At 72.0% G+C, this 57671-nt stretch carries 45 protein-coding genes, 1 tRNA gene and 3 pseudogenes (1 of these 49 only partly in view); 23 read left to right on the top strand and 26 right to left on the bottom strand.

The window, feature by feature from the left end; genetic code table 11:
* The 3 genes and pseudogenes from ABZ354_RS08165 to ABZ354_RS08155 form a co-directional block, all read right to left on the bottom strand.
* Positions 1–69 (bottom strand): annotated as a pseudogene (locus tag ABZ354_RS08165) (DUF6183 family protein); it reaches 340 nt to the left of the window's first position.
* An 86-nt stretch (positions 70–155) separates the two neighbouring features.
* Positions 156–293: pseudogene (locus ABZ354_RS08160) on the bottom strand (DUF6183 family protein); the annotation flags it as partial.
* A 151-nt stretch (positions 294–444) separates the two neighbouring features.
* Positions 445–1263 (bottom strand): HNH endonuclease family protein, encoded by an 819-nt coding sequence (locus ABZ354_RS08155; RefSeq protein ID WP_358654187.1) that lies wholly within the window; start codon positions 1261–1263, stop codon positions 445–447.
* A gap of 180 nt (positions 1264–1443) precedes the next feature.
* Between ABZ354_RS08155 and ABZ354_RS08150 the strand changes: the two genes are divergently transcribed.
* Positions 1444–1632: an antitoxin gene (locus ABZ354_RS08150; RefSeq protein ID WP_358654185.1), complete on the top strand. Its 189-nt coding sequence runs from the start codon at positions 1444–1446 to the stop codon at positions 1630–1632.
* A gap of 165 nt (positions 1633–1797) precedes the next feature.
* Here ABZ354_RS08150 and mfd read toward each other — a convergent pair whose 3' ends face one another.
* The 3 genes from mfd to ABZ354_RS08135 all read right to left on the bottom strand — a co-directional run bounded on the left by mfd (position 1798) and on the right by ABZ354_RS08135 (position 9038).
* On the bottom strand, positions 1798–5334 hold the full coding sequence (gene mfd, locus ABZ354_RS08145) for a transcription-repair coupling factor (RefSeq protein WP_358654183.1): 3537 nt from the start codon (positions 5332–5334) through the stop codon (positions 1798–1800).
* 327 nt (positions 5335–5661) lie between these two features.
* The gene (locus ABZ354_RS08140; RefSeq protein ID WP_358654181.1) at positions 5662–8253 is read right to left on the bottom strand and encodes an FtsX-like permease family protein; all 2592 of its coding nucleotides are present in this window, start codon (positions 8251–8253) and stop codon (positions 5662–5664) included.
* A complete protein-coding gene (locus tag ABZ354_RS08135) occupies positions 8250–9038 on the bottom strand; it encodes an ABC transporter ATP-binding protein (RefSeq protein ID WP_358654179.1) in 789 nt (262 codons plus the stop codon). The genes ABZ354_RS08140 and ABZ354_RS08135 overlap by 4 nt, the downstream gene beginning before the upstream one ends.
* Positions 9039–9573: 535 nt before the next feature.
* Between ABZ354_RS08135 and ABZ354_RS08130 the strand changes: the two genes are divergently transcribed.
* The 4 genes from ABZ354_RS08130 (at position 9574) to ABZ354_RS08115 (ending at position 13900) form a co-directional block, all read left to right on the top strand.
* Entirely contained in the window at positions 9574–11070 is a 1497-nt protein-coding gene (locus ABZ354_RS08130; RefSeq protein ID WP_358654177.1) for an MFS transporter, read from the top strand.
* Positions 11071–11089: 19 nt separating this feature from the next.
* On the top strand, positions 11090–11593 hold the full coding sequence (locus ABZ354_RS08125) for a GNAT family N-acetyltransferase (RefSeq protein WP_358654175.1): 504 nt from the start codon (positions 11090–11092) through the stop codon (positions 11591–11593).
* A gap of 220 nt (positions 11594–11813) precedes the next feature.
* Positions 11814–12290, top strand: coding sequence for a DUF485 domain-containing protein (locus tag ABZ354_RS08120; RefSeq protein ID WP_358654173.1), 477 nt, complete (start codon positions 11814–11816; stop codon positions 12288–12290).
* Positions 12287–13900, top strand: coding sequence for a cation acetate symporter (locus ABZ354_RS08115; protein WP_358654171.1), 1614 nt, complete (start codon positions 12287–12289; stop codon positions 13898–13900). The genes ABZ354_RS08120 and ABZ354_RS08115 overlap by 4 nt, the downstream gene beginning before the upstream one ends.
* 238 nt (positions 13901–14138) lie before the next feature.
* Here the strand turns inward: ABZ354_RS08115 and ABZ354_RS08110 are convergent, their stop codons facing one another.
* Complete coding sequence (locus ABZ354_RS08110) at positions 14139–16739, bottom strand: SUKH-4 family immunity protein (protein WP_358654169.1); 2601 nt, start codon at positions 16737–16739, stop codon at positions 14139–14141.
* A gap of 8 nt (positions 16740–16747) precedes the next feature.
* Positions 16748–17764 carry an SMI1/KNR4 family protein gene (locus tag ABZ354_RS08105; RefSeq protein ID WP_358654351.1) on the bottom strand — a complete coding sequence of 339 codons (1017 nt, stop codon included), beginning with the start codon at positions 17762–17764 and terminating at the stop codon, positions 16748–16750.
* 297 nt (positions 17765–18061) lie between these two features.
* Between ABZ354_RS08105 and ABZ354_RS08100 the strand changes: the two genes are divergently transcribed.
* Both ABZ354_RS08100 and ABZ354_RS08095 read left to right on the top strand, forming a co-directional pair.
* Positions 18062–18583, top strand: coding sequence for a YwqJ-related putative deaminase (locus ABZ354_RS08100; RefSeq protein ID WP_358654167.1), 522 nt, complete (start codon positions 18062–18064; stop codon positions 18581–18583).
* A gap of 47 nt (positions 18584–18630) precedes the next feature.
* Complete coding sequence (locus ABZ354_RS08095) at positions 18631–19125, top strand: SUKH-3 domain-containing protein (RefSeq protein WP_358654165.1); 495 nt, start codon at positions 18631–18633, stop codon at positions 19123–19125.
* Positions 19126–19176: 51 nt separating this feature from the next.
* Here the strand turns inward: ABZ354_RS08095 and ABZ354_RS08090 are convergent, their stop codons facing one another.
* Positions 19177–20493, bottom strand: coding sequence for a histidine kinase (locus tag ABZ354_RS08090; protein WP_358654163.1), 1317 nt, complete (start codon positions 20491–20493; stop codon positions 19177–19179).
* A 168-nt stretch (positions 20494–20661) separates the two neighbouring features.
* On the opposite strand from ABZ354_RS08090, the gene ABZ354_RS08085 reads away from it, so the two are divergent.
* The 8 genes from ABZ354_RS08085 (at position 20662) to ABZ354_RS08050 (ending at position 27050) form a co-directional block, all read left to right on the top strand.
* The gene (locus ABZ354_RS08085; RefSeq protein ID WP_358654161.1) at positions 20662–21366 is read left to right on the top strand and encodes a hypothetical protein; all 705 of its coding nucleotides are present in this window, start codon (positions 20662–20664) and stop codon (positions 21364–21366) included.
* A gap of 11 nt (positions 21367–21377) precedes the next feature.
* Positions 21378–21451, top strand: a tRNA-Gln gene (locus tag ABZ354_RS08080).
* A gap of 127 nt (positions 21452–21578) precedes the next feature.
* Complete coding sequence (gene glmU, locus ABZ354_RS08075) at positions 21579–23024, top strand: bifunctional UDP-N-acetylglucosamine diphosphorylase/glucosamine-1-phosphate N-acetyltransferase GlmU (protein ID WP_358654159.1); 1446 nt, start codon at positions 21579–21581, stop codon at positions 23022–23024.
* A gap of 133 nt (positions 23025–23157) precedes the next feature.
* Positions 23158–24138, top strand: coding sequence for a ribose-phosphate diphosphokinase (locus ABZ354_RS08070; RefSeq protein WP_358654157.1), 981 nt, complete (start codon positions 23158–23160; stop codon positions 24136–24138).
* Between the two features lie 239 nt (positions 24139–24377).
* Positions 24378–24971 (top strand): 50S ribosomal protein L25/general stress protein Ctc, encoded by a 594-nt coding sequence (locus ABZ354_RS08065; protein WP_358654155.1) that lies wholly within the window; start codon positions 24378–24380, stop codon positions 24969–24971.
* A gap of 127 nt (positions 24972–25098) precedes the next feature.
* The gene (gene pth / locus ABZ354_RS08060) at positions 25099–25701 is read left to right on the top strand and encodes an aminoacyl-tRNA hydrolase (protein ID WP_358654153.1); all 603 of its coding nucleotides are present in this window, start codon (positions 25099–25101) and stop codon (positions 25699–25701) included.
* Between the two features lie 54 nt (positions 25702–25755).
* Positions 25756–26244: a hypothetical protein gene (locus ABZ354_RS08055; RefSeq protein ID WP_358654151.1), complete on the top strand. Its 489-nt coding sequence runs from the start codon at positions 25756–25758 to the stop codon at positions 26242–26244.
* A gap of 167 nt (positions 26245–26411) precedes the next feature.
* Positions 26412–27050 (top strand): LPXTG cell wall anchor domain-containing protein, encoded by a 639-nt coding sequence (locus tag ABZ354_RS08050; protein ID WP_358654149.1) that lies wholly within the window; start codon positions 26412–26414, stop codon positions 27048–27050.
* Positions 27051–27124: 74 nt separating this feature from the next.
* On the opposite strand, the gene ppc is transcribed toward ABZ354_RS08050, so the two are convergent.
* Positions 27125–29857 (bottom strand): phosphoenolpyruvate carboxylase, encoded by a 2733-nt coding sequence (gene ppc / locus ABZ354_RS08045; protein WP_358654147.1) that lies wholly within the window; start codon positions 29855–29857, stop codon positions 27125–27127.
* Between the two features lie 294 nt (positions 29858–30151).
* Between ppc and ABZ354_RS08040 the strand changes: the two genes are divergently transcribed.
* Positions 30152–31159, top strand: a complete 1008-nt coding sequence (locus ABZ354_RS08040; RefSeq protein ID WP_358654145.1) for a fatty acid desaturase — start codon at positions 30152–30154, stop codon at positions 31157–31159.
* Positions 31156–31833: a TetR/AcrR family transcriptional regulator gene (locus ABZ354_RS08035; protein WP_358654143.1), complete on the top strand. Its 678-nt coding sequence runs from the start codon at positions 31156–31158 to the stop codon at positions 31831–31833. Before ABZ354_RS08040 ends, ABZ354_RS08035 begins: the two co-directional genes overlap by 4 nt.
* A gap of 182 nt (positions 31834–32015) precedes the next feature.
* On the opposite strand, the gene ABZ354_RS08030 is transcribed toward ABZ354_RS08035, so the two are convergent.
* The gene (locus tag ABZ354_RS08030; protein WP_358654141.1) at positions 32016–32381 is read right to left on the bottom strand and encodes a VOC family protein; all 366 of its coding nucleotides are present in this window, start codon (positions 32379–32381) and stop codon (positions 32016–32018) included.
* Positions 32381–33193 (bottom strand): trans-aconitate 2-methyltransferase, encoded by an 813-nt coding sequence (locus ABZ354_RS08025; RefSeq protein ID WP_358654139.1) that lies wholly within the window; start codon positions 33191–33193, stop codon positions 32381–32383. Before ABZ354_RS08025 ends, ABZ354_RS08030 begins: the two co-directional genes overlap by 1 nt.
* Before the next feature lie 121 nt (positions 33194–33314).
* Here ABZ354_RS08025 and tamR point away from each other — a divergent pair, with 121 nt between their 5' ends.
* A complete protein-coding gene (gene tamR, locus ABZ354_RS08020; RefSeq protein WP_358654137.1) occupies positions 33315–33812 on the top strand; it encodes a MarR family transcriptional regulator TamR in 498 nt (165 codons plus the stop codon).
* Here tamR and ABZ354_RS08015 read toward each other — a convergent pair.
* A complete protein-coding gene (locus ABZ354_RS08015) occupies positions 33771–34538 on the bottom strand; it encodes a response regulator transcription factor (RefSeq protein ID WP_358654135.1) in 768 nt (255 codons plus the stop codon). The genes tamR and ABZ354_RS08015 overlap by 42 nt on opposite strands.
* Before the next feature lie 294 nt (positions 34539–34832).
* On the opposite strand from ABZ354_RS08015, the gene ABZ354_RS08010 reads away from it, so the two are divergent.
* Complete coding sequence (locus ABZ354_RS08010; RefSeq protein WP_358654133.1) at positions 34833–35288, top strand: GNAT family N-acetyltransferase; 456 nt, start codon at positions 34833–34835, stop codon at positions 35286–35288.
* Positions 35289–35310: 22 nt separating this feature from the next.
* Here the strand turns inward: ABZ354_RS08010 and galK are convergent, their stop codons facing one another.
* Genes galK through galT form a run of 3 tightly spaced genes read right to left on the bottom strand, consistent with a single transcriptional unit; the run spans position 35311 to position 38526 of the window.
* Positions 35311–36483, bottom strand: coding sequence for a galactokinase (galK, locus tag ABZ354_RS08005; RefSeq protein ID WP_358654131.1), 1173 nt, complete (start codon positions 36481–36483; stop codon positions 35311–35313).
* Positions 36484–36505: 22 nt separating this feature from the next.
* A complete protein-coding gene (gene galE, locus ABZ354_RS08000; RefSeq protein ID WP_358654129.1) occupies positions 36506–37468 on the bottom strand; it encodes a UDP-glucose 4-epimerase GalE in 963 nt (320 codons plus the stop codon).
* Positions 37465–38526: a galactose-1-phosphate uridylyltransferase gene (gene galT / locus ABZ354_RS07995; protein WP_358654127.1), complete on the bottom strand. Its 1062-nt coding sequence runs from the start codon at positions 38524–38526 to the stop codon at positions 37465–37467. The genes galE and galT overlap by 4 nt, the downstream gene beginning before the upstream one ends.
* Before the next feature lie 235 nt (positions 38527–38761).
* Here galT and ABZ354_RS07990 point away from each other — a divergent pair, with 235 nt between their 5' ends.
* Together ABZ354_RS07990 and ABZ354_RS07985 are read left to right on the top strand one after the other, a co-directional pair.
* Positions 38762–40441 (top strand): sodium:solute symporter family protein, encoded by a 1680-nt coding sequence (locus tag ABZ354_RS07990; RefSeq protein WP_358654125.1) that lies wholly within the window; start codon positions 38762–38764, stop codon positions 40439–40441.
* Between the two features lie 21 nt (positions 40442–40462).
* Complete coding sequence (locus ABZ354_RS07985; protein ID WP_358654123.1) at positions 40463–40846, top strand: hypothetical protein; 384 nt, start codon at positions 40463–40465, stop codon at positions 40844–40846.
* A 210-nt stretch (positions 40847–41056) separates the two neighbouring features.
* On the opposite strand, the gene ABZ354_RS07980 is transcribed toward ABZ354_RS07985, so the two are convergent.
* From ABZ354_RS07980 to rsmI, 10 genes and pseudogenes are all read right to left on the bottom strand, one after another.
* A complete protein-coding gene (locus ABZ354_RS07980; RefSeq protein WP_358654121.1) occupies positions 41057–41740 on the bottom strand; it encodes a response regulator transcription factor in 684 nt (227 codons plus the stop codon).
* A 225-nt stretch (positions 41741–41965) separates the two neighbouring features.
* The gene (locus ABZ354_RS07975) at positions 41966–43849 is read right to left on the bottom strand and encodes a PQQ-binding-like beta-propeller repeat protein (protein WP_358654119.1); all 1884 of its coding nucleotides are present in this window, start codon (positions 43847–43849) and stop codon (positions 41966–41968) included.
* A 58-nt stretch (positions 43850–43907) separates the two neighbouring features.
* Positions 43908–45719: a PQQ-binding-like beta-propeller repeat protein gene (locus tag ABZ354_RS07970; protein WP_358654117.1), complete on the bottom strand. Its 1812-nt coding sequence runs from the start codon at positions 45717–45719 to the stop codon at positions 43908–43910.
* Between the two features lie 240 nt (positions 45720–45959).
* Positions 45960–47780, bottom strand: coding sequence for an ABC-F family ATP-binding cassette domain-containing protein (locus ABZ354_RS07965; protein WP_358654115.1), 1821 nt, complete (start codon positions 47778–47780; stop codon positions 45960–45962).
* 88 nt (positions 47781–47868) lie between these two features.
* Entirely contained in the window at positions 47869–48762 is an 894-nt protein-coding gene (locus tag ABZ354_RS07960) for a 4-(cytidine 5'-diphospho)-2-C-methyl-D-erythritol kinase (RefSeq protein WP_358654113.1), read from the bottom strand.
* Positions 48759–49817 (bottom strand): 16S rRNA (adenine(1518)-N(6)/adenine(1519)-N(6))-dimethyltransferase RsmA, encoded by a 1059-nt coding sequence (gene rsmA / locus ABZ354_RS07955; protein ID WP_358654111.1) that lies wholly within the window; start codon positions 49815–49817, stop codon positions 48759–48761. Before rsmA ends, ABZ354_RS07960 begins: the two co-directional genes overlap by 4 nt.
* A 70-nt stretch (positions 49818–49887) precedes the next feature.
* The gene (locus ABZ354_RS07950; RefSeq protein WP_358654109.1) at positions 49888–50982 is read right to left on the bottom strand and encodes a ubiquitin-like domain-containing protein; all 1095 of its coding nucleotides are present in this window, start codon (positions 50980–50982) and stop codon (positions 49888–49890) included.
* A gap of 334 nt (positions 50983–51316) precedes the next feature.
* On the bottom strand, positions 51317–52204 hold the full coding sequence (locus tag ABZ354_RS07945; RefSeq protein WP_358654107.1) for a TatD family hydrolase: 888 nt from the start codon (positions 52202–52204) through the stop codon (positions 51317–51319).
* Between the two features lie 50 nt (positions 52205–52254).
* Positions 52255–52743, bottom strand: coding sequence for a hypothetical protein (locus tag ABZ354_RS07940; protein WP_358654105.1), 489 nt, complete (start codon positions 52741–52743; stop codon positions 52255–52257).
* A gap of 359 nt (positions 52744–53102) precedes the next feature.
* Positions 53103–53945: pseudogene (gene rsmI / locus ABZ354_RS07935) on the bottom strand (16S rRNA (cytidine(1402)-2'-O)-methyltransferase); the annotation flags it as partial.
* A gap of 97 nt (positions 53946–54042) precedes the next feature.
* On the opposite strand from rsmI, the gene ABZ354_RS07930 reads away from it, so the two are divergent.
* The gene (locus ABZ354_RS07930) at positions 54043–55785 is read left to right on the top strand and encodes a phospholipid carrier-dependent glycosyltransferase (RefSeq protein ID WP_358654103.1); all 1743 of its coding nucleotides are present in this window, start codon (positions 54043–54045) and stop codon (positions 55783–55785) included.
* 190 nt (positions 55786–55975) lie between these two features.
* Entirely contained in the window at positions 55976–57613 is a 1638-nt protein-coding gene (locus ABZ354_RS07925; protein WP_358654101.1) for a penicillin-binding transpeptidase domain-containing protein, read from the top strand.
* Positions 57614–57671: the final 58 nt, after the last annotated feature.

The following is a 57671-nucleotide window of genomic DNA, read 5'->3' as shown; positions in this document are numbered from 1 at the left end:
TGACCAACCGCAGACCTGCTCCGGCTGCTGACCACCACGCCGGGCCCCGGCCCCGTCACGCAGGCGCACGCGACGGCCAGTTCCTCCGCCGGGTGACTGGAGGCCGGCAGGGAGGCCGCGTAGGGGGAGCAGCGGTCCGGCTGATGGCCGAAGACGCTCCGGTACTGCCACATCCGTGCCGCGTCGGAGCCGTACGCCCCGGCGAGCGCGATGCCGAGGTCCGCGACGAAGGCGGCGTCCCCGCGCGCGAGACGCCGGTCGGCCGCCTTCCACACACCGGTGACGCTCTTCATCCCCGGCAGTCCGGTCACGATCTTCCGTATGTCGTGGGCCACGGCAGGAGGGTACGCGTCCACGGTCCGTGGTCCCCCCGCGTTCTCCGCGGTCGCGGCGGCACGGCGTGACGGTGCGGGCGAGGGCCGCCGCGGCCGTGCGGCAGCGCAGTCAGCCGCCGCACTGCCGCAGCATCGTCCGCTTGTCCGGCTCCGTGACGGGCAGCTCGTACTTGACGGCGACCTGGGTGAAGCGGATCGCGTAGGCGCACCTGATCCGTTTGTCGGGCGGCAGCCAGGACGCGGGGCCGGAGTCGCTCTTGGCCGAGTTGGCCCGGCCCTCAACGGGGATCAGGTTCAGCGGGTCGTTGGCGAACTGTTCGCGCCTGTTCTCCGGCCAGCGCGCGGAGCCCAGCTGCCAGCTGTACGACAGCGGCACCACGTGGTCGATCTGCACGTCGGTGGCCTGCTGCTTGCGCCACTCGACGGTCGTGCCGGTGTACGGGTCGTCCAGGGTCATGGCGACGACCACGCAGCGGGATCCGGTGCGGAAGCGGAGGTGCCGGCCGTCGCGGCGCAGGAGGTCGTTGCGGGTGTCGCACCCGTTCCTCGCGAGCGGTACGCCGTCCCCCGTGTCCATCCAGGCGTAGCCGAACTCGTCGCGGTCGTAGCCCGTCTTCGGGCCCCGGCCCTTGGTGCGCAGACCCTCGATCAGCTCGCGGGCCGTCGCCCGGTCCGTGTCCGTCGTCACGGGGGCGAGGCCCGGCTTCGTGCCGTCGGGGTTCTCCAACGGGCCGGCCGTGCGGCCGTCGCCGGGTGCGGCCGGGCCGTGACCGCCCGGAGGGGCATCGCTGCCGTCGAGGCCTTCGCATCCCGACACGAGGAGACCGAGCGCCGTGCTCGCGGCGAGGACCGCCGTCCCGACCCGCAGACGCAGACGCAGACGCAGACAGGGACGCAGACAGGGACGTGGGTGTGTATCCGGGCGCATGCGGTGCGTCCTTTCCCCTCCGTGTGCCGTCCGGAGCCGGTCGCGTACGGACGGTCGTAGGGCCACACCGTAGCGAGCGAGAGGTTCAGACCACCTCCGCGACAAACGGGCATGCGCGATATCCGCGGCGTATCGTCAGAAGAGAGGCACCTTCCGGGGGAGCACTGGGAGGAGTACCGGATGGGTATCTTCGACCGCTTCAAGAATCAGTCGCTGGGCAAGGCCAGGAAGCAGTCCGACGCCGCCGAGCAGAGGATCAACGAAAGGACCGGCGGGAAGTACGAGCAGCAGATCGACGACGTCCAGCAGCGGGCCGAGGGAGCCGGCGGGATGCGCCGCGAACAGCCGCCGAAGGACCAGCGACGATAGGCACGGGGCTCTGCCGCGCCACCGCGCGGCGCAGACAGGCCGTCCGCGGAATCCCACGTCCCGCGGACGGCTTTCGTGTGCGGTGCGTCGCACCAGGGGCCACGAGCTGAGGACCGACGGTCGCGCCAGGGGCTACGAACCCAGGACCGACGGTCGCACCAGGGGCTACGAACCCAGGATCGACGTGAGGAACTCGCCCACCCAGGACAGCAGATCCCGGCCGACCAGCGGCTTGCCGCCGACCTTGGCGGTCTTGGGACGCGGCACCAGGACCTGGCGGGCCGTCGTCTTGATCACCGTGCCCGGGTACAGCCGCTTCAGGCGCAGCTCCTGCGACTCGCGCAACTCCACGGGCGCGAACCGGATGCTGGTGCCCTGCAGAACGACCTCGCCGACGCCGCAGGCACGCGCGAACATGCGCAGGCCGGCCACGAGCAGCAGATTCTCCACCGGTTCCGGCAGCTTGCCGTAGCGGTCGACGAGTTCCTCCCGGACGGCCTTGATGTCCTCCTCCTTGTTGGCGGAGGCGATGGCGCGGTAGGCCTGCAGGCGCAGGCGCTCGCCGGGCGCGTAGTCGTGCGGGACGTGCGCGTCGACCGGCAGCTCGATCTTCACGTCGAGCGGCGGCTCCTCCTCGATCTCGCCGGTCTCCAGCTGGCGCCGGTAGTCGGCGACGGCCTCGCCGACCATGCGCACGTACAGGTCGAAGCCGACGCCGGCGATGTGGCCGGACTGCTCGCCGCCGAGCAGGTTTCCGGCGCCGCGGATCTCCAGGTCCTTCATGGCCACGTACATGCCCGCGCCCATCTCCGTGTGCTGGGCGATGGTCGCGAGGCGCTCGTGGGCCGTCTCCGTCAGGGGCTTCTCCGGCGGGTACAGGAAGTAGGCGTAGCCGCGCTCGCGGCCACGCCCCACCCGGCCGCGCAACTGGTGCAGCTGGGACAGGCCGAAGGTGTCGCCGCGCTCCACGATCAGCGTGTTCGCGTTGGAGATGTCGATGCCCGACTCCACGATCGTGGTCGACACGAGCACGTCGAACTTCTTCTCCCAGAAGTCCACGACGACCTGCTCCAGCGCCTGCTCCGACATCTGGCCGTGGGCCGTCGCGATGCGCGCCTCGGGGACGATCTCGCGCAGCCGGGCCGCCGCGCGGTCGATGGACTCGACGCGGTTGTGGATGTAGAAGACCTGGCCCTCGCGCAGCAACTCGCGGCGCACGGCCGCGCCGATCTGCCTCTCCTCGTACGGACCGACGAAGGTCAGGACCGGGTGGCGCTCCTCCGGCGGAGTGGTGATCGTGGACATCTCGCGGATGCCCGTGACCGCCATCTCCAGGGTGCGCGGGATGGGCGTGGCGGACATGGTCAGGACGTCGACGTTGGCGCGGAGCTTCTTCAGCTGCTCCTTGTGCTCGACGCCGAAACGCTGCTCCTCGTCGACGATGACCAGGCCGAGGTCCTTGAACTTCGTCTCCGAGGAGAACAGGCGGTGGGTGCCGATGACGACGTCCACCGAGCCCTCCCGCAGACCCTCCAGGACCGCTTTGGCCTCCGTGTCGGTCTGGAAGCGCGACAGGGCCTTCACGCTGACGGGGAACTGCGCGTACCGGTCGCCGAACGTGCCGAAGTGCTGCTGCACCAGCAGCGTCGTCGGCACCAGCACCGCCACCTGTTTGCCGTCCTGGACGGCCTTGAAGGCGGCCCGGACCGCGATCTCCGTCTTGCCGTAGCCGACGTCGCCGCAGATCAGGCGGTCCATGGGGACGGACTTCTCCATGTCCTCCTTGACCTCGGCGATCGTGGTCAGCTGGTCGGGCGTCTCCGCGTACGGGAAGGCGTCCTCCAGTTCGCGCTGCCACGGCGTGTCCGGTGCGAAGACGTGGCCGGGGGCGGCCATGCGGGCGCTGTAGAGCCTGATGAGATCGGCGGCGATCTCCTTGACGGCCTTCTTCGCGCGGGCCTTCGTCTTCGTCCAGTCGGCGCCGCCCAGGCGGTGCAGCGTGGGCGCCTCGCCGCCGACGTACTTGGTGATCTGCTCCAGCTGGTCGGTGGGGATGTACAGCCGGTCGCCCGGCTGGCCTCTCTTGGCGGGCGCGTACTCCACGACCAGGTACTCGCGGGTGGCGCCCTGCACGGTGCGCTGCACCATCTCGATGTAGCGGCCCACGCCGTGCTGCTCGTGGACGATGTGGTCGCCGGGCTCCAGGGTGAGCGGGTCGATCGTCTTGCGGCGCCGCGCGGGCATGCGGGTGCCGTCCCGGCCGGCGGCCTTCTGGCCGGACAGGTCGGTCTCGGTGAGGACGGCGAGCTTCAGCGCCGGGGCGACGAAGCCGTAGTCGATCGAGCCGCACGCCACGTGGACGACGGACGGGGTCAGGGTCGTCAGGTCGGCGGCCTGGCGGGCCGCGATGCCCTCGCCGCCGAGCACCTCGACCGTGCGGGCGGCCGGGCCGTGCGCCTCGGTGACGTAGACCACACGCCAGCCGCCGGTGAGCCAGCCCTTGGTGTCGGCGAGGGCCTTCGCCGTGTCACCGCGGTAGGTGTCCGGGGCGCGCATGCCCAGCTTCAGCGTGTCGGCCTCCTCGAGCGCGTCGTCCGCGGCGAACGGCGACACCGACCACCACATCATGTCCAGCTCACGGGCCCGCTCCCGGACGTCCGCCAGCGACCACAGGGAGGCCGCGCCGACGTCGATGGGCGCCTCGCCGCCGCCGGCCGTGGCGGCCCAGGACGCGTGCAGGAACTCCTGCGACGTCGCCACCAGGTCAGAGGCGCGCGTACGCACCCGCTCCGGGTCGCACACGACGGCCATGGCGCCCTTGGGCAGCACGTCGAGCAGCAGCTCCATGTCGTCCACGAGGACCGGCGCGAGAGACTCCATGCCCTCGACGGCGATGCCCTCGGCGATCCTGCCGAGCAGTTCACCCAGCTCCGGGTGGGCCTCGGCGAGGGCACGCGCGCGCTCGCGGACCTCCTCGGTCAGCAGCAGCTCGCGGCACGGGGGCGCCCACAGGCCGTGCTCGGCGACCTCCAGGGAACGCTGGTCGGCGACCTTGAAGTAGCGGATCTCCTCGACGTCGTCGCCCCAGAACTCCACGCGCAGCGGGTGCTCCTCGGTGGGCGGGAACACGTCCAGGATGCCGCCGCGCACGGCGAACTCGCCGCGCTTCTCGACCAGCTCCACGCGCGCGTACGCGGCTGCCGCGAGGGCGTTCACCACCTGGTTCAGATCGGCGGTCTGCCCGTGGCGCAGGGCGACCGGCACGAGGTCGCCGAGGCCCTTGACCTGCGGTTGCAGCACGGAACGCACGGGCGCGACGACGACGGAGACAGGGCCGGTGCCCGGGTCGTCGGGGGTGGGGTGGGCGAGGCGGCGCAGGACGGCGAGGCGGCGGCCCACGGTGTCGCTGCGCGGGCTGAGGCGCTCGTGCGGGAGCGTCTCCCACGAGGGGTACTCGACGACGCCCTCGGGCGGCAGGAGGGAGCGCAGGGCGGCGGCCAGGTCCTCGGCCTCGCGGCCGGTGGCGGTCACGGCGAGCACGGGGCGGCCGGAGTCGCGGGCCAGCGCGGCCACGGCGAAGGGGCGGGCCGCCGGGGGACCGACCAGGTCGACGTGGGTGCGGGTGCCGTCGGAGGCCGCGCCGGTCGCTTCCGCGAGGGCGGGGTCCTTGACGACTGCGTCGAGCAGACCGTGCAGGCTCATGTAAGGGGGCTTTCCGTCCGGGTCGGCAACACGACGAGCCCGACGCGCGCTGCGGGCCGGGGGTGTTCCCAGCGTACGACGGCGGGGGCGCGGGTGTGGGGGGCTGTGGACGGCGGTGCCCGCGGGCGGCGGACCGGGGCGCCGGACGGCGTGATCCACCCCGCGGGTCATGGCGGCGCCGGTGAGCCGTGAACCGGCGTCCGCGCCCCCGCCGCGCGCAGCAGCACGGCGCCGGAAGCCCCCCTCGGGCTTCCGGCACCGCTTCTTCCCGCGTCCCCCGTGTTCGAGGGTCCAGTCCCCCCTTTTCGGACCCTCTCCCCCGCGGAGCTACTCCGTCGCGATCGCGTTCAGGACGTTCATGCGGCCCGCCCTGAACGCCGGGACCAGGGCGGCGAACAGGCCCACGAAGGCCGAGCCCACGAAGACGCCGGTGATCGTCGGCCACGGGATGTCCAGGACCGTCAGGCCCTCCAGGGCGAGCAGTTGCTGGGCCGTGGCGCCCCAGCCGAGGCCGAGGCCCAGGCCGAGCAGCGCGCCGAACAGGGCGATGACCACCGACTCCATGCGGATCATGCGGCGCAGCTGGCGGCGGGAGAGGCCGATCGCCCGCATCAGGCCGATCTCCCGGGTGCGTTCCACCACCGACAGGGCGAGGGTGTTCACGACGCCGAGGATCGCGACGATGATCGCCAGGGCGAGCAGGCCGTAGATCATGTTCAGGAGCTGGCCGATCTGGTCCTTCAGGGCTTCCTTGTAGTCGGTCTGGTCGCGGACCGTGTACTGCGGATAGTCGTGCAGCGCCGACTTCAGGGAGGTGTACGCCGCATCCTCCCGGCCGTCCTCGGCGGAGGCGAACAGCAGCTGGTCGAGCGGCATCCTGGCCGCCGGGACGTACGTCGCCAGCGTGTCGATGGACGTGTACATCGCGCCCGCGTCGATGACGACGTCGCTGCTGGTGATGGCGCGGACCGTGAGCCGGCCGGTGGAGCCGTCCTTGAAGGCGACGTCGACGGTCGAGCCGATCCTGATGCCGTGGTCCTCGGCGAACTTCTCGTGGACGGACATCGAGTCGGGCCGGTAGGCGTCGGTGAGCGTACCGGCGACGGTCTCGGTGCGCAGGTCGGTGGCGTAGGACGGGTCGGCCGCCGTGATCGCCGTGTCCTTGACGGTCTTGCCGTCGGGCGTGGTGAAGTCGGCCTCGGTCCACTTGTACTCGGTGACCGACGCGATGCCGGACGCCGCCTTCGCGGCCCGCACCGCCTCCGGGGTGATCAGCTGCCCCGTGTCGGACTGGACGATGAAGTCCGTGCCGACGGTCTTGTCGAGCTGTTCGGTCGCGGACGCCACCATGGAGGAGCCGACCACGGACAGGCAGGCGACCAGCGCGAGGCCGATCATCAGGGCCGCGCCGGTGGCGCCGGTGCGGCGCGGGTTGCGCAGGGCGTTGCGTTCGGCCATGCGGCCGACGGGTCCGAAGGCGCGCAGCAGGACGGCGCCGAGGACGCGGACGACGCCGCCCGCGAGGAGCGGGCCGATCACGACGAAGCCGATCAGGGTCAGCACGATGCCGAGGCCGAGCCACAGCGAGCCCTCGGAGGCCTTGTCGGCCTGCGCGGTCAGGTACAGCGCGCCGGCGCCGCCCGCGGTGAGGACCGTGCCGATGATGCCGCGCACCAGGCCGGCCCGGGCGTCGGCGGGGGCGCCCGCGTCGCGCAGCGCGGCCATCGGGGAGATGCGTCCGGCGCGGCGGGCGGGCAGGTAGGCGGCGAGGACGGTGACGACGACGCCGAGGACGAGACCGACGACGGGCGTGGTCCAGACGATGGTGAGGTCGTCGGTGGACAGTTCCATGCCCATCCGGCCCATGAGCTTCATCAGGCCGATCGCGAGCCCGACGCCCGCGCCGACGCCGAGCAGGGAGCCGACGAGGCCGAGCAGCAGGGCCTCGGCGAGCACCGACCGGTTGACCTGCCGGCGGCTGGAGCCGATGGCGCGCATCAGGCCGATCTCGCGGGTGCGCTGGGCGACCAGCATGGAGAAGGTGTTGATGATGAGGAAGATGCCGACGAGGAAGGCGATCCCGGCGAAGCCGAGCATCGCGTACTTCATGACGCTCATGAAGCCCTCGACGTCCTTCTGGTTGGCGTCGGCGGTCTCCTTCGCGGTCCGCACCTTGTAGCCGGCGTAGTCGGTGCCGTGGAGCGCGGCCGTCACGTTCTTCTTCAGCTGCGCGTCGCTGACGCCGGCCGCGGCGGTGACGTTGACGTTGGTGTAGACGTCCGGTTCGCCGACGAGGGCCTGCTGGGCGGTCTTCGTGTCGAGGTAGAAGATCGCGGCGCCGGGGTTGGTGACGGTGAAGTCGGCGATGCCGGAGATCTTCGCGGTGTGCGTGCCGACGGCGGTGATCACGCCTATCTCGTCGCCGAGCGTCAGGTCGTGCCGGTCGGCGGTGTCGGCGTCGACCATGATCTGGTCCGCGTTCCTGGGCGCCGCGCCGGACGTGATGTCCATGGTGCGGGCCTCGTTGCTGTTCCAGCCGCCGACGATGGTCGGCGCGCCGCCGGTGGGCGACAGGTTGTCCTTGTCGGCGTCGACCACGGTCACGGAGGTCGAGAAGACGGCTCCCTCGGCGGACTTCACGCCGTCGGCGGCGCGCACCATGTCGAGGACGGCGGCCGGCATGACGGGGGGCCGGCCGGTGTCGGACGTGGTCTCGCCGGTGTCGGAGGCGTTCTCCGTACTGACCGTCACGTCGGAGGAGGTGGCGGCGAACAGCTTGTCGAACGTGGTGGACATCGTGTCCGTGAAGACGAGCGTCCCGCAGACGAAGGCCACCGACAGCAGTACGGCGATCGCCGACAGCGCCATCCGGCCCTTGTGTGCGACGAAGTTGCGCAGGGAGGTCTTGAGCACGGTCATGACGTACGCCCCCGGGCGTCGAAGTCCTTCATGCGGTCCAGGACCTGTTCGGCGGTGGGCCGGTCCATCTCGTCGACGATGCGGCCGTCGGCGAGGTAGAGCACCCGGTCCGCGTACGAGGCGGCCACCGGGTCGTGGGTGACCATGACGATGGTCTGGCCGAGCTCGTCCACGGAGCGGCGCAGGAAGCCGAGGACCTCCGCGCCGGCGCGGGAGTCGAGGTTGCCGGTCGGCTCGTCGCCGAAGATGATCTCCGGCCGGGCGGCCAGGGCCCGTGCGACCGCGACCCGCTGCTGCTGCCCGCCGGACAGCTGCGTCGGCCGGTGCCTGAGCCGGTCGGCGAGTCCGACGGTCGTCACGACCCGCTCCAGCCACTCCTTGTCGGGTTTGCGGCCGGCGATGTCCATGGGCAGCGTGATGTTCTCGAGGGCGTTGAGCGTCGGCAGCAGGTTGAACGCCTGGAAGATGAACCCGACGCGGTCCCGGCGCAGCTTGGTGAGCTTCTTGTCCTTCAGGCCGGTGATCTCGGTCTCGTCCAGGTGGATCTGCCCGGACGTCACGGTGTCGAGCCCGGCGAGGCAGTGCATCAGCGTGGACTTGCCGGAGCCCGAAGGGCCCATGATCGCGGTGAACCGGCCGCGGGCGATGTCCACGTCGACGTGGTCGAGGGCGACGACGCGGGTCTCCCCGGCCCCGTACGCCTTGACGACCTGCCGCGCCCGCGCGGCAACGGCCGTATTCGCTCCAGTGCCCCCGTGCCTGGGAATGGTTACAGCCGATGTCACGGTAATTCTCCTATGTCGGTCACTGCTGGAGTCGCGTGTGTGCCGCGGCGGTCCATGCCGGTGGGTGTGGTGGTGCGGTGCTCGCGCCGGTCGGTGGTGCGTGGTGCCTGCGTCGTCGAGTCTGGCCCGCCGGGCCCCCGTTGCGCGCTGGTGCACGGCCCCGTTCCGTGCGGGGGAAAACCCCACCTCCGCAGGTGCGGTCCGTACGACCGTCCCGCTTCCCGGTGGTGTCCGACCCCGCTTCCCGGCGACGTAAAGCCAGGTTAAGGACGGCAGACGGGCCGTCTCGTCCTCCAGCGGTACGAACCCTCCCCGAGCCGTAGTACGGAACTCCCCCTAGGGGCTGTCCACCCGCAGGTGGACCCGGTCTCGGGGTCGGTCCGCCGTCCGGTGCAGTCACCGTGCACCCTGCCGTCGCGTGAGGATCAAGTGGGAAGCTGTCGCAGAGGCAGATGGATGCAAGGGGCAGGCATACGCCGGAGCCCCCGGACGGGCCGCGCGGGCGGGCCGGCAGAGGGAACGGGGAGGGACTTCGGTGGACAGCACCAGACCGGCGACACGGGACACCGCGCGCGGCACCGGACCGGACAGGCGGGGTGCCGTCGTCGCGGCCCTGATGCTCGCGATGGCGCTGGCGGCGCTCGACTCGACGATCGTGTCCACGGCCGTGCCGCAGATCGTCGGCGACCTCGGCGGCTTCTCCGTGTTCTCGTGGCTGTTCTCCGGCTACCTGCTGGCCGTGACGGTGACGCTGCCGGTGTACGGCAAGCTGTCCGACACCTTCGGCCGCAAGCCGGTGCTGGTGGCGGGCGCGGCCGTGTTCCTGCTGGGGTCGCTGCTGTGCGCGCTCGCCTGGAACATGGCCGCGCTGATCGCGTTCCGCGTCGTCCAGGGCCTGGGCGGCGGCGCGCTCCAGGGCACGGTGCAGACGCTGGCGGCCGACCTGTATCCGCTCGGGGAGCGTCCGAAGATCCAGGCGAAACTGTCCACGGTGTGGGCGGTGTCGGCGGTGGCCGGACCGGGGGTGGGCGGTGTCCTCGCGGCGTACGCGGACTGGCGGTGGATCTTCCTGGTGAACCTGCCGATCGGCGCGGTCGCCCTGTGGCTGGTCGTCCGTCACCTGCACGAACCCGAGCGGGACACGCCCGCCGCCCGCCCCCGCGTCGACTGGGCGGGCGCGCTCGCGGTGTTCGCGTGCGGCGGCGTCCTGCTCACGGCGCTGGTGCAGGGCGGGGTGGCCTGGCCGTGGCTGTCGGCGCCGTCGCTGTCGCTGTTCGGTACGGGACTGGCGCTGCTGGCGGCGGTGGTGCTGATCGAGCGGCGCGCGGCGGAGCCGATCATCCCGGGCTGGGTGTGGCGCCGCCGCACCATCGCCGCCGTCAATCTCGCCCTCGGCGCGCTCGGCCTGCTGATGGTGGCGCCGTCCGTGTTCCTGCCCACGTACGCCCAGTCGGTGCTGGGGCTCGCGCCCGTAACCGCCGGATTCGTGCTGTCCGTCTGGACGTTGAGCTGGCCGGTGTCGGCGGCGCTGAGCCAGCACGTCTACCGCAGGATCGGCTTCCGCAACACGGCGATGCTCGGCATCGGCGCGGCCACCCTGGTCCTGGCCGCGTTCCCGCTGCTGCCCTACCCGGGCCGGGCGTGGCAGCCGACGGTGCTGATGCTGCTGCTGGGCGCGGCGCTCGGCCTGTTCCAGCTCCCGCTGATCGTGGGCGTGCAGTCGACGGTGGGCTGGGCGGAGCGGGGCACGGCGACCGCGTCGGTGCTGTTCTGCCGGCAGACCGGCCAGACGATCGGCGCGGCCCTCTTCGGCGCCGTCGCCAACGGGGTGCTCGCGGCCCGGCTCGGTGGCGCGGGCGACCTCGACTCCGTCACCCGCGCCCTGGACGCGGGCACCGCCCCGGAGTCCACCCGCCGCGCCATCGCCGACGCGGTCCACGCCGTGTACCTGGGAGCGGCGGGCGCGGCGGCCCTGGCCTTCCTCGTCCTCCTGCTGCTGGCACCGCGGAAATTCCCGGTGCTGAGGGACTGAGAGTCCGTACCCTGCCGCCATGGTGACCCCGGTGACCCTGCGGCGGCTGCGCGCGGACCACGCCGACGCCCTGCTGGCCTTCGAGAAGGACAACAGGGCGTATTTCGCGGCCTCGGTGTCCGACCGCGGCGACGCGTACTTCACGGCGGACGGCTTCGCCGCCCGGCACGCGGCGCTGCTCGCCGAACAGGAGGCGGGCGTCTGCCACTTCCACGTCGTCCTGGACGCGGCGGGCGAGCTGATCGGCCGCGTGAACCTGGTCGACGTCGCGGACGGTTCGGCCGAACTCGGCTACCGCGTGGGGCGGCGGGCGGCCGGGCGCGGGGTGGCGACGGCGGCCGTGGCCGGCCTGTGCCGCACGGCGGCGCGGTCGTACGGTCTCGTCGCGCTGACCGCTGTCACCACGCGGGACAACGCGGCGTCCATGACGGTCCTCGCCCGCAACGGCTTCACGGCCACCGGGGACCGCACCGCGGGCGGCCGGCCCGGCATCCACTACCGGCGCCGGCTCCTCGGCCTCTGACGGGTCATCAGAAAAGACCGACCAGTCGGAAAACGTGTCCCAAAAGTCCGGGTAACCAGGGGTAAGGTCACGGCCGAGCCGCGGAAAACGCATACCGACCGCTCAGTTTGACGAAACCGTCGCGCGTTCATGAACTGGCGAGTAACGTGCGGGACCCGCCACCCCCCACCTCCCTTGCGGTCCGCCGCGCCGGGCCCCGAGCCGCGCAAGGAGCCACGGGATGTCTTTCGACCCGTACCCGCGACCACGCCCCGCACCCTCCCCCACACCGCCCCCACCGCCGTACCCGCCGGACCCCTCCCCCCGCCCGGTGCCCGCCCAGGTCACCTACCCGTGGCAGCCCGACCCGCCCGCCGCGCCCGAACGCCCCCGCGGCAGGCGGCACGCCGCACTCGGTCACCACAGCGACCTGCGCGTCCTGCGCAGCGCCTACCGGTGGCAGCGGCGCACCGCCACGCTCGCCGCCCTCGGCTACTTCACCCTGTTCCTGATCCTGTCGGCATACGCGCCGTCCTTCATGTCGCGCACCGTCGTCGACGGCCTGCCCACCGGCGTACTGCTCGCCCTGGCCCAACTGCCCGTCACCTGGCTGGCGATCGCCCTCTACGAGCACACCGCCCGGCGTTACGTCGACCCCCTCGCGGACCGCATCCGCAGGCAGACCGCGCTGGACGCCAAGCGGGAGGAGAACCGGTGATCACCGAATTCAGCGGCAACGCGCAGGCGATGTCCCTGGTCGGCTTCTCCGCCGTCACCGCCATCACGCTGCTGCTGTGCGTGATGACCGGCCCCGACCGCGACGACCTCGACGAGTTCTACACCGGCTACAGCTCGCTGTCGCCGATCCGCAACGGCCTGGCCATCGCCGGTGACTACATCTCCGCCGCGAGCGTCCTCGGCACCTGCGGCGTGATCGCCCTGGCCGGCTACGACGGTGTCGTCCTCGCCCTGAGCACCGCGCTGTCCCTGATGCTGCTGATGTTCCTGCTGGCCGAACCCCTGCGCAACGCGGGCCGGTTCACCATGGGCGACGCGCTGACCCGCCGCACGGCCGGGCGCGGGGTCCGCATGACCGCCTGCGCGGTGACGATCGCCGCGCTGCTGCCGCTGATGCTGGTCCAGCTCGCCGGCACCGGCCAGCTGCTCGCGTTCATCCTCGGGTTCTCCGGCGACACGATGGAGACCGGCTGCATCATCGGCGTCGGCCTGCTGATGATCAGCTACGCGGCGATCGGCGGCATGAAGGGCACCGCCCTCATCCAGATCCTCAAGATCGTGATGCTGCTCGGCTCGGGCGGCGTGATCGCCGTCCTCGTCCTCGACCGGTTCGGCTGGGACCCGGGCGCCCTGTTCACCACCGCGGCCGGCCGGAGCGGCGTCGGACCCGCCTTCCTCCGGTCCGGACTGCAGTTCGCGGGCGGCGCCGATCCCCGCATCGACATGATCTCCGCCGAACTCACCGTCGTCCTCGGCGGCGCCTGCCTGCCGCACATCACCATGCGCATGTACACCGCCTCCAGCGCCCGCCAGGTGCGCCGGTCCATGTCCTGGGCGGTGTCGTGCGTCGCGCTGTTCGTCCTCGTCGTCACCGTCATCGGCTTCGGCGCGACCGCCCTCATCGGGCGGGAGGGCGTCGCCCAGGTCGACCCGCAGGGCAACACCGCGTACCTGCTGGGCTCCCGGGCGGCGCTCGGCACCGACGTGTCCTCGGCGGAGACCTTCCTCTTCACGACGGTCACCACCGCCGTCTTCCTCACCGTGCTCGCCTCCGTCGCCGGCATGATCCTGGCCTGCGCCAACTCCCTCGCCCACGACGTGTTCGCGGCCCGCGCACAGAACATGTCACCGCGCCGTGAGATGGCCTGCGCCCGCGTCTCGGCACTCGTGGTGGGCGTCGTGGCGATCGTGCTGGCGACGATGGTGCAGCACCGCAGCCTCCAGCCGCTGATCACCCTGTCGTTCTGCCTGGGCGCCTCGGCCATCGCGCCCGCGCTGGTCTACAGCCTCTTCTGGCGCCGCTACACGACAACCGGCCTGCTCAGCACGCTCATCGGCGGCACCCTGTCCGTGCTGCTGCTGATGCCGGGCACCAACCTGGTCTCCGGCTCCCCCGCCTCCGCGTTCCCCGACGCCGACTTCAACTGGTTCCCGTTCACCACGACCGGCCTGGTCTCCATCCCGTTCGGCTTCGCCTGCGGCTGGCTCGGCACGGCGCTGTCCGGCCGCGCCCAGACGGAGGAGCAGCGCCGACAGTACGAGGCCGTGGAGGCGCGGATCCTCGCGGGGGCGGTACGGAAGGGGAGTTGAGGAGCGCCGCGCCCTCTGCGACCGGGTCCGTCTCCTGCTGCCGGCAGGAGGAGACGGACCCCGTACGCGCATCCGGCCGACGATCACCACGGCCGGGTCGCGGCAACCGGCCTCCGGGCCACCGGCACTTCGACGGTGGGCGGCGACCGGGCCACCGGTACTTCTACGGCGACCGGCGACCGGGCCACCGGCACTTCGACGGCGACCGGCGACCGGTGACCGGGTCACCGCCGACGGGTCACAGCAGCCCGTCCCACATCTGCTCCAGCAGCACCGACCACCAGCTCTCCGGCGAGCCCAGCGCCGCCGGGTCCAGGGCCGCCAGCTGCGCCTGGAAGTCGACGGTCCAGCGGCCGGCCTGCTCCTGGTTCAGACCGAAGCGCAGCCGCCACATCCGGCCCAGCAGCCCCAGGCACCGCGCCAGCTCCGGCAGACCCGTGTTCACGAACTGCGGCGGCACCGGCGCACCGCCCGGACCGGCCTCCACCGGCACCGCGACGATGTTCGCCGTGCCGTACTGCACACACAGCGCCCTGCCGAAGTCGCTGCCCACCACCAGGTACGAGCCCGCGTCCGGGGCCGGCTGCACACCGCGCTCCGCCGCCAGCTCCGCCAGCGTCGGCACCGGACGCCCCGGCTGGGCCTGCGCCCAGAAGAACGGGCCGAGGTCCATCGGCAGGCCCGCCACCACCAGCGTGTGCGCCACCACCGGCGGCACGCCCTGCCGGGACACCGCGGCCTGCTCGAACCGGAACACGCCCGGCCCGAACGCCGCCGCCAGCTCCTGCGCGATCGCCTCCGGCGGAACCGGCCCCACGGGCTGCACCGGCGGCAGCGGCGCCCGCACCGGCGCCGGGCGCGCCGGCCCGTCCGCGACCTGGTGCAGCTCGCCCTGGTGGGCGAGGAGTTGCCGCATGCCCTGCTGCCGGCTCGCGTGATCCGCGCCGTACGGCGCGATCGACGTGATGCGGGCCTGCGGCCACTGCTCCCGGATCATCCGCGCGCAGTACGCGCCCGGCAGCTCGCAGGACTCCAGCTCCGTGTGCAGCTCCAGCACCTGGTCCGGCGGCACGTTCATGGCACGCAGCTCGTGGAAGATCTGCCACTCCGGGTGCGGCGTGCCCGGCGCGGAACGCCGGATCAGCTGCTGCTCGGAACCGTCCTGCGCCCGGTAGCGCAGCACGGCCTGGTAGCCGGGGCCGACCGTCGGCAGACCCTGCTGCGGGTAGCCGTACCCCGGAGGCTGCCCCGGCACCGGCCCGGCGGGCGGCGGCACCGCCCCGGGCGGCATCGGCTGCGGGGCACCCGGAGGCGCGGGCGGCGGAGGCACCCCGGGGCCCGCCACCGGCGGCCCGGCCAGCATCGTCTCGGCGTGGTGCACGGCGCCCCCCGCACCGCCCGCCGAGCCGTGCGCACCCGGTGCGGACGGCGGAAAAGGCGTGGGGCCCGACGGCGTACCCGGCCCGCCCGGAGCCCCGGGAGCACCCGGCGGGGGAGGCGGCGTGGGACCGCCGCCGCCCATCCGGCCCGGGTCGGCGAGCATCGTCGCGGCGTGGTGCACCCCGCCCGGAGGCGTACCACCGGGCGGGTGGGGCGGCGGCGTGCCCGGAGCACCGGGAGCGCCGGGGGCACCCGGAAGGACCGGCCCGCCGGGGCCGAGCGCCGACACCATCTGCGTCGGCACGTAACCACCCGCCGCACCACCCGCCGTACCGGGCGCGGACGGCGGCGGCGTGCTCCCCGGGCGGGCGCCCGGCGTGCCCGGGGCACCCGGCGGCGGAGGCGGAGTCACGCCGCCCCGCTCACGCCTCGGCGGCGGAGTGGCCTTGCTGGTCGCGGCGTCGGCGATGTCACCGGCGTCCGGCGCGAACGCCTGCGACGACTGCTGCCCCGCCGCCCCCGGCACACCCGCGGGCGGCGTACCGGGCGCGGCCGGCACCTGCCCCTGCGGATATCCGTACGGCTGCCCGGGCGGCGGCGTGCCGCCCTGCGGAACACCGGCAGGCGGGGGCGGCGCGGCCGGAGCACCCGGGAAACCCGGAACCCCCGCACCCTGCGATCCACCCGGCGCACCGGGGCCGCCGGGCGCATTCGGGTCGTCGACCGCCGGGGCCATGGCCGTCCGCGGGAGCCGGCTGCCGCCCTCCATCAACGCCGTCTTGGCCTCCGGCGTCGTCGAGGGCGGCGGAGGACCGCCCGCGAGGTCGCCGATCTGCTGCGCGAACACCGTCTCGGGCAGCGGTACGGAACGGTCGTCCCCCGGGTCCGCGTTGGTGTCCGTCCCGGCCCAGGGCGTCGCTCCGGCCGGCACGGTCGGCCCGGACCCGGCGGCCCCCCCGGGCACCCCGGCCTGCGTCTGAGGCAACTCCCCGCTCCCGGCCGGACCCCCGGAACCCGCACCCGAGGCAGCCACCGGCTCCTCGGACCCGGCACCGCCGCCGGCCGACTCGCCCCGGCGATCCGGAATGCCCAGCTTGTCCGCCGCCTCCTGCAACCACTCCGGCGGACTCAGCAGGAACGACGTCTGATTCAGATCCACCCGCGCCGGCGGCGCCGGCGCCGGATCGCCCGCCGTGCCCTCACGGCCGTACTCCTCCTCGTACCGGCGGACCACCTCGCCCACCGGCAGCGCCGGCCACAGCGTCGCCTCACCACTGTCCCGGGCGATCACCAGCCGCTGCCCGCCACCGTCCGAACGCGGACCGTCTGCACGGTCCTCCGCCCACACCACGAACCCGAGATCGAACTCCCGCACCCGCACCTCACGATGCTGGTACGCCGGCACATCACCGTTGATCCACTCTTCCGCGCGCTCCTGCGCCTGCGCGAACGTCACCATCGGTCAGCTCACTCCCCGGAAGAAACGGCGACGGCACGCGCGAAGCCGCCGTCCACCATCAGGTTCGCCACGGTCTCCAGCTCCGGCGGGGAACCCGCCAGGCGCGCGAGGAACGCGTCGAAGTCCTCACCGCACGGCAGCAACAGCCGCTCCATCCGCTCGGCGGGCGGCCACGACGCATCCACGTCGCGCGCGTCGTCGTACGCGCAGAACCACACCGAACCGACCCGCTCGCCCCGCACCTTCACCGCCAGCAGACCACCCTGCACGAACGCCACACACAGATAGTCCTTGGTCAGGTGATCACGCAGGCACTTGTTGACGTACAGCAGATCATTGACCGCCGCCTCGTCACGCACCGTGAAGAACGGCTGGTCCAGCAGCAGACCCAGCTCCGCGTCCAGCGCCGTACCCACCGGCGCACACCCGCCCGCAGCCTTCAGGAACGACCGGTACGCACCCGGCAGCCGGTACCCGAGATCCTCCTCGACCCCCAGCACCTGCGCCTCCGTCACCGCCACACCCGACTTCGGCAGCCCGAAGTGCGCCGGCCGCGTCTCCTGCAACGGACGCGTACCCCGCTTGTCCTGATCCGCCGACGACGTCGCGATCCCGCCGTGATGCCGCAGCAACGCCTTCACCTCGACCGGCACCAGCTCCAGCCGCCGCGACCCCACCACGTGATGCCACGTCCAGCCGTGCGGCGTCGCCACCGGCGCGACCGTGTCCCACAACTCGTGCCCCGACGCCGACAACGCCGCGTTCGCCGACACGTAGTCCGTCAGCCGCAGCTCATCGACCCCGAAACCCTCCGGCGGCTCCGCGATCTCCACCGCCACCCGCGCATACGGCGAGAAATCGGGGTACCCACGCTCATCCACCCGCACCCCCCTGGGATGACGGGCAGCACGGACCGGATCCGGGAAGTTCACGACCTGCCCGGCATAGGCCGCGTTCGGCGGCGCGGCGTGTCCCCCGGCCTGGCGGCCGTGAGGTGCCCCCAGCCCGAGCCGACCTGTCGTCATGGCGGTTGCCCCCTGCGGCGCACTCTGTACGACCCGCGGCGACCACCCTCGGCAACCACGACCCGTCTCGACTGTCACGTCCAAGATCACCGCGCGGAACGCGGTGCCGACAGCCTATGCCGTACGACGACACCGGTCACCGGTCACCGGTCACCGCCCCCTCCACTTCCGTAACCGGCCGACACCTCAAGGTGACAGCCGACCCCGCTTCTGGCGTGTCGCCCCGCCCCAGCTTCCCCACCAGCCACGCCATTTGGCACCCTGTGACCTCCGGGACACCCGGGGAGGAAGATGATCATGAACGCGACACAGGCAGGGCCGCACCCCGACCGGTCCGGCGACCCCCGCATCGGCTGGAGCACCGCCACCACCGGCCCCCACGACACCCCCCTCCTGCGCCACCGCCGCGACGGCATCCTCCCCACCGTCGCCGCCGCCCTCTCCGTCCGCGGCACCACCCTCACCGGCACCGCCGCCCGCGGCGACACACCCCCCGCCCTGCACCCCCTCGTCCAGGACTTCCTCGACGCCCTCACCAGCGACCAACGCGACCGCTTCACCGGACGCTGCGCCGAAACCATCCTCATCTCCCGGCACCTCACCACCGCCGACGAAGCCCGCAGCAAACGCGCCGCCCGCAAACCCATGACCAACGGCGAAGCCCGCAAAGCCCTCAAAAACGCCAAACTCACCGCCCGCCGCATCCGCGAAGCCGGCGACCCCCTCCACGGCAGCTACGCCACCCCCTGCCGCGCCTGCACCGCCCTCAGCGCCCACTTCGGCGTCCACATCGTCGACCCCACGACGCACCACCGCTGACCCCGGCCACCACCGACGAACGACACGGCGAGACGAACGAAGGGCCGATGCACCCCGACCGCACCCCGACCACCCGCTTCCCCGCACCCGTCGACACCGCCCTGCGCACCGCCGGCTGGCACCCCGGACGCCGGAACATCGAACAGGCCGAGATCTGGGCCGACACCCTCCGCGCCCACACCTCACCCGGCGGCCACCAGCACGACGTCTTCCCCGCCGCCGTCGAAGCCTGGGCAGAATTCGGCACCCTCCACATCACCCCCACCGGCCCCGGCCGCCGCATCGCCCCCGCAACCCTCCACCTCGACCCCCTCCACGGCCTCCACATGGCCCGCACCCTCGGCGACCTCGGCCGCGCCCTCAACACCGAGATCTCCCCCATCGGCGCCGAAACCGACACCCAGGCCCTCCTCGCCATCGACACCCAGGGCCGCGTCTACACCCTCGACCACACCGGCGACTGGTACCTCGGCCCCGACATCGACCACGCCCTCACCGCCCTCGTCACCGGAACAGAACCGGCCCGCCTGACCACCGCCTGAGACACCGCCCCAGACCGGCCAAACGGGCCAGAAACCCCGCAAACACGAGCCCTACACCGCCGGAATCACCGCCGACACCCGGAAACCGCCCCCGTCCGTCGGCCCCGACACGAACACCCCACCCAACGCCGCGACCCGCTCCTTCATCCCCACCAGACCATTCCCACCCGACGGCAACCGCGCCGACGACGCCGACGCCCCCTCCGGCGGCGGCTCGTTCTCCACCTGCATCGCGATCTCCGACACCCGATGCGCCAACCGCACATACGTCTTCGCACCCGCCGCATGCTTGTGGACGTTCGTCAACGCCTCCTGCACCACCCGGTACGCCGTCTGCTCCACCTCCGCCGCATACGACCGCACCTCCCCGTCCACCGACAGATCCACCACCATCCCCGCCGCGGCGGACTGCCCCACCAACTCCCCCAACTCCGACAGACACGGCCCCTCCCCCTCCGCCGCCCGCGAAGCAGCCGCCGCGGCAGCCACCCCCACCGCGGCCAACGGAGCCGCCGGCACCGACCTCACCCGCTCCCGCCGCGCCGCCTCCCCACCACTGCGCAACACCCCCAGCATCTCCCGCAACTCCGTCAGCGCCTGCCGCCCCATGTCCCCCACCAGCGCGGCATTCCTCACCGCCTTCTCCGGATCCTTCCGCGCCACCGCCTGCAACGCCGCCGCGTGCACCACCATCAGACTCACCCGATGCGCAACGACGTCATGCATCTCCCGGGCGATCCGCGTCCGCTCCTCATTACGCGCCCACTCGGCCCGCTCCTCCGCACGCTCCGCCAGCAACTGAAGCTCCCGCTCCAGACTGTCCGCACGCTCCCGCAGACTCTCCATCAACCGGCGCCGCGCCCCCACATACAGCCCCAGCAGCACCGGCGGCGCCGTCACACCCAACGACGTGGCGATCGCGGCGAACGGCATGAACCGGTCCCCCAGCGTCCACTCGCCCCGCGCCATGCTCTGCTGCACCCGCACGAACGTCACGATCAACGTCCCCACCAGCGACATTCCCGCCAGCGACGCGATGATCCGGCGCGGCATCTCACTGGCCGACAGCGTGTACAGCCCGACCACACCCATCAGGAAGCCCATCTGGGCCGGGGTGATCGCGACCGCCACCAGCACCACCGCGACCGGCCACCTGCGCCGCACCAGCAGCACCGAACCGGCCAGCAGGCCGAACACCAGCCCCGCACCGACCGGAATCCCGGCATCCCGCGCGAACGGCACACCCTCCACGGCACACTCCAGCGCGGACACCGTGGCCAGCCCTGTGTCGAGCAGCGCACCGCGCCATCTCCCCCACCACAACGGCCCTCCCCGGGCCGCCCCCTGGTCTTCCCCCGTCGAGGTCATGCCTCCAGCCTACGGGCGCGCGCACGACGTTTTCCGGCGAGTTTCCCGCACCCACCACCCACCACACCGAGTGGCAGACCGGAAGCGCAATAACGCGATATCCCTCGAACGACTGAATGATTCACGGACCACCCCCGGAACCCCACATTCCCCCCAGACCGTATGCCCATGGCACAGCCAAAACCCCACCTCCGGACCAGGGCCCGCGAGCTACGCCTCCAGGGCTGGACCTACGACCAGATCGAAGCCGAGCTCGACTGCTCGCGAAGCTCGGTGTCGCTGTGGGTACGGGACCTGCCGAAGCCGCAACGGCAGAAACGGACCCGGGAAGAGTCGTCTGCGCTCGCCAGACGGGGCTGGGAGGAGCGACTGCGCCTCCGCGAGGAGGAGCGGCAGCAGACCAAGGAGACCGCGAAGCGGGAGATCGGCGCCCTGACGGAACGGGAGCTGTTCCTGCTGGGTGTGGGGCTGTACTGGGCCGAGGGCTCCAAGGACAAGCCGCACGCCAGGCGGGAGAAGGTCATCTTCGTCAACAGCGATCCGAGCATGGTCCAGGTCTACCTGGCATGGCTCGATCTGCTCGGGGTCGGGCGCGAGCACCTCCGCTGCACGGTCATGATCCACGAGACGGCCGACATCCCGGCCGCTGAGCGGTACTGGGCCGACCTCACGGGCACCGACCGCTCCGCCTTCACCAAGACGACCGTCAAAAGGCACAACCCCCTGACGGTCCGCAAGAACGTCGGCGATTCCTACCGGGGTTGCCTCGCGATCAAAGTGGCGCAGAGTGCCGACTTGTACCGTCGCATCGAGGGCTCCTGGTACGGCATAGTGGAGTCCGTACGCGAAGCCGATCACCAGAATCGGACATAGCGAACAAACAATCCCGGATCGTCTAAGGGCAGGACAAACGGTTTTGGTCCGTTGAATGAGGGTTCGAATCCTTCTCCGGGAGCCACAGCACCACAGTTCCTCACCTTCGAGCCCGGCCGGCGGCAGCCCCGTCAGGACCCGCTCTCATGCCCCTCACAAATCGCCCCGGTATCCTGCGGTTGTCCACCCCACCCGAAGCCGAAGGGCATCCCGTGAGCGCCAACCGCCCGGCAGCCGTCGTCGTTCTCGCAGCGGGTGAGGGCACCCGTATGAAGTCGGCCACACCGAAGGTCCTGCACGACATCTGTGGCCGTTCCCTGGTGGGCCATGTGCTGGCCGCCGCCCGCGCACTGGACCCGCGGGAGCTGGTCGTCGTCGTGGGCCACGCCCGCGAGCAGGTGACCGCCCATCTCGCCGGGGCCGACGCCACCGTGCGCACCGCGGTCCAGGCGGAGCAGAACGGTACCGGGCACGCGGTCCGCAGGGCGCTGGAGGAGCTGGGCGGCGGGGTCGACGGGACGGTCGTGGTCGTCTGCGGCGACACCCCGCTGCTGACGGGCGAGACGCTGCGCGAGCTGTCCGCGAGGCATTCCGCGGACGGGAACGCCGTGACGGTGCTGACGGCCGAGGTGCCGGACGCGACGGGTTACGGCCGCATCGTGCGGGACGCCTCGGGTGCCGTGACGGCGATCGTGGAGCACAAGGACGCCGACGAGGCGGTGCGGGCGGTCCGGGAGATCAATTCGGGGGTGTTCGCGTTCGACGGCCGGTTGCTGACGGACGCGCTGAAGGAGGTCCGTACGGACAACAGTCAGGGCGAGGAGTATCTGACGGACGTGCTCGGGATCCTGCGCCGGGCGGGGCACCGGGTGGGTGCGTCGGTGGCGGCGGATCACCGGGAGATCGCCGGCATCAACAACCGTGTGCAGCTGGCCGAGGCGCGGCGCACGCTGAACGACCGGTTGCTGACCGAGGCGATGCTGGCGGGTGTCACGGTGGTGGACCCGGCGAGTACGTGGGTGGATGTGACGGTGACGTTCGAGCAGGACGTGACCGTGCTGCCGGGTACGCAGTTGCAGGGCGCGACGCATTTGGCGGAGGGGTGTGAGGTCGGGCCGAACACGCGGCTGACGGACACCCGGGTGGGTGCGGGTGCGCGGGTGGACAACACGGTGGCTTCGGGGGCCGTGGTGGGTCCGGAGGCGACGGTGGGGCCGTACGCCTATCTGCGGCCGGGGACGCGGCTGGGGGCGAAGGGCAAGATCGGGACGTACGTCGAGACGAAGAACGCGTCGATCGGTGAGGGGACGAAGGTTCCGCACCTGTCGTACGTGGGGGACGCGACGATCGGCGAGTACTCGAACATCGGCGCTGCGAGCGTGTTCGTGAACTATGACGGACAGGACAAACACCACACGACGGTGGGTTCGCACTGTCGTACGGGTTCGGACAACATGTTTGTGGCTCCTGTCACGGTCGGGGACGGCGCGTACACCGCGGCGGGTTCTGTGATCACCAAGGATGTGCCGCCCGGTTCGCTGGCTGTGGCCCGGGGCCAGCAGCGGAATATCGCGGGCTGGGTGGCCCGTAAGCGTCCGGGGAGCGCGGCGGCGAAGGCGGCCGAGGCGGCTTCCCGGGAGGCGGACAGCGCCGACTGACCGGAATATGTTGCTCTGAACACGGCGTACCGTGATAAGCGCACACCCGCACCCCACCAGCTGAGACGGCCTCTCGCGCCCAGCGGCGAGGTCTCCTTCACTCGGCTGTGAACACCTCTGAGGAGACAGTGCTGTGACCGGGATCAAGACGACCGGCGAGAAGAAGTTGATGTTCTTCTCCGGCCGCGCCCACCCCGAGCTTGCCGAGGAGGTCGCCCACCAGCTGGGTGTCGGGGTCGTACCGACGAAGGCCTTCGATTTCGCCAACGGTGAGATCTATGTGCGTTATGAGGAGTCGGCCCGTGGGGCGGACTGTTTTGTGATCCAGAGCCACACGGCGCCGATCAATCAGTGGATCATGGAGCAGTTGATCATGATCGACGCGCTGAAGCGTGCGTCGGCCCGCTCCATCACGGTGATCGTGCCGTTCTACGGTTACGCCCGGCAGGACAAGAAGCACCGGGGTCGTGAACCGATCTCGGCGCGGCTGATCGCCGATCTGATGAAGACGGCGGGTGCGGACCGGCTGCTGACGGTGGATCTGCACACGGATCAGATCCAGGGTTTCTTCGACGGCCCGGTGGATCATCTGTTCGCGCTTCCGCTGCTCGCCGACTATGTGGGCAAGAAGGTGGACCGGACGAAGCTGACGGTGGTGTCGCCGGACGCGGGCCGGGTGCGGGTGGCGGACCGGTGGTGCGACCGGCTGGGTGCGCCGTTGGCGATCGTGCACAAGCGGCGTGACAAGGACGTCGCGAATCAGGTCACCGTCCACGAGGTCGTGGGTGAGGTGAAGGGGCGCGTGTGTGTCCTGGTGGACGACATGATCGACACGGGTGGGACGATCTGTGCCGCCGCGGACGCGTTGTTCGCGCACGGTGCGGAGGACGTGATCGTGACGGCGACGCACGGTGTGCTGTCGGGTCCGGCGGCGGACCGGCTGAAGAACTCCCGGGTGAGTGAGTTCGTGCTGACGAACACGCTGCCGACGCCGGGTGAGCTGCGTGAGGACCTGGACAAGATCACGGTGTTGTCGATCGCGCCGACGATCGCGAGTGCGGTGCGTGAGGTGTTCGAGGACGGTTCGGTGACGAGCCTGTTCGACGAGCAGTGATCTCGCGGAGTGAACGGTCGCCGCAGTAAGGGTTCTGCACGTCCTGTCGGCCGACGTTGATCGCTGGTGATCGTTTTGGGTACGGCCTCTCTCGCCGAGTAGACTGCTGAAGTTGCTCGGCGAGGGAGGCCGTACCGCTTCGTATGGGGCGGGCGCGGCTGTCCGTTATCGACGCGCTCTTCGTAGCAGGCCGTTCGTGGCCGGGTGACCACGTCCGTTTCTGACTTCGAGGAGTGATCATGTCCGAGGTGAAGCTCACCGCCGAGACGCGTACCGAGTTCGGCAAGGGTGCCGCGCGTCGTATCCGCCGTGACAAGAAGGTTCCGGGTGTGCTGTACGGGCACGGTTCGGACCCGCTGCACCTGACGCTGCCGGGCCACGAGCTGCTGCTGGCGCTGCGTACGTCGAACGTGCTGATCGCGCTGGACATCGACGGCAAGTCGAACGAGCTGGCGATCCCGAAGTCGGTGCAGCGTGACCCGATCAAGGGCTTCCTGGAGCACGTGGACCTTCAGCTGGTGACGCGCGGCGAGCAGGTCACGGTGGAGATCCCGGTGCACACCGAGGGCGAGCTGGCCCCGGGTGGGAACCTGCTGGAGCACGTCCTGGACGCGCTGCCGGTCGAGGCCGAGGCCACGCACATCCCGGAGTCCCTCTCGGTGTCCATCGAGGGTCTGACGGCCGGCGCGTCGATCTTGGCCAAGGACATCAAGCTGCCGACCGGTGTCACGCTGAACGTGGACGCGGACGCGGTGGTCCTGCAGGTGCTGTCGGCGCAGGCCGAGGAGGCCTCGGAGGGCGAGACCGAGGGTGCCGAGGGCGCGGAGGGCTGATCCCCCGCTTCGTCGAGTGGTCGGCCGCTGTTCCCGTGGGGGACGGCGGCCGACGTGTATCAGGGCGCATGCAGGCGTGTCGTCAGAGGCGTGGCCGGGCGTGCGGCAGGACGCGTATCGAGGAGACATGGACGTGACGACCGACGCAGGGGCGCCGTGGTTGATCGTAGGGCTGGGCAATCCCGGGCCGGAGTACGCGCGCAACCGGCACAACGTGGGTTTCATGGTGGCAGATCTGCTGGCGGAGCGGGCCGGGGGGAGGTTCAAGCGGGCGGGTAAGGCGCAGGCGCAGGTCGTGGAGGGCCGGATCGGTGTGCCGGGTCCGGGGGGCCGTCGGGTGATCGTGGCGAAGCCGATGTCGTTCATGAATCTGTCGGGCGGGCCGGTGGGTGCGCTGCGGGATTTCTACAAGGTGCCGCCGGCGCGTGTGGTGGCGGTGCATGACGAGCTGGACATCGATTACGGGTCGTTGCGGTTGAAGCTGGGCGGGGGCGACAACGGGCACAACGGTCTGAAGTCGATGACGAAGGTGATGGGGCCGGACTATCACCGGGTGCGGTTCGGGATCGGCCGGCCGCCGGGGCGGATGCCGGTGGCGGATTTTGTGCTGAGGGATTTCTCGTCGGCGGAGCGCAAGGAGCTGGACTACTTCGTGGATCGTGCGGCGGATGCGGTGGAGTCGTTGGTGCTGGACGGTTTGGAGCGGGCGCAGGGGACGTACAACTCCTGATACGTCCCTCGGGGGAGTTGACTGGGTGTGTGGGCATGGCCAAAGATCGCGGCCATGTCTTCTGCGGCTTCCTCCTCTCCCGGTGCGTCCATTGCGCTGCGGTTCGGCCGGATGCTGGTGATGGGTGCGGTCGCCGTGCTGATCCTGGTCGCGGGGGTGTGGGCGTCGTGGGGGACGGCGCAGCACGTGATGCTGACGAAGGGCCGGGAGCGCGGCACTGTGGAGGTGGCGCGGTGCGGGGAGCGGTCGTGCACGGGGGCGTTCGCGCCGTTGTCGGCGGGTGCTCGGGCGCGGGATCGGGTCGTCCTGGAGAAGTCGGTCGCGGTGCGGGCGGGGCGGACGTACCCGGTGGTGGTGAAGCCGGGGAGTGACGACGTGGTGCGGTCGGGCCCGGCGGGGGTGCTGTACGCGTGGGTGCCGTTGGGCGGTGCGTTGTTGCTGGCGTCGGTGGTGGTGGCCGGGGGGCTGCGGCTGACGCGGTTGGCGTGGGTGCTGGCGGGGTCCGGCATCGCGTTGCTCACGGGGGCTTTCGTGGCGGTGTGAGCGGGGCGCGGGGGATGCCGGTTCTTCACGCGGCGTGCCGGTTTGTGTGCGCGTGTGGAGCAACTGGGTGTTGCGGCTCCGTGATTGACCTGCCCCGGGCATCGGCTGGAAGCTGAGCCGCCCCCTCCACATGTTTCTCTGCCGCCACTTCGAAGACGGACTGCCTCATGCGTACCCTTTCTCGCGCCGGCGTATTCGCCGCCGCGTGTTCAGCCGCTCTGTTCGCCGCTCCGGTCGCTCATGCGACTGCCTCCGGGGACAACGGCACGGTCAAGATTCATGACGCGTCGACCAGTGAGGAGCCGCGCCAGAACCAGCCGCACGTGTGCGCGTTCTATCTGGACGCTTTCGGTTTCGACGCCGGTCAGCAGGTGGACTGGCACATCGAGTCCTGGGCACCGACGGGCGGTGTGAAGGGCGAGACGGTGAAGTCGGGTGATCTCGCGCTGGACGGCTCGGGTCATGGCCGTACGGAGGACCTGTCGCTGCCGGACGGGCACTACAAGCTGTTCTGGAACTTCGACGGCGAGCACGGTTCGGCGAAGCACAAGGTGTTCTGGACGGACTGCGCGGAGGGTGAGGAGGGCGCTCCGGTGCCGTCCGCCTCGGCGTCCGCGTCTGCCGCGCCCGAGCCGGCCGGTGAGGCGGAGGCCGCGCCGTCGTCGTCCCCGTCGGCGCAGGGCGGCGGTGGCGGTGACCTGGCCGAGACGGGCAGTGGCGCGCCGGTGGGTCTGCTGTCGGGTGTGGCGGCGGCGCTGCTCGCGGCGGGCGGTTACCTGGCGGTGCGGCGCCGCAGGGCCGGCTGACGCAGGTCGTACGGCGGTGCCCCCGAGCCTCGTTGGAGGTTCGGGGGCACCGTTGTGTGGTGGGCGGGGACGGGTCAGCCGGTGTTGCGCAGGCCGGCGGCGACGCCGTTGACGGTGAGGAGCAGGGCGCGGGCGAGGAGCGGGTCGGGCTGTTCGCCGGCGGCTGCGGCGTCGCGCTGGCGCTTGAGGAGGGCGACCTGGAGGTAGGAGATGGGGTCGAGGTAGGCGTCGCGGATGGTGAAGGTCTGCTTGAGGACGGGGGCGGCGTCGAGGAGTTCCGGTTCGCCGGTGATGCGGAGGACTTCCTGGACGGTGCGTGCGTGTTCGGTCCTGATGGTGTCGAAGACGTGCCGGAGGTTGTCCGGGACGAGGGTGTCGACGTAGTGCTGGGCGATGCGCAGGTCGGTCTTGGCGAGGGTCATCTCGACGTTGGAGATGAAGTTGCGGAAGAAGTGCCACTGTTCGTGCATCTCGTCGAGCACGGTGTCGAGGCCGGCTTCGCGCAGGGCCCTGAGGCCTGAGCCGACGCCGAACCAGCCGGGGACGATCTGCCGGGACTGGGTCCAGCCGAAGACCCAGGGGATGGCGCGCAGGCCGTCGAGTCCGGCGCCGGAGTCGGGCCGCCGGGAAGGGCGGGAGCCGAGGTGGAGGTCGGCGAGCTGGTCGACGGGGGTGGAGGCGAAGAAGTACGCGGGGAGGTCGGGGTCCTCGACGAGGCGGCGGTAGGCGGCGTGGGCGGCGTCGGAGACGACGTCCATGGCGGCGTCCCAGCGGGCGAGGGCGTCGCTGGACTGGCGGGGTGCGGTGTGCAGGGCGGAGGCCTGCAGGGTGGCGGCGACGGTGAGTTCGAGGTTTTCCCTGGCCAGGGAGGGGACGAGGTACTTGTCGGAGATGACCTCGCCCTGTTCGGTGACCTTGATCTCGCCTTCGAGGGTGCCCCAGGGCTGGGCGAGGATGGCGTCGTGGGAGGGGCCGCCGCCGCGGCCGACGGTGCCGCCGCGGCCGTGGAAGAGGCGCAGGCGTACGCCGTAGCGGTGGGCGACGTCGCGCAGGCGGCGCTGGGCGCGGTGGATCTCCCACTGGCTGGTGGTGATGCCGCCGAACTTGGAGGAGTCGCTGTAGCCGAGCATGACTTCCTGGACGTCGCCGCGCAGCGCGACGAGGCGCCGGTAGGACGGGTCGGAGAGCATGTCCTCGAGGATGGTGTCGGCGGCCCTGAGCTCGTCGGTGGTTTCCAGGAGGGGCACGATGCCGATTCTGGCCCAGCCGGCGTGGAGGTCGACGAGGCCGGCTTCGCGGGCGAGGACGGCGGCGGCGAAGACGTCGTCGGCGCCCTGGCACATGGAGATGATGTAGGACTCGATGACTTCGGGTCCGAAGACTTCGAGGGCGCGCTTGACGGTCTGGAAGACGCCGAGGGTCTTCTCGCCCGCGGCGTCGACGGGTGCCGGGGTGGGCGCGAGGGGCCTGCGGGAGCGCAGTTCCTTGGCGAGGAGCTTGGCGCGGTATTCGCGGGGCATGTCGGCGTAGCGCCAGGATTCCTCGCCGAGCCGGTCGAAGAGCTGGCCGAGGGCGTGGTGGTGGGCGTCGGCGTGTTCGCGTACGTCCATGGTGGCGAGCTGGAGGCCGAAGGCGGCGAGGGTGCGGATGGTGCGGGCGAGGCGGCCGTCGGCGAAGAGGCTGCCGCGGTGTGCGCGCAGGGAGGTCTGGACGATGCGCAGGTCGGCGAGGAGTTCGGCGGTGCCGAGGTAGTCGCGGCCGGTGTGGTGGGGGGTGCCCTTGGCGAGGCGCTGCTTGGTGTTCTCGAGCTTCTGGCGGATGCAGGTGGCCTTGAGCCGGTAGGGCTCTTCGGCGTTGAGCCGCTTGTAGCGGGGGCTGATCTCGGGGAGGCGGTCGAGGTCGTCCTGGAGGGAGAGGAGGAGTTCCTCGGTGGCGCCGGCGTAGCGGATGGAGTTGGAGAGGAAGCCGCGCAGCTCGTCGATGGTGTCGAGGGCGTCGTTGATGCCGTGTTCGTGCTGGAGGATCAGGACGTCCCAGGTGACTTGGGGGGTGACGTTGGGGTTGCCGTCGCGGTCGCCGCCGATCCAGGTGCCGAAGGTGAGGGGGCGGGTGTCGTCGGGGAGGGTGACGCCGACGCGTTCGAGTTCGGCGGTGAGGTCTTCGAGGACGTCGCCGACGGCTCCGGCGTGGAGTTCGTCGAGGTAGTAGATGGCGTTGCGGGCCTCGTCGGCGGGTTCGGGGCGGACGACGCGGAGTTCGTCGGTCTGCCAGACGAGGTCGATGTTCTCGGCCAGGCGGGTGTCGTGGCGGCGCCGGTCTGCCTCGATGACGGGGGTTTCGAGGAGGGCGGCGACGCGGCGGAGCTTGTTGAGGACGGAGCGGCGGGCGGCCTCGGTGGGGTGGGCCGTGAACACGGGGCGGACGTTGAGGTTCTTGACGGTCTCGCGCAGGTGTTCGGGGTCGGCGTCCTTGAGGCGGTCGGCGGTGCGGGAGAGCAGGCCGCCTTCGGCGGCGCGCCTGGCGCGCAGTTCCTTGCCCCGGTGGACCTGCTCGGTGACGTTGGCGAGGTGGAAGTAGGTGGAGAAGGCGCGGACCAGCTTGGCCGCGGTCTCCAGTTCGGTGCCGCGCAGCAGCTCCGCGGCGGCTTCGCCGTCCTCTCGGGTGAGGCGGCGGACCTTCTCGACCAGGTCGAGCAGCTCGGGGCCTTCCTGCCGTACGAGGGTCTCGCCGAGGAGGTCGCCCAGTCGGCGGATGTCGGCACGCAGCTCGCTGCTCGTCGTCGTGGTCTGGTCGTCGGCACTGCTCACAGGTGCGGCTCCTTGCAGTGTTGAAGCTCGTCTGGAGGGAACCCGGTGGGCGTTTCCGCGCGGCGGGAGCCGCTTACGGGCCGGGCTTCCGGGAAAAGTTCAGAGCGGACCGCGCTGTCCGACCGAATCCAAGGATAGGTCGCCGGCCGGGCGCGCCGGCCGACGGGCTCTTGCCGCCGGGCGACACGCTGCCATACTTACGACGCCGTAGGTTACGGAACCGTAGGAAGTTCCGCACGGTTCCGCCGCCCGGCGCCACCATCCCTTTTCTCCCTCTACCCCACAGGGACGCCCATGACCACGAGTTCCGATGTGATCCCAGACGCGCCCGAGGCGCCCGACAACGAGCTGCCGTCCGCGACGCTGGGCGGTGAGCGCAAGCGCTCCGTGGAGCAGCTGGCGCTGCTCCTCTTCATCATCGTGCCCTTCCTGGCTCTGCTCGCGACGGTGCCGCTGGCCTGGGGATGGGGGGTGAGCTGGCTGGACCTCGGCCTGATGGTGTTCTTCTACTTCCTGGGCTGCCACGGCATCACGATCGGCTTCCACCGGCACTTCACGCACGGTTCCTTCAAGGCGAAGCGGCCGTTGAAGATCGCGCTGGCGATCGCCGGGTCGATGGCCGTCGAGGGGCCGCTGGTCCGCTGGGTGGCGGATCACCGCAAGCACCACAAGTTCTCCGACGCGGAGGGCGACCCGCACTCGCCGTGGCGGTTCGGCGAGACGGTTCCGGCCCTGATGAAGGGCCTGTGGTGGGCGCACATCGGCTGGCTGTTCGACGAGGAGCAGACGCCGCAGGAGAAGTACGCGCCGGACCTGGTGAAGGACCCGGCGATGCGGGCGATCTCGCGGCAGTTCGTGCTGTGGACGATCGTGTCGCTGGCGCTGCCGCCGGTGATCGGCGGCCTGGTGACGTGGTCGTGGTGGGGCGCGTTCACGGCGTTCTTCTGGGGTTCGCTGGTCCGGGTGGCCCTGCTGCACCATGTGACGTGGTCGATCAACTCGATCTGTCACGCGGTGGGCAAGCGCCCGTTCAAGTCGCGTGACCGCTCGGGCAACGTGTGGTGGCTGGCGATCCTGTCGTGCGGGGAGTCCTGGCACAACCTGCACCACGCCGACCCGACGTCCGCCCGGCACGGGGTGGAGCGGGGCCAGCTGGACTCCTCGGCGCGGCTGATCCACTGGTTCGAGAAGGCGGGCTGGGCGTACGACGTGAGGTGGCCGTCCCCCTCACGTATCGATGCGCGCCGCACCGACGGGGAAGGCGGCTCCCGCAGGGGGAAGGCGACCGCCGAAGCGGCATGATTGATGCCGTGGCCACCGATTCCAGCAGCAATACCAGCAACGACAAACCGCGGCGGGCCCGTCGCACCCGGATGACCGGGGCCGAGCGGCGTCAGCAGCTGCTGGAGATCGGACGGACCCTCTTCGCCACGAAGGGCTTCGAGGGCACGTCGGTGGAGGAGATCGCGGCGAAGGCCGGGGTGTCCAAGCCGGTGGTGTACGAGCACTTCGGCGGCAAGGAGGGCCTGTACGCGGTCGTGGTGGACCGTGAGATGCGTCGCCTGCTGGACATGGTGACCAGTTCCCTCACGGCCGGCCATCCGCGTGAGCTGTGCGAGCAGGCCGCGTTCGCCCTGCTGGACTACATCGAGGAGTACACGGACGGGTTCCGCATCCTGGTCCGTGACTCCCCCATCCCCCAGTCCACGGGTTCCTTCGCGTCCCTCATCTCGGACATCGCCACCCAGGTGGAGGACATCCTGGGCCGCGAGTTCAAGAACCGCGGCTTCGACTCGAAGCTGGCCCCGCTGTACGCGCAGGCGCTGGTGGGGATGGTCGCGCTGACGGGCCAGTGGTGGCTGGACGTCCGCAAGCCGAAGAAGGCCGAGGTGGCGGCCCACCTGGTGAACCTGGCCTGGCACGGCCTGGACGGGCTGGAGCCGAAGCCCCGGTTGATAGGGCATCGGAAGAACTGACGCGGAGGTCCGCGGGGTGCCCCCCTGCGGACCTCCGTGCGTGGCGCCCGGTGTCGTCGAGGCGGCCGGGCGACTGGACGCACGGGTCGCTCCGGTCGGCCGGCGGCACGCGGTCTCTGTCCCGACCGGGCGGGGCAGGTGGTCACGCCGCTCGGCTCTCTCCCCCGCGCCGTAGGCGGGCTTCAGTTGTCCGGCTCCAGGAACTCCAGCCGGTTGCCGACGGGGTCCTCGGAGTAGAAGCGCCGGTGACCGGGGAGTTCGTCGTCCCAGGTCACCGGTGCCCCGCGGGTCCGCAGCCGGGCGGCGTACGCCTCGATCCCGGTGACCCGCAGCCCCGGGTGGGCCTTCTTCACGGGCCGGAAGCCCTCCGTCTCGATGCCCAGGTGGAGCCGCGCGATCCCGGCCCCGAACCAGCAGCCGCCCCGGGCGGCGAGCGCGGCGGGCTTGGGGATCTCGGTCATGCCGAGGACATCGACGTAGAAGGTGCGCAGCCGCTCTTCCGAGCCGGGCGGCGCGGCGAGCTGAACGTGGTCGACGGTGCTGATCATCAGCTCTCCTTGCGGGCCACCGCGAACACCCTGCGGAACGGGAACGGGGTGCCGTACGGGCCCGGCGGGTAGGCCTCGCGCAGGGCGTCGCGGTATTCGCCGATGAAGGCGTCCCGTTCCTCGGGGTGGGCGGCCAGGGCGTCCAGGACCGGCCGCAGGCCCGTGCCGCTCACCCAGTCGAGGACGGGGTCCTCGCCCTGGAGGAGGTGGACGTACGTCGTCTCCCACACGTCGGCGGTGCAGCCGAGGGCGGTGAGGCGGGCGAGGTAGGCCTCGGGCGCGAGGACGGCGTCGTCGTGGCGCAGGACTCCGGCGAGGCGGTCGCGCCGGTGCGGGGAGTCGGCGAGGCCGCGCATCAGGCGGTGGCTGGGGGCGTCGAAGTTGCCGGGGAGCTGGAAGGCGAGGGTGCCGCCGGGGGCCAGGGCGGTGATCCAGTGCGCGAAGAGGTCGCTGTGGCCCGGGATCCACTGGAGGGTGGCGTTGCTGACGATCAGGTCGTACGGCCCGTCGGGTGTCCAGGTGCGGACGTCGGCGGGTGCGAAGGCGATGCTGCCGCCGCCGGGTGTGGGGCCGGCGTACCGGCGGGCCCGGTCGAGCATCTCGGGCGAGTTGTCGTAGCCGGTGACTTGGGCGGTGGGCCAGCGGCCGGCGAGCAGGGTGGTGACGTTGCCGGGGCCGCAGCCGAGGTCGGCGATGCGCGGCGGCTCCGTGGGGAGGTCCGCCACGCGCGCGAGGAGGTCCGTGAAGGGGCGGGCGCGGTGGCCGGCGTGGCGCAGGTACTGGGCAGGGTCCCAGGTGGGGGCGGTGGGCATGGGTCGCGGTCCTCCTGTTTGCCGTGGTGGGCGGGTACCCACCCTCACCCCCATTCCACTTGACGTCAAGATACTTGACATCAAGAGACTTCACATCGACACAACCACTACACTGATCGTCATGGAGGACGAGGTCGATCGGCTGGTCGCAGCGTGGCGCCGGGAGCGCCCGGACCTCGACGTGGAACCGCTCGAGGTACTCAGCCGGGTGAGCAGACTGGCCCGGCACCTGGACCGCGCGCGCCGGCTGGCCTTCGCGGAGCACAGCCTGGAGCCCTGGGAGTTCGACGTCCTGACGGCGCTCAGACGCGCGGGCACCCCGTACCAGCTCTCGCCGGGGCAACTGCTGACGCAGACCCTGGTCACGTCGGGCACGATGACGAACCGGATCGACCGCCTCGCCAAGAAGGGCCTGGTGGAGCGGCTGCCCGACCCCAGCGACCGGCGCGGTGTGCTGGTGCGGCTGACCGACGAGGGCCGCGACCGCGCCGACCAGGCACTGGCCGGGCTGCTGGAGCAGGAGCGGGCGATCCTCGGGGAGCTGTCCCGCGCCCAGCGCGGCGAGCTGGCCGGCCTGCTACGCCAGCTGACCGCCCCGTTCGACAACATCCACGGCTAGGTCCGCCGGGCCGACGCCCGCCCGGCGGGCGAGGGCGACCGCGGCGAGCGTGGAGTGCACGCCCAGCTTGCCCAGGACGTTCTGCATGTGGGTGCGGACCGTGTGCGGGGACAGGTACAGCCGCTCGGCGACCGCCTTGCGGCCGAGGCCCGCGACCATGCAGCGCAGCACCTCCCGCTCGCGCGGGGTCAGCGACTCCACCAGCCGTTCACTCTCGGTGCGGTGTTTGCGGGCGGCCGTCAGCTCGCGCAGGACGCCGGTGAGCAGGGCGGGCGGCAGATGCGTCTCGTCGCGCAGCACGCCCCGTACGACCGCGAGCAGACGGGACAGGGAGCAGTCCTTGGCGACCCAGCCGGAGGCCCCCGCCTGCAGGGCGAGGGCGGCACGGCGCGGGTCGTCCCGCTCGGCGAGGACCACGGTCCGGACGTTCGGGTGTGCGGTGCGCACCCCGCAGACCAGGGAGATCCCGTCGACCAGGCCGTCCTCGTCGCCCGCGCGGACCGCGACGGCCGGCCGGGCGGCCGGCACCGTGCCGCCGAGGTCGGCGTCGATGAGCAGCACGTCGAGGCGGCGTCCCTCGCCCGCCGCCCGTTCCAGGCAGCGCAGCGCGGCGGGCCCGCTGCCCGCCGCGGACACGTCCACGTCGGGTTCGGCGGCCAGGGCCGCGGCGAGCGACTCGGCGAAGATGCGATGGTCGTCGACGACCAGCACTCGGATGCGGACCACGAAACCCCAACCCCCTTCCCCAGGCTCCCGCGGAGCTGGGGTGACCATTGTCGGAGGACGGCACCGTCACGGATACGGCGCCGATGAGCCAACTGTCCGGTTGACCACTGCCCGAGCCGGATCGCCGCACCCCGCACGGCCGCCGCCGCGCAGAGACCGCTACCCCGCTTCGGGCGCCGTACCCGGTGTCTCGCCCCCTGAGCTGCGCCGCCCCCACCGGCGCGCTCTGCACCAGAGTACGGACGGCGCCGGGGTGCGGAAGGCTCTGTGCGGAACTGCCTCCGGGGCGCGTCTATGGTGTGCCGCATGTTTCGATTCGAGACAGAAGTCGACAAGGCGCGGCGTGATCTGCTGCGCGTCCGGCTCCGGGACGCGAACACGGCCGCGTCGCCGGTGCTGCGCGCCCTGCGCGGCAGTCCGGGGGAACGCGAGTCGCCGCTGCACGTGTGGGCCCTGGACGACGGGGGCGCTCTCGCGGGCGGGCTGGTCGGCCACACCTGGGCGACCTGGCTGCACGTGTCGTACCTGTGGGTGGACGAGCGTCACCGCGGCGCGGGGCTCGGCTCCGGGCTCCTCGCCCGGGCCGAGCGCACGGCCCGCGAAGGCCGCGGGTGCCGGTCGGCGCGCGTGGAGACGTGGGACTTCCAGGCGCCGGACTTCTACCGCGGACACGGCTACGAGGTGGTGTGCGTGATCCCCGGCTACCCGCCGGGGATCACGGAGTACACGCTGACCAAGCGGCTCGCCTGAGCCGTGCCCGTATGCGTGTCCGTCAGCGGAGGCGGCGCGCGCCCGCCGCCGGGACCGCCTCGAAGACCCGGGGTGCCGCGAAGCCCGCGGACGCGAAGGCCTCCTCGACCGCCTTGGTGATGCCCTCCACGTCCGCCGCCTGTGCCAGGACGATCGCCGAGCCGCCGAAGCCGCCGCCCGTCATCCGGGCGCCGAGCGCGCCGGTGGCCAGAGCCGTGTCGACGACCAGGTCCAGTTCCGGGCAGGAAATGCGGAAGTCGTCACGCAGCGAGGCGTGGCCCTCGACCAGCACCGGGCCGATCGCGCGGGTCTCGCCCGACTCCAGCAGGGCGACGACCCGCTCCACGCGCTCGTCCTCCGTGACCACGTGCCGCACCAGACGGCGCACCTCCTCCTCGTCGCCGAGGCGGTCGAGGGCCGCGTCGAGTTCGCCGTACGGGATGTCGCGCAGGGCGTCGACGCCCAGCAGGGCGGCACCCTTCTCGCAGCCGGCGCGGCGCTTGCCGTACTCGCCCTCGCTGTGGGAGTGCTTGACCCGCGTGTCGACCACGAGCAGCCGCATGCCCTCGGCGGCCAGGTCGAAGGGGATCCGGCGCTGGGAGAGGTCGCGGGTGTCCAGGAAGAGGGCGTGGCCCGTCTCGCAGCAGGCGGAGGCTGTCTGGTCCATGATGCCGACCGGGGCGCCGACGTAGACGTTCTCCGCGCGCTGGCACAGGCGGGCCAGCTGCCAGCCGCGCAGGCCGAGGGAGAACAGGTCGTTCAGCGCGAGCGCGATCACGACCTCCAGGGCCGCCGACGACGACAGGCCCGCGCCCGCCGGGACCGTGGAGGCCAGATGGATGTCGGCGCCCGTGACCGGGTGGCCCGCCTCGCGCAGCGCCCACACCACGCCCGCCGGGTACGCCGTCCACGCCCGGTCCGACTCGGGGGACAGGTCGTTCAGGCGGAGTTCGGCGACCGTGCCCTCCACGTCCGCCGAGTGCAGGCGCAGTACGCCGTCCGTGCGGCGGGAGACCGCGGCGACCGCGGTGTGCGGCAGCGCGAACGGCATGACGAAGCCGTCGTTGTAGTCGGTGTGCTCGCCGATGAGGTTGACGCGGCCCGGTGCCGCCCACACCCCGTCCGGTGCGGCCCCGTACAGCTCCTCGAACCGCTCGGCGACCGTCCCGGCGACGGCCTCGCTGGACTCACTCATGCCCTGTCCCTCTCCCTGCTTCTCAGTTGTCGCGCCGCTGCGCGAACTCCCACGCGTCCGCGACGATCCCCGCGAGGTCGGCGCGCGACGGGTTCCAGCCCAGCTTCTCGCGAGCCGCGCCGGCCGACGCCACCAGGACCGCCGGATCGCCGGCCCTGCGCGGGGCGGCCACTTCCGGGATCGCGTGCCCGGTGACCCGCCGGACCGTGTCGATGACCTCCCGTACCGAGAAGCCGTTGCCGTTGCCGAGGTTGCAGATCAGGTGCTCGCCGGGCGCGGCGGCGTCCAGCGCCAGCAGGTGCGCCTCGGCCAGGTCGGCGACGTGGATGTAGTCGCGTACGCAGGTGCCGTCCGGGGTGGGGTAGTCGTCGCCGAAGACGGAGACGGTGTCGCGGCGGCCCTGGGCGACCTGGAGGACCAGCGGAATGAGGTGCGACTCGGGGTCGTGCCGCTCGCCGCACACGCCGTAGGCGCCCGCCACGTTGAAGTAGCGCAGCGACACCGCGCCCAGGCCGTGGGCCGCCGCCTCGCCGCTGATCATGTGGTCGACGGCGAGCTTGGACGCGCCGTAGGGGTTGGTGGGCCTCGTCGGGGCCGTCTCGACGACGGGGACCTGCTCGGGTTCGCCGTACGTCGCCGCCGTGGAGGAGAAGACGAGCCTGCGGACGCCCGCCTCGCGCATGGCGTCCAGCAGGGCCATGGTGCCGCCGACGTTGTTGGCCCAGTACTTCTCGGGCTTCACGACCGACTCGCCGACCTGCGAGAACGCGGCGAAGTGCAGCACGCCGTCGAAGGAGGCGTCCAGCCACTTGGCGGCGTCGCGGATGTCGCCCTCGACGAGGGTGGCCCCGGCGGGCACGCCCTCGCGGAAGCCGGTGGAGAGGTTGTCGAGGACGACGACCTGGTGGCCCGCCTCCAGCAGATGCTGCGCGACCACGCTGCCGACGTAACCCGCGCCGCCCGTCACCAGGTATTTCCCGCTCATGAACTCGCTACCTCTCGCAGTCGCTCGGCCGCACGCTCCGGCGGCACGTCGTTGATGAACACGTTCATGCCGGACTCGGAACCCGCGAGGAACTTCAGCTTGCCGGAAGTGCGGCGGATGGTGAAAAGCTCGAGGTGGAGCGCGAAGTCGTCGCGGGTGACGCCGTCGAACTCCTCCAGCGCGCCGAACGGTGCCTGGTGCCAGGCCGCGATGTACGGCGTCGGCGGCTCGCCCTCGCCGAAGATCCGGTCGAAACGCCTCAGCAGCTCCAGGTAGATCCTGGGAAACTCGGCGCGTGCCTCCTCGTCGAGCCCCAGCAGGTCGGGCACGCGGCGCTTCGGGTAGAGGTGCACCTCGTACGGCCAGTGCGCGGCGTACGGCACGAACGCCGCCCAGTGTTCGCCCTCGAGGACGATCCGCTCACCGGCCAGTTCGCGCTCCAGCACCGCGTCGAAGAGGTTCTCCCCGCCGGTGGCCTCCTTGTGGGCCGCGAGGGAACGGAGCATCAGGGCGGTGCGGGGCGTGGTGAACGGGTAGGCGTAGATCTGCCCGTGCGGGTGCCCGAGCGTCACGCCGATCTCGGCGCCGCGGTTCTCGAAGCAGAAGACCTGCTCCACGCCGGGCACGTGCGACAGCTCCGCCGTGCGGTCCGTCCACGCGTCGAGGACGAGGCGTGCCTGCGGTTCGTCCAGGTCGGCGAAGGAGGCGTGGTGGTCGGAGGTGAAGCAGACGACCTCGCAGCGGCCGGAGTCCCCGGCCAGGGAGGGGAAGCGGTTCTCGAAGACCACGACGTCGTACGACGCGTCCGGGATCTCGCTCAGCCGGCCGCCCCGCGAGGGGCACAGCGGGCACTCGTCGGCCGGCGGGTGGTAGGTGCGGCCCTGGCGATGTGAGGCGACGGCGACGCTGTCGCCGAGCAGCACGTCGCGGCGGATCTCGGACGAGGTCACGGTCCGCTCCAGCGGGCGGCGGTCGACCGCGTCGCGGACGGTGTCGTCCCGCAGGTCGTAGTGGATGAGCTCGCGGCCGTCGGCCAGCCGGGTCGAGGTCTTCTTCACGCCGGACTCCTCGTTCGAGCCGCATCGGGTTACTGCGGACTGCTGCGGATCAGTGCGGACTGCGGGGGCCGGGAGGGCTCACACGCTTCAACAGAACTCAACATACCAAAACACAACTCACCATGAAAGTATGCAGATCACAAACAAACAAAGAGCATCATCGGACATGTTCAAGTGCTGAACGCAGAGGCGTGGGTTCCCCTGCGAATCAGTTCGCGCAACGAAGCTGTTACCCATGCAAACCCGCACACACCTGGCAGCCGGGCTACGGCTTCCCACGAACTGGCTCGACTACACGATCCTCGGCCTCTACTTCGTCGTCGTGCTCGGCATCGGCTTCGCCGCCCGCCGCTCGGTGAAGACCAGCCTCGACTTCTTCCTCTCGGGGCGGTCCCTGCCCGCCTGGGTCACCGGCCTCGCCTTCATCGCGGCCAACCTCGGCGCCACCGAGATCCTCGGCATGGCCGCCAACAGCGCGCAGTACGGCGTCTACACCACCCACTGGTACTGGATCGGCGCCATCCCGGCCATGGTCTTCCTGGGCCTGGTGATGATGCCGTTCTACTACGGTTCCAAGGTCCGCTCGGTGCCCGAGTTCCTGCTGCTGCGCTTCGACAGGGCGGCGCACCTGCTGAGTTCGATCCTGTTCGCCTTCGCGGCCATCCTGATCGCCGGCGTCAACCTGTACGCCCTCGCGATCGTCGTGGAGGCGCTGCTCGGCTGGCCCGAATGGGTGGCCATCGTCGTCGCCGGCTTCTTCGTCCTCGCGTACATCACCCTGGGCGGCCTGTCCTCGGCGATCTACAACGAGGTCCTGCAGTTCTTCGTCATCCTCGCCGCGCTCATCCCGATCACGGTGCTCGGCCTGAAGAGCGTCGGCGGCTGGGACGGCCTGAGCGACTCGCTGTCGGCCTCGCGCGGCAGTGACTTCGTGACCGCCTGGGGCGGCACCGGCATCGGCAGCGACAACCCGCTCGGCGCGAACTGGCTGACCATCGTCCTCGGCCTCGGCTTCGTCCTGTCCTTCGGCTACTGGACGACGAACTTCGCCGAGGTGCAGCGCGCGCTGTCCGCGAAGAACCTCTCCGCCGCCCAGCGCACCCCGCTGATCGCCGCCTACCCGAAGATCTTCATCGTCTTCCTGGTGATGATCCCGGGCCTGGTCGCCGCCGTCACGGTGCCGAAGATCGGCACGCCCGACTCCGGCCTCCAGTACAACGACGCCATCCCCTACCTGATGGCGCAACTGCTGCCCAACGGGGTGCTGGGCATCGCGGTGACCGGTCTGCTGGCCGCGTTCATGGCGGGCATGGCGGCGAACGTGTCGTCCTTCAACACCGTCTTCACCAACGACATCTGGGCCAAGTACGTGGTGAGGGACCGCGAGGACGGCTACTACGTGCGGTTCGGGCGGCTCATCACCGCGATCGGTGTGTTCGCCTCGATCGGCACGGCGTTCCTGGCGGCGTCGTTCTCGAACATCATGAGCTACCTCCAGACGCTGTTCTCCTTCTTCAACGTCCCGATGTTCGTCGTCTTCGTCATCGGCATGTTCTGGAAGCGGGCCTCCGTGAAGTCCGGCTTCTGGGGCCTGGTGGCCGGTACGACCGCCGCGATGGTGAACTACTTCTGGATCTACAAGCAGGGCATCATCGGCATCCCCTCCGACCAGGGCGCCAACTTCGTCTCCGCCATCGCCGGGTTCGTCGCGGGCGCGGTCGTCATGGTGGCCGTGTCCCTGTTCACCCGGCCGAAACCGTCCGACGAACTCCAGGGGCTGGTGTACGGCACCACCTCGCCCGGCATGGCCGAGCCGCCCGCCGCCGGGGACGACGCCTGGTACCGCAGACCGGCCCTGCTGGGCTGGGGCGCGGTGATCCTCGCGGCCGCCTGTTACATCCCGTTCTCGTTCTGACCGCGGGAGGATGGAGAGACCATGTCCCAGCACTACTCCGAGAAGGACGTCCAGCGGGAGGTCTCCGAGCTGGAGACCAGGTCGGCGACGGCCGCCCGGCTGTTCGACATCCGGCGGATCATCGGCGGGCTGTTCGTCGTCTACGGCGTGATCGTGACGATCGCGGGCATCACGGCGTCCGACGCCGCCATCGACAAGGCCGAGGGCGTCAACATCAACCTGTGGACCGGGCTGGGGATGCTGCTGCTCGGCCTGTTCTTCCTGGCCTGGCTGAAGCTGCGGCCTGCCGCCCCGCCGCCGCCCGGCCTCGTACCCGAGGACGGGGACGGCCCGACGGGCACGGGACCGACCGGCCCCGGACCGGCCGAGTCCGGACCGGCGGGGCCCGGACCTGCCGGGCACTGACCTGCCGGGCACTGACGGGTGAGGCCCGGGCCGACCAGACCCGGGACCGGCCGGACGCGGGCCTGCCGCCCGGCGGGGGCCTGCCTGCCCGGCGCAATCCGCCGCCCCCGGCGGGGTGGGCGGCTGCGGGTGGGCGGCTCCGGGCGTCTGTGCCCGCCCCGCCCCGCCCGCTCCTCCGTACGCGGTCAGCCGTCCGTCTCCCGTACGCGGTCAGCCGTCCGCTTCCCGCAGCGGCCCCGCCCGGTCCAGCAGGCCCGTCCGCGCCGCCAGCGCCGCCGCCTCCAGTCTCGACCCCACGCCCAGCTTCATCAGGACCCGCTGGACATGGGTGCGGGCCGTGGAGGGGGCGATGCCCATGCCGGCCGCGATCCGGCGGGTGTCCTCGCCGTCGGCGACCCGGAGCAGGACCTCGACCTCCCTCGGCGTGAGCATCTCCAGCAGGCGCCGGCCCTCGTCGTCCGGCTGGGCGGCCGGGTTGAGCAGTTCGGCGAACGCCGACTGCAGCAGTTGCGGGGCGACGGCCGCCTCCCCCGCCCGGGCCTTCATGATCGCCCGCTCGACGCCCTCGATGCGCTCGTCGTGCCGTACGTACCCCGACGCCCCCGCGGCGAAGGCCGCCGCGATGCCCCGCGGGCTGGGCACCGGCCCCAGCACCACCACCGCGACCTGCGGACGCTCCCGCTTGATCCGCGCCACCGGGTCGAAGATGCCGGGCTCGGCGGGCGACGCCGTCCCCAGCAGGCACACCTCCGGCGCCCGGCTGATCACCAGTTCCGCCGCGCCCGTGGTCGGCGCCGCAGCGCCGACCACCCGGTGCCCGCGCAGCTTCAGCGCCGAGGCCAGTGCCTCGGCGAGCAGCCGGTGGTCGTCGACCACCATGAGCCGCACTGCCATCGAGCAATCCCCCCAGTCCCCCAACGGGTCCTCGTGGACCCCCCTGTGGGCGTCCCCCACCGTGCATGCATGCCCCGGTGCGGACGCGTCAGTGCCCCCGGAAGCTACACGCAAGTCCCGCGACGTGCTTCCCTACCGGCCACCACCGCCCCGGACACGCGACCGCGGCCCCGCCCCCGAGGGGGGCGGGGCCGCGGTCGCGACGGTGAGGTGACCGGCAGGTGATCAGTTCGTGCCGAACGCGATCATCAGGTATTCCTTGTCGTCCGCGAGACGGCGCTCGCTGGCGAACACCGCCGCCATGTAGAACCGGCCCTTGTGGAACAGCAGTTCCGCGAAGCTCGGGAGCATGCTGGTCTCCGCCCCGCGCACCGACTCCGTCGCCGGGTTCTCCAGCAGCACCGTCGGCTTGAAGGTGCCGCCGTCGATGCTGACGACCTGGCCGCCCTTGTTGTAGGGCGGGCGCTTGTACGCCAGCAGGCTGGAACCGTCCATGCGCAGCGGGGTGATCTCGTAGCCGTCGCCCGCGTCGGCGCGCTGGCCGGTCTGCTTGCCGGTGGCCAGGTCGAAGGCGACGATCTCGTTGGTCTGGCCGAGTTCGCCGTCGCCGTCGTGCTGCTCGGTCGGGAGGTACACCCGGTCGTTGCCGACGGCGATCATCAGGCAGTGCTCGATCTCGCTGATGCCGTCGCAGTCGGCGGCGTACTGGTCGCCCGGCACGGAGATGCGGGCGCGCAGCTTGCCGGTCTTGTTGTCGATGGAGAAGATGTCCGAAATGCCACTGCCGTCGCCCGCGGTGTCGCCGACGTCGGCGGCCACGACCAGCGGGTCGGTGGAGACGATGCTGGCGTACTCGATACCCGCTGCCATCTTGTACTCCGAGAGCACCTTCCCGGACGCCTTCGGGTCGATGGTCTGGACGTGCAGCTGGCGGTGGTCGTACGGGCCGCACTTGCGCAGCGCGACCAGTTTCGCGCCGCCGCCGTACCCGGCGTCGTAGCAGGAGTCGGTCGGCTTCGGGCTCCACAGCAGCTTGCCGGAGGGGATGTCGAAGGCGCCGCCGCCGCTGGTGCTGCCCACGGCGACCGTGCTGCCGCTGACCGTGACGTTGTCGAAGTTGACGTCCTGGTCACCGGACTTGAGCGTCTTCGTCCAGAGCTTCTTGCCGGCCTCCAGGTCGATCGCCGCGACCTGGCTGCACCCGTAGGAGGGCTTGGCCTTGGTCGGCATGCCGGGCTGGTAGGTGATCGCCGTCTTGTTGTCCTCGGTGACGTGCTTGCTGGCCTGGCACACCGGGCCGGGCAGCTCGATCGTCCACAGCTTGGTGCCCTTGGCGGGGTCGTAGCCGACGACCTCGGCGATGCCGCTCTTGGCGTACACCGTGTCGGTGACCCAGGAGCCGTCGACGACGACGCTGCTGTCGCCCTTCACCTCGGGCGCCGGGACCTGGAAGAGGACCTTGGAGCTGGGGTCGGACGGCGCCTTCTCCCGGCCGCCGGACGGGCCGCCCCCGCCCCCGCCGCCCTTCGGGTCGGTGCCGCCGTCGGCACCGCCGGAGGTGGCGGTGTCGTCCTTCTTGTCGTCACTGCCGGAGGCGTACCAGACGCCACCGCCGATGATCAGGGCGATCGCGACAACGGCCGCCACGATGATGGCGAGCTGCGCGTTGATCTTCCGCCCGCCGCCCGGCTGCGGCTGCATCGGCATGGTCCCGGGCTGCGGGTAGCCGTAGCCGGGCTGCTGGCCGTAGGGCGGGGTGGGCGGCTGGCCGTACCCGCCCGCCGGCTGCCCGTATCCGCCCTGCGGCTGGCCGTAGCCGGGCTGCTGGCCGTACGGCGGGGTGGGCGGCTGGCCGTAGGCCGGGGTGCCGACCTGCGTGGGCTGCTGAGAGGCGGGCGGGGTGCCCGGATAGCCGTAGCCCGCCTGCGGGGGCGGCGGCGTCTGCGGGGCCTGGGGGGGCTGCGGTGCCTGGGGGTAGCCGTAACCGGGCTGCTCGGGGGCCTTGTTGAGGTCCGGGCCGCCGGACGGCGGGTTCTGCGGAGGCGGCGGCGGGCCGAAGCCGCCCCCCTGCGGGGGCTGGTTCGGCGGCGGGGGCGGCGGCTGGGTCATGGTGTCAGTACCTCGGGGGACGGTCGAACGGCGGACGGAGGGGGGAGGGGAAGCCTGGTCACTTGCCGTAGGCGAGCATCAGCTTCTCCTTGGCGTCGTCGTCTCCGTTCAGACGGGCGCTCGAGATGTAGAAACGGCCGTCGACCCAGTCGATCTCCTTGGAGTAGAAGCCGTTCTCGATGTCGGAGGCGCCGGCCGGGTTCTTCAGCAGCTTCGCCGGCTCGTGACTGCCGGACGTCGCGATCGACACGATCTGGCCGCCCGCGTCGTACGACGGCTGCACGTAGGCGACGAGCTTGCCGTTCTCCACCTTCATCGGCAGCATCGATTCCTCCGCCGGGGACTTGACGCGCCACTTCTCCTTGCCGGTGTCCAGGCTGACCGCCACGATCTCGTTGGCGCCGGTCGTGGCCTTCGTCGGCAGGTACAGCGAGTCGTCGTCGGCGGCCACGCCCTGGCAGCCCTGCAGGTCGCGCTCGAGGATGGCCCAGCCGCACTCGGGGGCGAAGTCCTCGTCGACCTTCACCTGCGAGCGGAAGTTGCCGTCGTCGCCGATGGTGGCGATGTTCCAGGCCTTCTTGTCCTCGTTGGTGCTGTACACGACCAGCGGGTTCACCGAGTACGTGCGCGCGACGCGCCAGCCCTTGTCGAACTTCTGCGTCCACTTGGCCCGGCCGGTGCCCGGGTCGAGCTCCTGCACCTCGTCGTGCTCGTTGGAGGTGCTGGCGCCGCAGGAGGACACCGCGACGAGCTTCTCGCCGCCCGCGAACGCGGTCGGGAAGCAGGCGTCGCCGTACCTCTTCTTGTCCCACAGCTTCTTGCCGGTCTTCACGTCGTACGCCGTGCCCGACTGGGAGCGGCCCGCCATCAGCGTGTCGCCCGTGATGGTCAGCCCCAGCGAGAGGGTGGAGTCGAACAGGCCGCCCTCGGCGATCTCGCCCTGCCAGCCCTTCTCCCCGGTGTCGAGGTCGATCTGCTGGAGCTGGTTGCACTTGGCGCGGTCGCTGCTGCCGCTCATGTACGCCACGACGATCCTGTTGTCGGACGTCTTCTGCGGCGTGCTCGCGCAGATCTTCTGCGGGAAGGTGACCGGGTCCCAGGTGGGCCTGCCGTCGCCGACGTTGTACGCGAAGAGCTGCTTGTACGCCGCCTTGGCCGCGGTCTTGTCGGTGACCCACATGCCCTCGGCGTCGGCGCCGGAACCGGGCGCGTCGGGCGCCTCCTTGTACCAGAGGACCTTCGCCTCACCGGCCTGGCGGCCCTCGTTGAGGTTCTCCGGGTCCTCGCCGCCGTCGCCGCTGCCGTCACCGGGGTTGACCGGCGCGTCGGACGCGGACGCCTTCGGGTCGTCGCTCGGGCCGGCGACCGGCTTGTCCTTCTTGCCGTCGTCGCCGCTCGTCACGGCGAACACCGTGCCGCCGATGACGAGGAGCGCCGCGACCGCGGCACCCACGACGAGGGCCGTCTTGTTCTTGAACGGGTTGCGGCCGCCGGGCGGCGGGGTGCCGGGCGCACCGGGGTACGGCGGCTGCTGAGGGTAGCCGTACGGCCCCGGCTGCTGCGGCTGCCCGTAGGGGCCGGAGTTGTACGGGCCGGGCTGGGCGTACGGTCCCGGCCCGCCGGGCTGCTGCGGATAGCCGTACCCGGGCGGACCGGGCTGCTGCGGGTAGCCGTAGCCGGGCTGCGGTGCGCCGGACGGCGGGCCCGGCGGGGGCGGCGGAGTCCCCGGGGCGCCCTGCGGGGGCGGTGGCTGGGTGCCGGGCACGCCCGGCGGGGGCGGCGGGACCGGGGCCCCGAAGCCTCCCTCCGGCGGCGGGTCCTGCGGTGCTCCGAAACCGCCGTGGGGCGGTTGGTTGGGCGGCTGAGTCATCAGCTCGTTCCCCCTCTACTCACTGATTTTTAGCCACGCCCTGAGGTAGGAAGCGCCGCTCAGAGTCGTATGCGGACCGGTGCCGATCGGGCGCAGTCGGCCTCTTTCTATCACCGGCACGGACATACCACGGGGCCGGATCCCGCCCTGTTCCCAAGGGAGGACCCGCCCGTGATGCCCTTGTTACGTCTCTTCACGCGCCCTTCACCGGCGGCTACGCGTCCTCCGCACCCGAAGTGGCTACGCGTCCTCGGCGAGTTCGAGCCAGCGCATCTCCAGGTCCTCGCGCTGCCCGGCCAGTTCACGCAGCTCGGCGTCGAGGCCGGCCACCCTGGCGAAATCCGTCGCGTTCTCGGCGATCTGCGCGTGCAGACGGGACTCCTTCTCGGAGACCTTGTCCAGCTGCCGCTCGATCTTCTGGAGTTCCTTCTTCGCGGCGCGCTGGCCGGCGGCGCTCTTCTCCGGAGCGCCACCCGCGTCGGCCTTCCCGGCGGCCGGGGCGGGTGCCGCTGCGGCGGACGTCTCCTCCATGCGGCGGCGGCGCTCCAGGTACTCGTCGATGCCGCGCGGCAGCATCCGGAGGGCGGAGTCGCCGAGCAGCGCGAACACCCGGTCGGTGGTGCGCTCCACGAAGAACCGGTCGTGGGAGATGACGATCATCGAGCCGGGCCAGCCGTCGAGGACGTCCTCGAGCTGGGTCAGGGTCTCGATGTCGAGGTCGTTGGTGGGCTCGTCCAGGAAAAGGACGTTGGGCTCGTCCATGAGCAGGCGCAGCAGTTGCAGGCGGCGGCGTTCACCGCCGGAGAGGTCGCCGACGGGCGTCCACTGCTTCTCCTTGCCGAAGCCGAACGTCTCGCACAGCTGCCCGGCGGTCATCTCGCGTCCCTTGCCGAGGTCGACGCGTTCGCGGACCTGCTGCACGGCTTCCAGGACCCGCGTGGCCGGGGGGAGTTCGGTGACCTCCTGGGAGAGGTAGGCGAGCTTGACGGTCTTGCCGACGCGTACGCTGCCGCCGGCGGGCTGGGTCTCGCCCTGGCTGCGGGCCGCGTCGGCCATGGCGCGCAGCAGGGACGTCTTGCCGGCGCCGTTCACGCCGACCAGGCCGATGCGGTCGCCGGGGCCGAGCTGCCAGGTGACGTGCTCGAGCAGCACCTTGGGGCCGGCCTGGACGGTGACGTCCTCCAGGTCGAACACGGTCTTGCCGAGCCGGGAGGAGGCGAACTTCATCAGCTCACTGCTGTCCCGGGGCGGCGGGACGTCCGCGATCAGTTCGTTGGCGGCCTCGACGCGGAAGCGCGGCTTGGACGTCCGGGCGGGGGCGCCGCGCCTGAGCCAGGCCAGCTCCTTGCGGACCAGGTTCTGCCGCTTGACCTCCTCGGTGGCGGCGATGCGCTCGCGTTCGGCGCGGGCGAAGACGTAGTCGGAGTAGCCGCCCTCGTACTCGTGGACGACGCCGCGCTGGACGTCCCACATGCGGGTGCAGACCTGGTCGAGGAACCAGCGGTCGTGGGTGACGACGACGAGCGCGGAGCGGCGGTTGCGCAGGTGCTCGGCGAGCCAGGCGATGCCCTCGACGTCGAGATGGTTCGTCGGCTCGTCCAGGACGACGAGGTCCTGCTCCTCGATGAGGAGTTTGGCGAGCGCGATGCGGCGCCGCTCACCGCCGGACAGCGGTCCGATGACGGTGTCGAGGCCCTTGGGGAAGCCGGGCAGGTCGAGACCGCCGAACAGGCCGGTGAGGACGTCCCTGACCTTGGCGTCGCCGGCCCACTCGTGGTCGGCCATGTCGCCGATGACCTCGTGCCGCACGGTGGCGCCGGGGTCGAGGGAGTCGTGCTGGGTGAGGACGCCGAGGCGCAGCCCGCCGGAGTGCGTGACGCGTCCGGAGTCGGCCTCCTCCACCTTGGCCAGCATGCGGATCAGGGTGGTCTTGCCGTCGCCGTTGCGGCCGACGACGCCGATGCGGTCCCCTTCCGAGACGCCGAGCGAGATGCCGTCGAGGAGGGCACGGGTGCCGTAGACCTTGCTGACGTTCTCGACATTGACCAGGTTGACGGCCATTTTTCTCCTGCGCAGGGGGTCGGTCAGCCTTCCAGCGTAATGTGCGCCGGTCGGATGGGGCGTCGGGCGCCGACGGGGCGGCCGGGGGTCACAGCACCGTCGCCCCGGGGGCCGGGCCCGACGCGGTGCGGACGGTGCGGCAGGTGCCGGAGGCGCGCAGCGTGTCCGCGACCCGCTCCGCCGAGCCGGCGTCCCGGGCGAGGAACGCGGTGGTCGGGCCGGAGCCGGAGACCAGCGCGGTGAGCGCGCCGGCCGCGCGGCCCGCGGCGAGGGTGTCGGCGAGCTCGGGGAAGAGGGTGAGCGCGGCGGGCTGGAGGTCGTTGGAGGCGGCTGCGGCGAGCGCGTCCGGGTCGCCCTTGGCGAGGGCGTCGAGCAGGTCGCGGGAGGCGACGGGCGCGGGGATGCCGCTGCCCTCGGTGAGCCGGTCGAACTCGCGGAAGACGGCCGGGGTGGACAGGCCGCGGGCCGCCATCGCGAACACCCAGTGGAAGGTGCCGCCGACGTCCAGGGGCTGGAGCCGCTCGCCGCGTCCGGTGCCGAGGGCGGCGCCGCCGACCAGGCTGAACGGCACGTCGCTGCCGAGGTCGGCGCAGATGTCGAGGAGTTCCTCGCGGGTGGCGCCGGTGCCCCACAGCGCGTCGCAGGCGAGCAGCGCGCCCGCGCCGTCCGCGCTGCCGCCCGCCATGCCGCCGGCGACGGGGATGTCCTTGACGATGTGGAGGTGCACGTCCGGGCTGCGGCCGTACCGGGCGGCGAGCGCCTCGGCGGCGCGGGCGGCCAGGTTCGTACGGTCCAGGGGGACCTGGCCGGCGTCGGGGCCGGCGCAGGTGACGCGGAGGCCGTCGGCGGGGGTGACGGTGACCTCGTCGTGGAGGCCGACCGCGAGGAAGACGTTGGCCAGGTCGTGGAAGCCGTCGGGGCGGACGGCGCCGACCGCGAGCTGGACGTTGACCTTGGCGGGGACGCGGACGGTGACGCTCACGGGCGACGGGACTCCTCGGACTGCTGAACGGCTGCGGCGGCCCCCGGCTGCACGGCCCCGTGCCCGGCGGCCCCGGGCTGCACGGCCCCGTGCCCGGCGGCCCCGGGCTGCACGGCCCCGTGCCCGGGGGTCCCGGGCTGGACGGGCCCGTGCCCGGCGGTCGAGGTGTGCCGGTCGGCCGCGGCGGCCCTGTGCTCGGCGATGCGGGCGAACTCCTCGACGGTGAGGGACTCGCCGCGGGCCTGCGGGGAGACACCGGCGGCGACGAGGGCCGCCTCCGCGGCGGGCGCCGATCCGGCCCAGCCGGCGAGGGCCGCGCGCAGGGTCTTGCGGCGCTGCGCGAACGCGGCGTCCACGACCGCGAAGACCTCCTTGCGGGACGCGGTCGTCTTCAGCGGTTCGGCCCGCCGGACCAGGGACACCAGCCCGCTGTCGACGTTGGGCGCGGGCCAGAAGACGGTGCGGCCGATGGCGCCGGCGCGCTTGACCTCGGCGTACCAGTTGGCCTTGACGGACGGCACGCCGTACACCTTCGAGCCGGGGTCGGCGGCGAGACGGTCGGCGACCTCGGCCTGGACCATCACCAGGGTGCGTTCGATGCCCGGGAAGGTTTCCAGCATGTGCAGCAGGACCGGGACGGCGACGTTGTAGGGGAGGTTCGCGACGAGCGCGGTCGGGGCGGGCCCGGGCAGCTCGGTGACCTGCATGGCGTCGCGGTGCACCAGCGTGAAGCGGTCGGCGCGGGCCGGCATGCGGGCCTCGATGGTGGCCGGCAGCGCGGCGGCGAGCACGTCGTCGATCTCGACGGCGGTGACGCGGTCGGCGACCTCCAGCAGCGCCAGGGTGAGGGAGCCGAGCCCCGGGCCCACCTCCACGACGACGTCGTCGGGGCGGACGCCGGCGGTACGGACGATGCGGCGGACGGTGTTCGCGTCGATCACGAAGTTCTGGCCGCGCTGCTTGGTGGGACGCACACCGAGGGCACCGGCGAGTTCCCGCACGTCGGCGGGCCCGAGGAGAGCGTCGGGTGTGGAGTCGGGGGTGGGGCTGGTCACGGGACAAGGGTACGGGTCGGTGCCGCGCGTCCTTACCGACGAGTCGGGCCGGCGTCCGCGCCGGCCGGGCTCAGCCGTCCAGGCGGGCGCCGCAGTGCGGCCAGGGGCTGCTGCCCTGGCGCCGGTAGAGGAGTTCCGCGCGGTACGTCTGCTCCGCGGCGGGGGCGTCCTGGGGGTCGCCGCTGCCGCCGAGGGACTGCCAGGTCCGGCGGTCGAACTGGTAGAGGCCGCCGTACGTCCCGGAGGGGTCCACCGCGTCGGCCCGGCCGCCCGACTCGCACTGCGCGAGGGCCGGCCAGTCCAGGCCGTCCGCCGCGCCGGCCGACCGCGGCTGCGGCTTCGTGCCGACCCTCACCAGCTGGGTGCGGGGCTCGCGCACCACCTCGGTCCCGGTGCGGCGCGGTCTCTGCCGTACGCCGTTGACGGTCCGCACGGCGTAGCCGACCCGCAGGACTCCGGGCCGCCCGGGGCGTTCGACGACCTCGGTGCCGCTGGGCAGTGAGGCGTCCGCCACCCGCCGCACCCGGAACGGGATCATTTCCTCGCGGACCTCCCGGCCCGCCCCGATCCGCAGCACGGTGACGGTCTGCCCGTCGCGCGGGAAGCTCTCCTGCGGCACGGACGTCGTGTCCTGCCCGCGCAGCGACACCCCGGCGGCCTCGACGACCTCCCGTACGGTCGCGGCGTTCGTGCGGATGGTCCGCGCCCGGCCGTCGGCCAGGACCGTCACCGTGCGCTCGGTGCGTACCTCGAGCGCCAGCCCCGCACGCCCGATGCGCCGGGAGCGCGGCACGGACAGGTGGGCGCCCTCGGCCCGCACCCCGAGCTGCCGCAGCGCCTCCGCCACGGTCGCCCCGGTGGTCCACACCTGGCGCCGCTCGCCGTCGAGGGTGAGCCGTACGGGGCGCCCGTGGCGGACGACGACCTCGTCGCCGTCCGCCAGTCCGGCGTCCGGCGCGGGCGCCACCACGTCGTGGGGGCCGACCCCGAGGCCCTGTTCCGCGAGGAGTTCACCGACGTCGTCGGCGAAGGTGTGCAGCGTGCGGGGCCGGCCGTCGACGCTCAGCTCGACCGCCTTGTCCTCGGCCACGAACGCGTTGGTGCCGCCCGCGAGGAACGCGACGACCAGCGCCCGCGGCAGCAGCTGGCGCAGCGGATGCGCCACGGGCGGCGTCGCACGCCGTCGATGAGCGCCGCGCGCCGACCTCCGGTGCCGCTGTGTTCCGTACTGCTGTGCCCCGTACTGCTGTGCCCCATACTGCTGAGTCCCGTACTGCGTTGCGCCCACGCCGACACGCTCCAGAGGCCGAGGGTCCGTACCGGACGGGGTCCGGGATGGGCCCAGAACCTAACGGAGCGACGGTCGCTCTCCAAGACGACGCGGCTGCGCGGGCGCAGGAAAACGGCTGCGGGGTGGGAGCGGGGGACGGGCCGCGGGGAAAGGGGCCGCCGGACGCTGGGTCTCGACGGTTGCAACGGTCTCAGCGGTCTCAGCGGTCTCAGTAGGCGAAGGCGCGTGCCGTGTTCGCCGCCAGGGCTGTCGACAGAACGTCCTCCCCGATGCCCCGGACCGCGGCCATGGCCCGCACCGTGACGGGGACGAGGTAGGGCGCGTTGGGCCGCCCGCGGTACGGCACCGGGGTCAGGAAGGGCGCGTCCGTCTCCACGAGGAGCAGGTCCAGCGGGGCCACGGCCAGGGCGTCGCGCAAGTTCTGGGCGTTCTTGAAGGTGACGTTGCCGGCGAAGGACATGAAGTATCCGGCGCGAGCGCAGATCTCCGCCATCTCGGCGTCGCCGGAGTAGCAGTGGAACACGGTCCGCTCGGGCGCGCCCTCCTCCTTCAGCACGCGCAGCACGTCCGCGTGGGCGTCGCGGTCGTGGATGACGAGGGCTTTGCCGTGCCGCTTGGCGATCTCGATGTGGGCGCGGAAGGACCGCTCCTGCGCCTCCTTGCCCTCGGGACCGGTGCGGAAGTGGTCCAGGCCGGTCTCGCCGACGCCCCTGACCTGCGGGAGGGCGGCGAGCCGGTCGATCTCGGCGAGCGCCTCGTCCAGGGCGGCGTCCCCGCCGGGCTCCCGGGCGCCCTGCCGGGACCAGCCGTCGGGGTCGCCGTGCACGATGCGCGGGGCCTCGTTGGGGTGCAGGGCGACGGCCGCGTGGACGGCGTCGTACGCGGCGGCCGTCTCGGCGGCCCAGCGGGAGCCGGCGAGGTCGCAGCCGACCTGCACGACCGTCGTGACGCCGGCCGACGCGGCCTTCGCGAGGGCCTCCGCGACCGTGCCGGACTGCATGTCGAGGTGGGTGTGGGAGTCGGCGACCGGCACCCGGAGGGGCTCCGGTACGGGCGGGGCGGCGTTCTTTGCCGGGTCGGCGGCGTTGGCGGGCATACCCCGATCCTACGAAAGGGGCATGCCCGGCCGGTGCGCGCGGGAGGGGGTCAGCTGGCCCGGCGGTGGAAGGGGTGCAGGAGGTCGGACAGGTGCCAGTGGTGGCGTTCGCCGTCCGGGGTCCCCGCCGTCCCGGTGGGCGACTCGGCCGCCACGGACGCCCCGGGCGACCCGGACGCCTCGACGGGACCCGCCTGGGGGGCCTGCGGGGAGCGGCGGCGTGCCGCGCCGAGCACCGAGGCGACCTGCCCGGCGCGCATGATGCGTACGACGTGGCTGTCGCACTTCTCGCAGGTGGGGCGGCTCAGCGGCGACGGGACGACGCCGCCGTCCACGACGTACATCACGAACTCCCGGCCCTCCCCGTCGATGTGGTGCTCGATCTCGTACGACTGCTCCCAGCCCTGCCCGCAGCGCATGCAGGCGAAGGAGTAGGACTCGTGGACGATGTCGGTCGCCGCAGCGCGGTGGCCGGCCTGGTCGATGCGGAGGCCGGCCCGGTGTATCCGGTCGGTCTGCTGCCCTGCGATCTCGCTCATACCAGCTCCTGTGTCCGCCGGGCGGGGACGAACGCGTCCCGTCCCCTTCGACCAGTGGACGCCTCCCGCGGGTGGGCACGCATCAGGCCTGCCGAATGATGGGGCCGATTTGGCGGGGCCTTGCCGTACGGGCCGTCCGCGGGGGGCTGGGCTTTACGGTTCCTGACGGTCCTTTGACCCTGCGCGGCCCGCGCGGCGGCTCACGCGCGGGCGGGCCCGGAGGCCCCGGCGCTCTTGGCGTTCCCGGCGTCACCCGCGTCACCGGCTGCGCCCGCGTTCTTGGCGTTCCCGGCGTTCCCGGCGCCCCCGGCGTTCATGGCCCTACCGGCGTTCCCGGCGCCCCCGGCGTTCTTGGCCCCACCGGCGTTCTTGGCGGCCACCACCGCGTCGAACACCTCGCGCTTGGGCAGGCCCGCCTCGGCGGCGACGGCGGCGATGGCCTCCTTGCGGCGCTCCCCCGCCTCCTCGCGCACCCGCACCCGGCGCACCAGCTCGTCCGCGTCGAGTTCCCCCGGCCCCTTCTCGGGGGCGCCCTCGACCACGACGGTGATCTCGCCGCGCACGCCGTCGCGCGCCCACTCGGCGAGCTCGCCCAGCGGGCCGCGCCTGACCTCCTCGTACGTCTTGGTCAGCTCCCGGCAGACCGCGGCGCGCCGGTCGGTGCCGAACGCCTCGGCCATGGCGGCGAGGGTGTCGTCCAGGCGGTGCGGCGCCTCGAAGTAGACGAGGGTGCGGCGCTCACCGGCGACGTCCTTGAGCCGGGACAGCCGCTCGCCCGCCTTGCGCGGCAGGAACCCCTCGAAGCAGAACCGGTCGACGGGCAGCCCGGACAGCGCGAGCGCGGTGAGCACGGCGGACGGGCCGGGCACGGCGGTGACCCGGACGCCCTTCTCGACGGCCGCGGCGACCAGCCGGTAGCCGGGGTCGGACACGGACGGCATCCCGGCGTCCGTGACCAGCAGCACCCGCGCGCCGCCCACCAGTTCCCCGACGAGTTCGGGCGTGCGGGCGGACTCGTTGCCCTCGAAGTACGACACGACGCGCCCCTTGGTCGCCACGCCGAGCGCCTGGGTGAGGCGGCGCAGCCGGCGGGTGTCCTCGGCGGCGACGACGTCGGCGCCGGCCAGCTCGGCGGCGAGCCGGGGCGGGGCGTCCCGGACGTCGCCGATGGGGGTGCCCGCCAAAACAAGGGTTCCAGTCACGTGGTCCATCCTCGCAGGGACGCCACGGGGCCGACGCATCCGGACAGGTCCGGGCCATGCGCGGGACTCACACAGACGGGTTCCCTACGATGGCGCGGTGACCAGTACCGCGTCCTCCACGGACACCCGGCAGGGCCAGGACCCGCGCGACGAGCCGCCGTCGTGGCAGCAGCGGCTGCGCCGTTTCGGATACACGGCCCGGCCCACGAGCGATGTCCGGGACCGGCTGGTGCCGCCGTACACCGAGCCGAGCCCGCGCTTGCGGGCGGCGCTCGGCCTGCGGAAGCCGCGCACCGCGCGGCCCGCGCGCTGGTCGGCCTGGCTCGGTCCGCTGCTCGTCACCCTGCTGGCCGGGGTGCTCCGGTTCTGGAACCTGGGCAGCCCGAAGGCGGTGATATTCGACGAGACGTACTACGCGAAGGACGCGTGGGCGCTGGTCCACCGCGGCTTCGAGGTCAACTGGGAGAAGAACGCCAACGACCTGATCCTGTCCACAGGCGGAAACGTTCCGATCCCGGCGGACGCGGCGTACGTCGTGCATCCGCCGGTCGGCAAGTACGTCATCGGGCTCGGCGAGCTGGTCTTCGGCTTCGACCCGTACGGCTGGCGGTTCATGACGGCGCTGCTCGGCACGCTGTCCGTGCTGATGCTGTGCCGCATCGGACGCCGGCTGTTCCGCTCGACGTTCCTCGGCTGCCTGGCGGGCGCGCTGACGGCGGTGGACGGGCTGCACTTCGTGATGAGCCGCACCGCGCTGCTCGACGGGGTGCTGATGTTCTTCGTGGTGGCGGCGTTCGGCTGTCTGGTGATCGACCGGGACCGGGCCCGCGAGCGGCTCGCCGCCGCGCTGCCCGCCGACGAGGAGGGCCGGGTGCGGCCCGACGCGCACACGGCGGAGACGACGTCGCTGCTGTGGCGCCCCTGGCGCTGGACGGCGGGGCTCATGCTGGGCCTGGCGATCGGCACGAAGTGGAACGGCCTGTACGTGCTGGCCGCGTTCTGCGTGATGACGGTGCTGTGGGACGTCGCCTCCCGCCGGGTGGCCGGCGCGCGGCACCCGTACACGGCGGTGATCCGGCACGACCTGGGCCTGGCGTTCCTGGCCACCGTGCCCGTCGCGATCGTCACGTACCTCGCCTCCTGGACGGGCTGGATCCTGTCCCCGGCGAACGGCAGCGGCGGCTACTACCGCAACTGGGCCGCCACCGACGGCAAGGACAGCGACTGGTCCTGGCTGTTCCCCGACTGGTGGCGCAGCCTGTGGCACTACGAGCACCAGGTGTACGAGTTCCACGTCGGGCTGTCCTCGCCGCACACGTACGAGTCGAACCCCTGGAGCTGGATCGTCACCGGCCGCCCGGTCTCGTACTTCTACGAGTCGCCGGCGCCCGGCAAGGACGGCTGCCCGGTGGACGCGGGCGACAAGTGCGCACGCGAGGTGCTGGCGATCGGCACGCCGCTGCTGTGGTGGGTGGCCGGTGCCGCGCTGCTGTACGTCCTGTGGCGCTGGGCGATGCGCCGCGACTGGCGGGCGGGAGCGATCGCCTGCGGCGTCGTGGCCGGATACGCCCCCTGGTTCCTGTACCAGGAGCGCACGATCTTCTACTTCTACGCGGTCGTCTTCCTGCCGTTCCTGTGCCTGGCCCTGGCGATGCTGCTGGGCGCGCTCGTCGGCCCGGCGGGCTCCTCCGACACCCGCCGGGTGGCGGGCGCGACGACCGCGGGCGTCCTGGTCCTGCTGATCGCGTGGAACTTCATCTACTTCTGGCCCATCTACACCGGCACGGCGATCCCGATCGACGACTGGCGGGCTCGGATGTGGCTGGATACGTGGGTCTGAGGCCGCCTCGCCTGATTTCCCCGGGGGCGCGGTCCTCGGGGCCGGGGCGGTCCCGGGCGGTCTCCGTTCGGTCAAGTTCATAAGGCACGTATCCCCTTCCGTCACTTCTCGCGCATAGAGTGCTCACACAGTCGCCTTTTCTGAACATGTTCAAGAAGGCGTGAGCGGGGTGACGGGGGAGGAAACGCGCATGCGCAGGGGGGCCAAGGCCGGGCTGGTCGGCGGGGTGCTGGCGGTGATGGTGAGCGGTGCCGGGTACGGCGTGTTCACCATCGTGAGCGCGTTGAGCGGGGACGGAGGCGGGACCGGCGGTCTCGGTACGACGGCGGCGGAGTCCGGGACGCCGGGCGGGGACGAGGTCCGGGAGACGACCGGGAAGTTCTTCACCGCCTGGGAGAAGGGCGACGCGGTGACCGCCGCGTCGTACACGAACAACGACACCGCCGCCGAGCCACTGCTCACCGCCTTCGCCGAGGACGCGCACATCACGGGCGTACGGATCACGCCGGGCAGGGCGAGCGGCACGACCGTGCCGTTCACCGTGAAGGCCGAGGTGTCGTACGACGGCACATCGAAGCCGCTCACGTACGCGAGCACGCTGACCGTGGTGCGCGGGGTCAGCACCGGGCGGGCGCTGGTGGACTGGGAGCCCTCGGTCGTGCACCCCGAGCTGACGGCGGGCGACACGCTCGTGACGGGAGAGTCGGCCGATCCGCCGATCAAGGCCGTCGACCGCAACGGTGCCGTGCTGACGAAGGAGGCGTACCCGTCGCTCGGGCCGATCCTGGACCAGCTGCGTGCGCGGTACGGCGACACGGCGGGCGGCGAACCCGGCGTCGAACTGGCGGTCCGGCACGCCGCCGAGGACGCCCCGGACACCCCGCTGCTGACGCTCGCCAAGGGTGAGCCGGGCAAGCTGCGGACGACGATCAGCGCGGGCGTGCAGGCGGCGGCGGAAAAGGCGGTGCGCCAACACGACGAGTCGTCCGTGGTGGCGGTCAAACCGAGTACGGGTGAGGTGCTGGCCGTGGCGAACCATCGCGCGGACGGCTTCAACGCGGCGTTCCAGGGTCAGGTCGCACCCGGCTCCACCATGAAGATCATCACTGCCGCGATGCTCATCGACAACGGCGTGACCTCGATGAACGGCCCGGCGCCCTGCCCGGACACGGCGACCTGGCAGAGCCAGACCTTCAAGAACCTCACGAACCTGCGGGCCAACGAGAACGCGACCCTCGCGAACAGCTTCCTCAGGTCCTGCAACACCGCCTTCGTCAAGCTGGTGGACGAGGAACCGCTCACCGACGCGTCGTTGACGGCCGAGGCGGAGGAGCGGTTCGGGCTGGGCCGCGACGACTGGAAGACCGGCGTCGCGTCCTTCGACGGGCGGGTCCCGGCGTCCGGCGGGCCCGACCGCGCGGCGGCCGCCATCGGCCAGGGCCAGGTCCAGATGAGCCCCCTGAACATGGCGTCCGTGACGGCGACCGCGATCACCGGCACGTTCCGCCAGCCCTTCCTGGCCCCGCCCGGCCTCGACGACCGCCGCCTGGCCACCGCGAAGGGCCTGCCGGCGGGCACGGCGGCCCAGCTGAAGCAGATGATGCGACTCACCGCGACGCAGGGCACGGCCGCCCACGTCATGTCGGGCCTCGGCGGTGACATCGGCGCCAAGACCGGCTCGGCGGAGGTCGACGGGCAGGCCGCGCCCAACAGCTGGTTCACCGGCTTCCGCGACGACGTCGCGGCGGCGGCCATGGCGGAACGGGGCGGCCACGGCGGCGACACGGCGGGCCCGATCGTCCGCGCGGTGCTGGCGGCGGGCGGCTGACGACGGGGATGCCCGGGTGCCGCGGGGCGCCCGTGACACCCAGGCATCCCCGGACACC

It is taken from the genome of Streptomyces sp. NPDC005925, from assembly GCF_040638805.1.
Taxonomy (GTDB): Bacteria; Actinomycetota; Actinomycetes; order Streptomycetales; family Streptomycetaceae; genus Streptomyces.
The sequence above is the reverse complement of the archived record's forward strand: the minus strand, read 5'-3'. Positions and strand labels throughout refer to the sequence as shown.

What these genes read in the sequence shown, in the direction of transcription:
- ABZ354_RS08025 (WP_358654139.1), bottom strand. Translation starts at nt 33,193, where the DNA reads ATGCCCACCGCCCCCACCTGGGACCCTGCCCAGTACCTGCGCCACGCC.
- ABZ354_RS08065 (WP_358654155.1), top strand. Translation starts at nt 24,378, where the DNA reads ATGTCCGAGGTGAAGCTCACCGCCGAGACGCGTACCGAGTTCGGCAAG.
- ABZ354_RS08010 (WP_358654133.1), top strand. Translation starts at nt 34,833, where the DNA reads ATGGTGTGCCGCATGTTTCGATTCGAGACAGAAGTCGACAAGGCGCGG.
- galK (WP_358654131.1), bottom strand. Translation starts at nt 36,483, where the DNA reads ATGAGTGAGTCCAGCGAGGCCGTCGCCGGGACGGTCGCCGAGCGGTTC.
- ABZ354_RS08095 (WP_358654165.1), top strand. Translation starts at nt 18,631, where the DNA reads ATGCACCCCGACCGCACCCCGACCACCCGCTTCCCCGCACCCGTCGAC.
- ABZ354_RS08030 (WP_358654141.1), bottom strand. Translation starts at nt 32,381, where the DNA reads ATGATCAGCACCGTCGACCACGTTCAGCTCGCCGCGCCGCCCGGCTCG.
- ABZ354_RS08110 (WP_358654169.1), bottom strand. Translation starts at nt 16,739, where the DNA reads ATGGTGACGTTCGCGCAGGCGCAGGAGCGCGCGGAAGAGTGGATCAAC.
- ABZ354_RS07945 (WP_358654107.1), bottom strand. Translation starts at nt 52,204, where the DNA reads ATGCCCGCCAACGCCGCCGACCCGGCAAAGAACGCCGCCCCGCCCGTA.
- ABZ354_RS08090 (WP_358654163.1), bottom strand. Translation starts at nt 20,493, where the DNA reads ATGACCTCGACGGGGGAAGACCAGGGGGCGGCCCGGGGAGGGCCGTTG.
- ABZ354_RS07970 (WP_358654117.1), bottom strand. Translation starts at nt 45,719, where the DNA reads ATGACTCAGCCGCCCAACCAACCGCCCCACGGCGGTTTCGGAGCACCG.
- ABZ354_RS08040 (WP_358654145.1), top strand. Translation starts at nt 30,152, where the DNA reads ATGACCACGAGTTCCGATGTGATCCCAGACGCGCCCGAGGCGCCCGAC.
- ABZ354_RS08055 (WP_358654151.1), top strand. Translation starts at nt 25,756, where the DNA reads ATGTCTTCTGCGGCTTCCTCCTCTCCCGGTGCGTCCATTGCGCTGCGG.
- ABZ354_RS08155 (WP_358654187.1), bottom strand. Translation starts at nt 1,263, where the DNA reads ATGCGCCCGGATACACACCCACGTCCCTGTCTGCGTCCCTGTCTGCGT.
- ABZ354_RS08140 (WP_358654181.1), bottom strand. Translation starts at nt 8,253, where the DNA reads ATGACCGTGCTCAAGACCTCCCTGCGCAACTTCGTCGCACACAAGGGC.
- ABZ354_RS07965 (WP_358654115.1), bottom strand. Translation starts at nt 47,780, where the DNA reads ATGGCCGTCAACCTGGTCAATGTCGAGAACGTCAGCAAGGTCTACGGC.
- pth (WP_358654153.1), top strand. Translation starts at nt 25,099, where the DNA reads ATGGACGTGACGACCGACGCAGGGGCGCCGTGGTTGATCGTAGGGCTG.
- ABZ354_RS07980 (WP_358654121.1), bottom strand. Translation starts at nt 41,740, where the DNA reads ATGGCAGTGCGGCTCATGGTGGTCGACGACCACCGGCTGCTCGCCGAG.
- ABZ354_RS08085 (WP_358654161.1), top strand. Translation starts at nt 20,662, where the DNA reads ATGGCACAGCCAAAACCCCACCTCCGGACCAGGGCCCGCGAGCTACGC.
- ABZ354_RS08120 (WP_358654173.1), top strand. Translation starts at nt 11,814, where the DNA reads ATGTCTTTCGACCCGTACCCGCGACCACGCCCCGCACCCTCCCCCACA.
- galE (WP_358654129.1), bottom strand. Translation starts at nt 37,468, where the DNA reads ATGAGCGGGAAATACCTGGTGACGGGCGGCGCGGGTTACGTCGGCAGC.
- ABZ354_RS07925 (WP_358654101.1), top strand. Translation starts at nt 55,976, where the DNA reads ATGCGCAGGGGGGCCAAGGCCGGGCTGGTCGGCGGGGTGCTGGCGGTG.
- ABZ354_RS07975 (WP_358654119.1), bottom strand. Translation starts at nt 43,849, where the DNA reads ATGACCCAGCCGCCGCCCCCGCCGCCGAACCAGCCCCCGCAGGGGGGC.
- ABZ354_RS08050 (WP_358654149.1), top strand. Translation starts at nt 26,412, where the DNA reads ATGCGTACCCTTTCTCGCGCCGGCGTATTCGCCGCCGCGTGTTCAGCC.
- ABZ354_RS07990 (WP_358654125.1), top strand. Translation starts at nt 38,762, where the DNA reads ATGCAAACCCGCACACACCTGGCAGCCGGGCTACGGCTTCCCACGAAC.
- mfd (WP_358654183.1), bottom strand. Translation starts at nt 5,334, where the DNA reads ATGAGCCTGCACGGTCTGCTCGACGCAGTCGTCAAGGACCCCGCCCTC.
- ABZ354_RS08035 (WP_358654143.1), top strand. Translation starts at nt 31,156, where the DNA reads ATGATTGATGCCGTGGCCACCGATTCCAGCAGCAATACCAGCAACGAC.
- ABZ354_RS07985 (WP_358654123.1), top strand. Translation starts at nt 40,463, where the DNA reads ATGTCCCAGCACTACTCCGAGAAGGACGTCCAGCGGGAGGTCTCCGAG.
- ABZ354_RS08105 (WP_358654351.1), bottom strand. Translation starts at nt 17,764, where the DNA reads ATGACGACAGGTCGGCTCGGGCTGGGGGCACCTCACGGCCGCCAGGCC.
- ABZ354_RS07940 (WP_358654105.1), bottom strand. Translation starts at nt 52,743, where the DNA reads ATGAGCGAGATCGCAGGGCAGCAGACCGACCGGATACACCGGGCCGGC.
- ABZ354_RS08125 (WP_358654175.1), top strand. Translation starts at nt 11,090, where the DNA reads ATGGTGACCCCGGTGACCCTGCGGCGGCTGCGCGCGGACCACGCCGAC.
- ABZ354_RS08100 (WP_358654167.1), top strand. Translation starts at nt 18,062, where the DNA reads ATGAACGCGACACAGGCAGGGCCGCACCCCGACCGGTCCGGCGACCCC.
- tamR (WP_358654137.1), top strand. Translation starts at nt 33,315, where the DNA reads ATGGAGGACGAGGTCGATCGGCTGGTCGCAGCGTGGCGCCGGGAGCGC.
- ABZ354_RS08150 (WP_358654185.1), top strand. Translation starts at nt 1,444, where the DNA reads ATGGGTATCTTCGACCGCTTCAAGAATCAGTCGCTGGGCAAGGCCAGG.